The 57671-nt window shown below is 61.7% G+C and carries 48 protein-coding genes (2 of these 48 running past the window's edge); 35 read left to right on the top strand and 13 right to left on the bottom strand.

Translation table 11 applies throughout. The annotated features are described in order from the left end of the window. Positions 1–697, bottom strand: partial view of a site-specific integrase gene (locus ACUN0G_RS28885; protein ID WP_421524423.1) — the 5' portion only. Its footprint begins 218 nt before the window's first position; 697 of the gene's 915 nt are visible here — the first part of the coding sequence; it begins with the start codon at positions 695–697; its stop codon lies off the left edge, out of view. 103 nt (positions 698–800) lie between these two features. Next, the gene (locus tag ACUN0G_RS28880) at positions 801–1589 is read right to left on the bottom strand and encodes a M949_RS01915 family surface polysaccharide biosynthesis protein (protein ID WP_445575016.1); all 789 of its coding nucleotides are present in this window, start codon (positions 1587–1589) and stop codon (positions 801–803) included. A 470-nt stretch (positions 1590–2059) separates the two neighbouring features. Here ACUN0G_RS28880 and arnC point away from each other — a divergent pair, with 470 nt between their 5' ends. The 12 genes from arnC (at position 2060) to ACUN0G_RS28820 (ending at position 15348) form a co-directional block, all read left to right on the top strand. Further along, positions 2060–3094, top strand: a complete 1035-nt coding sequence (gene arnC, locus ACUN0G_RS28875; RefSeq protein WP_318302518.1) for an undecaprenyl-phosphate 4-deoxy-4-formamido-L-arabinose transferase — start codon at positions 2060–2062, stop codon at positions 3092–3094. After that, positions 3091–5082, top strand: a complete 1992-nt coding sequence (gene arnA / locus ACUN0G_RS28870) for a bifunctional UDP-4-amino-4-deoxy-L-arabinose formyltransferase/UDP-glucuronic acid oxidase ArnA (RefSeq protein ID WP_445575015.1) — start codon at positions 3091–3093, stop codon at positions 5080–5082. Before arnC ends, arnA begins: the two co-directional genes overlap by 4 nt. Next, a complete protein-coding gene (gene arnD / locus ACUN0G_RS28865; protein WP_421524426.1) occupies positions 5082–5966 on the top strand; it encodes a 4-deoxy-4-formamido-L-arabinose-phosphoundecaprenol deformylase in 885 nt (294 codons plus the stop codon). The genes arnA and arnD overlap by 1 nt, the downstream gene beginning before the upstream one ends. Continuing rightward, on the top strand, positions 5963–7618 hold the full coding sequence (arnT, locus tag ACUN0G_RS28860; RefSeq protein WP_445575014.1) for a lipid IV(A) 4-amino-4-deoxy-L-arabinosyltransferase: 1656 nt from the start codon (positions 5963–5965) through the stop codon (positions 7616–7618). The genes arnD and arnT overlap by 4 nt, the downstream gene beginning before the upstream one ends. Further along, positions 7615–7962 carry a 4-amino-4-deoxy-L-arabinose-phosphoundecaprenol flippase subunit ArnE gene (arnE, locus tag ACUN0G_RS28855; RefSeq protein WP_003217625.1) on the top strand — a complete coding sequence of 116 codons (348 nt, stop codon included), beginning with the start codon at positions 7615–7617 and terminating at the stop codon, positions 7960–7962. The genes arnT and arnE overlap by 4 nt, the downstream gene beginning before the upstream one ends. Then, positions 7959–8372, top strand: a complete 414-nt coding sequence (arnF, locus tag ACUN0G_RS28850) for a 4-amino-4-deoxy-L-arabinose-phosphoundecaprenol flippase subunit ArnF (RefSeq protein WP_177085814.1) — start codon at positions 7959–7961, stop codon at positions 8370–8372. Before arnE ends, arnF begins: the two co-directional genes overlap by 4 nt. Continuing rightward, positions 8369–9748, top strand: a complete 1380-nt coding sequence (locus ACUN0G_RS28845; protein WP_445575013.1) for a UDP-glucose dehydrogenase family protein — start codon at positions 8369–8371, stop codon at positions 9746–9748. Before arnF ends, ACUN0G_RS28845 begins: the two co-directional genes overlap by 4 nt. 3 nt (positions 9749–9751) lie before the next feature. Then, the gene (locus ACUN0G_RS28840; protein WP_445575012.1) at positions 9752–11374 is read left to right on the top strand and encodes an ArnT family glycosyltransferase; all 1623 of its coding nucleotides are present in this window, start codon (positions 9752–9754) and stop codon (positions 11372–11374) included. Positions 11375–11798: 424 nt separating this feature from the next. Further along, positions 11799–12074 (top strand): type VI secretion system contractile sheath small subunit, encoded by a 276-nt coding sequence (locus tag ACUN0G_RS28835; RefSeq protein ID WP_258346133.1) that lies wholly within the window; start codon positions 11799–11801, stop codon positions 12072–12074. 174 nt (positions 12075–12248) lie between these two features. Next, positions 12249–12947, top strand: a complete 699-nt coding sequence (locus tag ACUN0G_RS28830) for an HPP family protein (RefSeq protein WP_421524430.1) — start codon at positions 12249–12251, stop codon at positions 12945–12947. Between the two features lie 142 nt (positions 12948–13089). Beyond that, positions 13090–14193, top strand: a complete 1104-nt coding sequence (locus tag ACUN0G_RS28825; RefSeq protein ID WP_421552654.1) for an enoyl-CoA hydratase/isomerase family protein — start codon at positions 13090–13092, stop codon at positions 14191–14193. Positions 14194–14196: 3 nt separating this feature from the next. Then, entirely contained in the window at positions 14197–15348 is a 1152-nt protein-coding gene (locus ACUN0G_RS28820; protein ID WP_445575011.1) for an acyl-CoA dehydrogenase family protein, read from the top strand. Between the two features lie 138 nt (positions 15349–15486). On the opposite strand, the gene ACUN0G_RS28815 is transcribed toward ACUN0G_RS28820, so the two are convergent. The 5 genes from ACUN0G_RS28815 to ACUN0G_RS28795 are packed head-to-tail and all read right to left on the bottom strand — an operon-like array spanning position 15487 to position 21042. Beyond that, positions 15487–16260, bottom strand: coding sequence for an enoyl-CoA hydratase (locus ACUN0G_RS28815; RefSeq protein ID WP_010171088.1), 774 nt, complete (start codon positions 16258–16260; stop codon positions 15487–15489). A gap of 9 nt (positions 16261–16269) precedes the next feature. After that, entirely contained in the window at positions 16270–17397 is a 1128-nt protein-coding gene (locus ACUN0G_RS28810; protein ID WP_063030095.1) for an acyl-CoA dehydrogenase, read from the bottom strand. Between the two features lie 9 nt (positions 17398–17406). Further along, positions 17407–18591, bottom strand: coding sequence for an acetyl-CoA C-acyltransferase (locus ACUN0G_RS28805; protein WP_445575010.1), 1185 nt, complete (start codon positions 18589–18591; stop codon positions 17407–17409). An 11-nt stretch (positions 18592–18602) separates the two neighbouring features. Further along, positions 18603–19370: an SDR family NAD(P)-dependent oxidoreductase gene (locus ACUN0G_RS28800; RefSeq protein WP_445575009.1), complete on the bottom strand. Its 768-nt coding sequence runs from the start codon at positions 19368–19370 to the stop codon at positions 18603–18605. A 22-nt stretch (positions 19371–19392) separates the two neighbouring features. Continuing rightward, complete coding sequence (locus ACUN0G_RS28795; RefSeq protein WP_445575008.1) at positions 19393–21042, bottom strand: AMP-binding protein; 1650 nt, start codon at positions 21040–21042, stop codon at positions 19393–19395. Between the two features lie 1062 nt (positions 21043–22104). Between ACUN0G_RS28795 and ACUN0G_RS28790 the strand changes: the two genes are divergently transcribed. From ACUN0G_RS28790 to ACUN0G_RS28775, 4 genes are all read left to right on the top strand, one after another. Next, complete coding sequence (locus ACUN0G_RS28790; RefSeq protein WP_063030090.1) at positions 22105–22995, top strand: bestrophin family protein; 891 nt, start codon at positions 22105–22107, stop codon at positions 22993–22995. A 75-nt stretch (positions 22996–23070) separates the two neighbouring features. Continuing rightward, positions 23071–24129, top strand: coding sequence for a tetratricopeptide repeat protein (locus ACUN0G_RS28785; RefSeq protein ID WP_445575007.1), 1059 nt, complete (start codon positions 23071–23073; stop codon positions 24127–24129). Between the two features lie 111 nt (positions 24130–24240). After that, the gene (locus ACUN0G_RS28780; RefSeq protein WP_421525913.1) at positions 24241–25743 is read left to right on the top strand and encodes an ATPase domain-containing protein; all 1503 of its coding nucleotides are present in this window, start codon (positions 24241–24243) and stop codon (positions 25741–25743) included. Beyond that, positions 25740–27410 carry a response regulator gene (locus tag ACUN0G_RS28775; RefSeq protein WP_258346142.1) on the top strand — a complete coding sequence of 557 codons (1671 nt, stop codon included), beginning with the start codon at positions 25740–25742 and terminating at the stop codon, positions 27408–27410. Before ACUN0G_RS28780 ends, ACUN0G_RS28775 begins: the two co-directional genes overlap by 4 nt. A 30-nt stretch (positions 27411–27440) precedes the next feature. Here the strand turns inward: ACUN0G_RS28775 and ACUN0G_RS28770 are convergent, their stop codons facing one another. The 5 genes from ACUN0G_RS28770 to ACUN0G_RS28750 form a co-directional block, all read right to left on the bottom strand. After that, positions 27441–27818, bottom strand: a complete 378-nt coding sequence (locus ACUN0G_RS28770) for a response regulator (RefSeq protein WP_010171103.1) — start codon at positions 27816–27818, stop codon at positions 27441–27443. A gap of 66 nt (positions 27819–27884) precedes the next feature. After that, complete coding sequence (locus ACUN0G_RS28765; RefSeq protein WP_063030080.1) at positions 27885–29090, bottom strand: hybrid sensor histidine kinase/response regulator; 1206 nt, start codon at positions 29088–29090, stop codon at positions 27885–27887. Beyond that, a complete protein-coding gene (locus ACUN0G_RS28760) occupies positions 29084–29683 on the bottom strand; it encodes a chemotaxis protein CheB (RefSeq protein WP_421553521.1) in 600 nt (199 codons plus the stop codon). The genes ACUN0G_RS28765 and ACUN0G_RS28760 overlap by 7 nt, the downstream gene beginning before the upstream one ends. Then, the gene (locus ACUN0G_RS28755) at positions 29680–30495 is read right to left on the bottom strand and encodes a CheR family methyltransferase (protein WP_063030076.1); all 816 of its coding nucleotides are present in this window, start codon (positions 30493–30495) and stop codon (positions 29680–29682) included. Before ACUN0G_RS28755 ends, ACUN0G_RS28760 begins: the two co-directional genes overlap by 4 nt. After that, positions 30496–33993 carry a response regulator gene (locus ACUN0G_RS28750; RefSeq protein WP_445575006.1) on the bottom strand — a complete coding sequence of 1166 codons (3498 nt, stop codon included), beginning with the start codon at positions 33991–33993 and terminating at the stop codon, positions 30496–30498. A gap of 256 nt (positions 33994–34249) precedes the next feature. Between ACUN0G_RS28750 and ACUN0G_RS28745 the strand changes: the two genes are divergently transcribed. The 16 genes from ACUN0G_RS28745 to ACUN0G_RS28670 all read left to right on the top strand — a co-directional run bounded on the left by ACUN0G_RS28745 (position 34250) and on the right by ACUN0G_RS28670 (position 52068). Further along, positions 34250–34609, top strand: a complete 360-nt coding sequence (locus ACUN0G_RS28745; protein ID WP_421553523.1) for a response regulator — start codon at positions 34250–34252, stop codon at positions 34607–34609. Between the two features lie 233 nt (positions 34610–34842). Next, positions 34843–35634, top strand: a complete 792-nt coding sequence (locus ACUN0G_RS28740) for a hypothetical protein (RefSeq protein WP_421553524.1) — start codon at positions 34843–34845, stop codon at positions 35632–35634. 9 nt (positions 35635–35643) lie between these two features. Then, complete coding sequence (locus tag ACUN0G_RS28735) at positions 35644–37089, top strand: DUF1254 domain-containing protein (protein WP_445575005.1); 1446 nt, start codon at positions 35644–35646, stop codon at positions 37087–37089. A gap of 12 nt (positions 37090–37101) precedes the next feature. Continuing rightward, complete coding sequence (locus tag ACUN0G_RS28730) at positions 37102–38502, top strand: DUF1254 domain-containing protein (RefSeq protein ID WP_445575004.1); 1401 nt, start codon at positions 37102–37104, stop codon at positions 38500–38502. A gap of 58 nt (positions 38503–38560) precedes the next feature. Next, complete coding sequence (locus ACUN0G_RS28725; protein ID WP_445575003.1) at positions 38561–39466, top strand: transporter; 906 nt, start codon at positions 38561–38563, stop codon at positions 39464–39466. Positions 39467–39498: 32 nt separating this feature from the next. Continuing rightward, positions 39499–40248 (top strand): DUF2092 domain-containing protein, encoded by a 750-nt coding sequence (locus ACUN0G_RS28720; RefSeq protein ID WP_421553528.1) that lies wholly within the window; start codon positions 39499–39501, stop codon positions 40246–40248. Continuing rightward, positions 40245–40790 carry a hypothetical protein gene (locus ACUN0G_RS28715; RefSeq protein ID WP_445575002.1) on the top strand — a complete coding sequence of 182 codons (546 nt, stop codon included), beginning with the start codon at positions 40245–40247 and terminating at the stop codon, positions 40788–40790. Before ACUN0G_RS28720 ends, ACUN0G_RS28715 begins: the two co-directional genes overlap by 4 nt. Positions 40791–40814: 24 nt before the next feature. Beyond that, complete coding sequence (locus ACUN0G_RS28710) at positions 40815–41789, top strand: AAA family ATPase (RefSeq protein ID WP_445575001.1); 975 nt, start codon at positions 40815–40817, stop codon at positions 41787–41789. Then, a complete protein-coding gene (locus ACUN0G_RS28705) occupies positions 41786–42709 on the top strand; it encodes a DUF58 domain-containing protein (RefSeq protein ID WP_445575000.1) in 924 nt (307 codons plus the stop codon). The genes ACUN0G_RS28710 and ACUN0G_RS28705 overlap by 4 nt, the downstream gene beginning before the upstream one ends. Beyond that, entirely contained in the window at positions 42706–43173 is a 468-nt protein-coding gene (locus ACUN0G_RS28700; RefSeq protein WP_445574999.1) for a DUF4381 domain-containing protein, read from the top strand. Before ACUN0G_RS28705 ends, ACUN0G_RS28700 begins: the two co-directional genes overlap by 4 nt. Then, positions 43160–44167, top strand: coding sequence for a vWA domain-containing protein (locus ACUN0G_RS28695; RefSeq protein WP_445574998.1), 1008 nt, complete (start codon positions 43160–43162; stop codon positions 44165–44167). Before ACUN0G_RS28700 ends, ACUN0G_RS28695 begins: the two co-directional genes overlap by 14 nt. After that, positions 44148–45647, top strand: coding sequence for a VWA domain-containing protein (locus ACUN0G_RS28690; protein ID WP_445574997.1), 1500 nt, complete (start codon positions 44148–44150; stop codon positions 45645–45647). Before ACUN0G_RS28695 ends, ACUN0G_RS28690 begins: the two co-directional genes overlap by 20 nt. Then, positions 45644–46693 carry a hypothetical protein gene (locus ACUN0G_RS28685; protein ID WP_445574996.1) on the top strand — a complete coding sequence of 350 codons (1050 nt, stop codon included), beginning with the start codon at positions 45644–45646 and terminating at the stop codon, positions 46691–46693. The genes ACUN0G_RS28690 and ACUN0G_RS28685 overlap by 4 nt, the downstream gene beginning before the upstream one ends. Then, positions 46690–47691, top strand: coding sequence for an HAD family hydrolase (locus ACUN0G_RS28680; protein WP_445574995.1), 1002 nt, complete (start codon positions 46690–46692; stop codon positions 47689–47691). The genes ACUN0G_RS28685 and ACUN0G_RS28680 overlap by 4 nt, the downstream gene beginning before the upstream one ends. A gap of 76 nt (positions 47692–47767) precedes the next feature. Further along, positions 47768–49354, top strand: a complete 1587-nt coding sequence (locus tag ACUN0G_RS28675) for an arylsulfatase (RefSeq protein WP_445574994.1) — start codon at positions 47768–47770, stop codon at positions 49352–49354. Positions 49355–49575: 221 nt separating this feature from the next. Continuing rightward, a complete protein-coding gene (locus tag ACUN0G_RS28670) occupies positions 49576–52068 on the top strand; it encodes a fused MFS/spermidine synthase (RefSeq protein WP_445574993.1) in 2493 nt (830 codons plus the stop codon). Positions 52069–52113: 45 nt separating this feature from the next. Here ACUN0G_RS28670 and ACUN0G_RS28665 read toward each other — a convergent pair whose 3' ends face one another. Then, the gene (locus ACUN0G_RS28665) at positions 52114–52782 is read right to left on the bottom strand and encodes a DUF3313 domain-containing protein (RefSeq protein WP_445574992.1); all 669 of its coding nucleotides are present in this window, start codon (positions 52780–52782) and stop codon (positions 52114–52116) included. Positions 52783–52977: 195 nt separating this feature from the next. On the opposite strand from ACUN0G_RS28665, the gene ACUN0G_RS28660 reads away from it, so the two are divergent. From ACUN0G_RS28660 to ACUN0G_RS28650, 3 genes are all read left to right on the top strand, one after another. Next, on the top strand, positions 52978–55230 hold the full coding sequence (locus ACUN0G_RS28660; protein ID WP_445574991.1) for a tetratricopeptide repeat protein: 2253 nt from the start codon (positions 52978–52980) through the stop codon (positions 55228–55230). A 118-nt stretch (positions 55231–55348) separates the two neighbouring features. After that, positions 55349–57172: a serine hydrolase domain-containing protein gene (locus ACUN0G_RS28655; RefSeq protein ID WP_445574990.1), complete on the top strand. Its 1824-nt coding sequence runs from the start codon at positions 55349–55351 to the stop codon at positions 57170–57172. 6 nt (positions 57173–57178) lie between these two features. Continuing rightward, on the top strand, positions 57179–57671 hold the 5' portion of the coding sequence (locus tag ACUN0G_RS28650) for a MipA/OmpV family protein (RefSeq protein ID WP_445574989.1). 311 nt of this gene lie beyond the right edge of the window; only the first 493 of its 804 coding nucleotides appear in the window; it begins with the start codon at positions 57179–57181; its stop codon lies off the right edge, out of view.

Raw genomic sequence — 57671 nt, 5'->3', positions numbered from 1 at the left:
GCTTGGTGATGCGCTCGCGGGTGATATGGCTGCCCCGGCGAATGCGGTTGAACAGGAACCTGTCGTCCTGCTCACCGGGTTTCAACTGGCTACGACGGAACTCAAGCCACGCCTCCAGCTTGGCAAAGGCCCAGGCCGGCGCGTACTTGATCAGCTGTTTGTTGCCCTTGCCGATGACCTGCAGGCTGCGCTCGTCAAAGTTGACCTGGCCCAGTTCGATATTCACCGACTCCGACTTGCGCATGCCCGAGCCATACAGGATCCCGATCACCGCGGCGTCCCGCAGGCCCTGGGGGCGCGGGTCGGCGGCGCAGACCTCCATCAACTCACGAATCAAGGTGCGCCGCAGGTTGCGACCCTGGCTCAGCCGTGTGCCGGCCATGGCCTTGACCGAGCGCATCTTCAACAGGTGATCCTGACTGATCAGGCTCATGCGCCAGGCTTCGTTCATCACCCCGCGCACGGCGTTGACGTACAGCGAGGAGGTATTCGGCGCATAACCGTCTTCCCGCAGCGCCGCCACCAGGGCCATGACGTGTTCGGGTTGCAGCAGGTGCCAGTCGATGTCTTCGAGGTTGATGTCTTCAAAGCCCAGGCGGTCGGCGGCGTCTTGCAGCACGTAGCGCATGGTCAGCTGGCTGGAGGGTGCCAGGCGGGTGAGGTAGAGGGTCAGCGGGTTGCGGATAGACTCAGTCAAGGTAGATCAGCCTTTGGATTAAATATGTCGACTAACCATCTGTTTAATCGACATATTTAGTGAATTGGCGAGCGCCGAGTCTAGCGCAGGTCAACCCATGGGGCTATTCCTGATCGTCTTCCGCCGGGGCTGGTGTCTGCTGCTGGCTCCAGTTGGTGTCCTGCTTCTGCATCAAGGCAAACCAGTGCTGGCGCATGAACTCCAGGTACGGTTTGGGCGCCTTGGCAAAGTCCTCCTCGTCGCCATAACAGCCGGGCAGCGGCAGCTCGGTGCCCTGCTCCTTGTACTGGCTGACCAGCGCTTGCTGGGCGGCGATGCTGCAGTCCTTGGGCAGCGGCATGCCTTGCAGGGCGCCGGCGTCTTCATCCCACCAACTGGCACCGTAGCGGTCAATGCCGCGCAGGCGGTACTTCTGTGACTTGCCGATGTGCATGATCAGCTTGAAATCATTGGGGCTGACATCGCTGGTGCAGGTACGGCTGTAACCCACCGTCACCTGGCTGATGCCGTCACCCAGCAGGTCGGTGACCCGGGTGGCGTCGGTGTTGTAGTGCGCCCCGGCGTCGAACTCGCAATGCTGCACGTCGTCGTAGAGCATCCACAGCCGCTTGGGCCGGTCGCCATCAAGCAGGTACTGAGCCGCATAGACTAAGGCTGACTGCGCGCCGTCGTCGTCGCGTTCGCTGACTTGCTCAGCGAGCACCAACAGGTTCTTGCCCTGTTTATCGCTCCAGGTGAAGGCGCCGACCTGTTTACCCCGCACTTCTACGCCATCGGGCACCTGGTCGATGGCCGTCAGTGCCACGCCGTCATCGGCCCGCACACTCGTGGCCCAGGCCACCGTCATCAACAACACCATCAACATTGGCCGTAAACGCTGCACGCTATTCATCCGACTGCCCTGGCAAGAGATGGCTTACTTTACCGGCACTTGCACGGCATTGCAGAGAAGATTGTTCAGGAATGACCCCGTGCGCGGGAAAAGACCATTTGCCCCGCCACACCCCGCGAAGACAGGGTTGTGCGCATTGATGCTGTTTACCTGAACCCTAGCTGTCTACCTGCCAGAAAAACGACTTTTTCATCTGCGTTTCATATTCGTTGAACATTTTTGCGCTTAATCTTGGCGGCACGACTTGAGAACAAACCGTAACTTGCAGCTTAACTCGTTGATTACGCTTTACCTTTAGGCGTTTTGGTCTTTACTCACGTAAGCCACGGAAGACCCACCGTCACCTGTCAGGACTCACGAATGAATGCCATGAATCCACGTTATTTTTAATCTGGCGCCTGCTTCTCCAGGCTGTTGATGACTGCTGTCTTTACGCTTCAAGTTGCTCTAACCCCCGAGGTAATGAATCTTTGAAACCCTACCCAATTCATTGCGTGTCGATCGTTATCCCGGTCTACAACGAACAAGAAAGCCTGCCTGAACTGCTGCGCCGCACCATGGCCGCCTGCAAGCAACTGGCCTACGAATACGAAATCGTCCTGGTGGACGACGGCAGCCGCGACAACTCCGCGCAATTGCTGGAAGACGCCGCCGCCCTCGAAGGCAGCAACGTGGTGGCGGTGATCCTCAACCGCAACTACGGCCAGCACGCCGCGATCATGGCCGGCTTCGAGCATTGCCGGGGCGACGTCGTGATCACCCTGGACGCCGACCTGCAAAACCCGCCGGAAGAAATCCCGCGTCTGGTCGAGCAGGCCGCCCTGGGCTACGACGTGGTTGCCACCGTGCGCAACAACCGCCAGGACTCAGCCTTCCGCCGCTGGCCGTCGCGCTTGATCAACCTCGCCGTGCAACGCTCCACGGGCGTCGCCATGAGCGACTACGGCTGCATGCTGCGCGCTTACCGCCGCACCATCGTCGACGCGATGCTCGCCTGCCGCGAGCGCAGCACCTTCATCCCGATCCTGGCCAACAGCTTTGCGCGCCACACCACGGAAATCCTGGTGCACCACGCCGAGCGTGAACACGGCGAGTCCAAGTACAGCCCGATGCGCCTGATCAGCCTGATGTTCGACCTGCTGACCTGCATGACCACCACACCCTTGCGCCTGTTGAGCATCGTCGGTTTCAGCCTGGCGGCCCTCGGGATGCTGTTTGCGGTCGCATTGATCGTGCTGCGCCTGGCCTTCGGTGCCGGCTGGGCCGGTGACGGCATGTTCGTGCTGTTCGCCGTGCTGTTCGTGTTCACCGGTGGCCAGTTCATCGGCATGGGCCTTTTGGGTGAATATCTGGGCCGCATGTACAGCGACGTGCGGGCCCGCCCACGGTTCTTTATTGAAAAAGTGCTGCGCAACCAACCGGCAGCGCCGGCCGAGACCTTCACGGTCGATGGCCTGACCTCCTCCCACACTTCTACTTCTCCTTCCGATCAGGTTTCGTCATGAATTCAAAAGCTGTTGTCTTCGCTTACCACGATATTGGCTGTGCAGGCATCGAAGCCCTGCTCAGTGCGGGTTACGAAATTGCTGCCGTGTTCACCCATGCCGATGATCCCAAGGAAAACAATTTCTACGGTTCCGTCGCGCAACTGTGCGCCCGCAACGGCATCCCGGTGCACGCCCCGGAAGACGCCAACCACCCACTGTGGATCGAGCGCATCGCCAAGCTGAACCCGGACTACATCTTTTCGTTCTACTACCGCAACCTGCTGAGCGAAGCCCTGCTGGCCACCGCCAAAAAAGGCGCGTTCAACCTGCACGGCTCCCTGCTGCCGCAATACCGTGGCCGCGCACCGGCCAACTGGGTGCTGGTCAACGGCGAAACCGAAACCGGCGTGACCCTGCACCGTATGGTCAAGCGTGCCGATGCCGGCGCGATCCTGGCCCAGCAGAAAGTCGTGATCGACCGCACCGACACCGGCCTGACCCTGCACGCCAAACTGCGTGACGCCGCCACCAACCTGCTGCGCGACGCCCTGCCGCAACTGGCTCAAGGCAAGCTGACCGAAACCGCCCAGGACGAAAGCAAAGCCACCTACTTCGGTCGTCGCACCGCCGCTGACGGCAAGCTGGACTGGAAAAAACCGGCTGAAGAGCTGTTCAACCTGGTTCGCGCCGTTACCCAACCGTACCCGGGCGCCTTCTGCGCCGTGGGCGAGCACAAGCTGATCGTCTGGAGCGCTGAAGTCGTCAAAGGCAACGAAGGCCTGGCACCCGGCCGTGTGATCAGCGTCAACCCGCTGCGCATCGCCTGCGGCGAAGACTCCCTGGTGGTCAAGTTCGGCCAGCGCAACGAAAACGGCCTGTACCTGGCTGGCCCGTCCCTGGCGGATGAACTGGGCCTGGTGGACGGTTCCGTACTGCGCGGTGCCGAGTCCGGCCGTAATCCACGCCGCACCCGCGTGCTGATCCTGGGTGTGAACGGCTTCATCGGCAACCACCTGTCCGAGCGCCTGCTGCGTGACGACCGCTACGAAATCTACGGCCTGGACATCGGCTCCGACGCGATTGATCGCCTGCGTAGCCACCCGAACTTCCACTATGTAGAAGGCGACATCAGCATTCACTCCGAGTGGATCGAGTACCACATCAAGAAGTGCGACGTGGTCCTGCCGCTGGTGGCCATCGCCACTCCGATCGAATACACCCGCAACCCGCTGCGCGTCTTTGAACTGGACTTCGAAGAGAACCTGAAACTGGTTCGCTACTGCGTGAAGTACAACAAGCGCGTGATCTTCCCGTCGACGTCCGAAGTGTATGGCATGTGCCAGGACCAGTACTTCGACGAAGACACCTCCAACCTGGTGGTGGGCCCGGTCAACAAGCAGCGCTGGATCTACTCGGTCTCCAAGCAACTGCTGGACCGCGTGATCTGGGCCTACGGCGACAAAGGCCTGAAGTTCACCCTGTTCCGTCCATTCAACTGGATGGGCCCGCGCCTCGACCGCCTGGACTCGGCCCGTATCGGCAGCTCCCGCGCCATCACCCAGTTGATCCTGAACCTGGTGGAAGGCACGCCGATCCGTCTGTTCGACGGTGGCGAGCAGAAGCGTTGCTTCACTGACATCGCCGACGGCATTGAAGCCCTGGCCCGCATCATCGATAACGACAACGATAACTGCAACGGTCAGATCATCAACATCGGCAACCCGGAAAACGAAGCCAGCATCCGTCAGTTGGGCGAAGAACTGCTGCGTCAGTTCGAAGCTCACCCGCTGCGCAGCAACTTCCCTCCGTTTGCCGGTTTCCGCGACGTAGAGAGCAAGGCGTTCTACGGCACCGGTTACCAGGACGTGGCTCACCGCAAGCCAAGCATCGAAAACGCCAAGCGCCTGCTGAACTGGGAGCCTACCGTGGAGATGAGCGAAACCATCGGCAACACCCTGGATTTCTTCCTGCGTGAAGCCATGCTCGAAATCGCGGACAAGCGTTGATGCAAGCGGGTCTACGCATCGACGTCGACACCTACCGAGGCACCCGCGAAGGGGTGCCAAGGTTGTTGGAGTCGCTCGACGAAGCCGGGGTCAAGGCGACCTTCTTCTTCAGCGTCGGGCCGGACAACATGGGGCGCCACTTGTGGCGCCTGATCCGCCCGCAATTCCTGTGGAAGATGCTGCGTTCCAACGCGGCCGGTCTGTACGGCTGGGACATTTTGCTGGCCGGCACCGCCTGGCCGGGCAAACCCATCGGTCGCGACCTGGGGCACTTGATGCGCCAGGCCAAGGCTGCCGGGCATGAAGTCGGGCTGCACGCCTGGGACCACCATGGCTGGCAAGCCAACACCGGGCGTTGGAGCGATGCACAGCTGATCGAACAGATCCGCCGTGGCGTCGACACCTTGAACGACATCCTCGGTGCGCCCATCGACTGTTCAGCCGCTGCCGGCTGGCGTGCCGATGAGCGCGTGGTGCAAGCCAAGCAAGCGTTCAACTTCCGTTACAACAGCGATTGCCGTGGTACCAGCCTGTTCCGGCCGACTCTGGCGGATGGCAGTGCCGGCACGCCACAAATCCCGGTAGACATGCCGACCTTCGACGAAGTCGTGGGCCCGGTGGTGGCCGCCAAGGATTTCAATGCGTACATCCTCGACCGCTTCAAGCCGTCGAAGCTCAACGTCTATACGATCCACGCAGAAGTAGAAGGGATTCTGATGGCCAATGATTTTCGCCAGTTGCTCGCCCAGGCAGGGCAGCGCGGCATTCAATTCAAACCGTTGGGCGACCTGTTGCCCGCCGACCTGAGCACCCTGCCCCAGCAACAGCTGGTGCGCGGTGCGCTGAGCGGCCGTGAAGGCTGGCTCGGAGTGCAAAAGGCATGATCCGGCGCTGGGCCCTGCCCCTGCTCCTGCTGGCTTTCGGGGTGTTCTACCTGATCCCGTTGGCCACCCATGGTCTATGGATTCCCGACGAAACCCGCTATGCGCAAATCAGCCAGGAAATGCTGCTGACCGGCAAATGGGCCTCGCCGCACTTTATGGGGATCCGCTACTTCGAGAAGCCGGCGGCCGGCTACTGGATGATCGCGCTGGGCCAGGCGATCTTCGGCCAGAACCTGTTCGGCGTGCGTTTTGCCTCGGCCTTGAGCACCGGCTTGAGCATCCTGCTGGTGTACTGCGTGGCCCGGCGTTTGTGGAACGACCCGCGCAAGAGCCTGGTCAGCGCCGTGCTGTACATGAGTTTCGTCAGCGTCGCGTTCCTGGCGGGCTATGCCAACCTCGATCCGCAGTTCACCTTCTGGGTCAACCTGACCGGCGCCGCGCTGTGGTTCTGTTTCGACAGCACGACGAGCCGTGGCCGCTTGTGGTCGTGGGCCTTGCTCGGGTTCGCCTGCGGCATGGGCTTCATGACCAAGGGGTTCCTTGCCTGGTTGTTGCCGGTATTGATCGCCCTGCCCTACATGCTCTGGCAGAAACGCTTTCGTGAACTGCTCACCTATGGCCTGGTGGCCGTGGCCGTGGCGATTCTCGTGAGCCTGCCCTGGGCCCTGATGGTGCATGCCCAGGAACCTGATTACTGGAACTTCTTCTTCTGGCACGAGCACATCCAGCGCTTTGCCGGCGACGATGCGCAACATGCCGAGCCGTTCTGGTACTACCTGCCGCTGCTGGTCGCGTTCAGCCTGCCTTGGATGGCGTTGCTGCCGTCCACCGTGAAACAGGCGTGGCTGGAAAAGCGCAGCACCAAAATCGCCTTCCTGCTGCTGTGGTTGCTGATGCCTTTGGCGTTCTTCAGCCTGGCCAAGGGCAAACTGCCGTCCTACATCATGCCGTGCCTGTTGCCTCTCGCTTTGCTGATGGGGCACATCCTGGCGGACAAACTGGGCCAGGCCCGTGGCCGCGTATTGCGCATCAATGGCTGGCTGAACCTGGTCATCGGCGTGCTGGGCCTGCTGGCCCTGACCTGGTTCCAATTGAAGAAGCCGGTGTATGAGCACGGCCAGGAAACCCTGAGCCTGGTGCTGGTGTTCGTATTTCTGTTCGGCTGGATCATTGCCAACCTGTTGCAAGCCGCCCGCCCGTTGCAGATGTGGGCCGCGCCGGTGATTGGCAGTTGGTTGCTGGTGGCCCTGGTGCCGGCCGCGTTGCCGCACTCGGTGGTTTATAACAAGACCCCGGACCAGTTCATCATCGATCACCTCCAGGAGCTGCAGCCGACCACCGCGTTGCTGAGCAATGACCTGGGCGCCGCATCGGCCTTGTCGTGGCGCCTGCAGCGGCCTGAAGTGATGCTCTACAACACCGTTGGCGAAGTGAAATACGGCATCGCCTTCCCGGACACCGCTTACCGCAAGATCGATACCGCCAGCGTCCAGCAATGGATGAGCGATGCGCGCAAACAAGGTTCGGTGGGCGTGGTGATGCGGGTCAAGGGTGACGACGAGCGTCAGGAAGTGGACCTGCTGCCCAAAGACGGCAAGCGTTACGAGCAGGGCAATATCGTGATTCTGATCTTCCCGCAGAGCGCGCCATGACCACTCTGCTGCTGTTGTTAGGTGCCTGCCTGCTGACCTGCATGGGCCAGGTGTCCCAGAAGTTTGCCGTGGAAGGCTGGCGTGACCAGCCGGATGGCTGGGCGTTGAAGCTGCGTTCGCCGTGGCTGTGGTCGGCGCTGGTGTGCCTGGGTTTGGGTTTGCTGGTGTGGCTGCTGGTGCTGCAACGCCTGGAAGTCGGCATCGCGTACCCGATGCTCAGCCTCAACTTTGTACTGGTCACCCTGGTGGCGCGCTTTGTGTTCCATGAACACATCGATGGCCGCCACTGGTTCGGTGTGCTGCTGGTGATTGCCGGTGTAGTGCTGCTGGGGCGTCAGGTATGAGTCGCGCTCGCGGTTTTGCCCTGGCCCTGGGCAGCGTTGCGTTGGTCAGCGGTGCCCAGTTGGGCATGCGCTGGAGCATGACGCGCCTGCCGCTGCCCACTGAATGGCTGACAGCACTCAACACCGGCGCCATCGACTTCGGCGCACTGGGCGTGGTGATCCTCGCGATCATTGCCTATGCCCTGTCGATGCTTTGCTGGCTCGGCGCCCTGAAAGATTTACCGCTGGGGCGCGCCTACTCGCTGCTCAGCATCAGCTACGCGTTGGTCTACCTGCTGGCCGCCAGCCTGCCGGTGTTCAACGAACATTTTTCGCTTTCAAAAACTGCGGGGGTGGCCTTGGTCATTCTCGGAGTCCTGACTATCAACTCTCGTCGTGCTAGCACCACAAGTCCCAGGAATGCCCCATGAAAATCAGTGTATTTGGTAGTGGTTACGTCGGTCTGGTGCAGGCCACTGTATTGGCCGAAGTCGGTCACGATGTCATCTGCATGGACGTAGACGAGAACAAGGTCAAGTTGCTGCAACAGGGCCACGTGAGCATTTTCGAGCCAGGCCTGGCGGCGATGGTCAAGGAAAACCTCGAAGGCGGACGCCTGACGTTTACCTATGACGAAAAACTCGCGGTCGAACACGGCGAAGTGCTGTTCATCGCCGTGGGCACGCCTTCGGACGAAGACGGCTCGGCCGACCTGAAATACGTGCTGTCGGTAGGCGATGCGGTAGCCCGCCACCGGATCGACCCGGTGATCCTGGTGGAAAAATCCACCGTGCCCGTCGGCACCGGCGACACCTTGCGCGCCCACATGGAAAAGGCCCTGCACCTTGCCGGCCGCCATCTGGAGTTCGATATCGTCTCTAACCCGGAATTCCTCAAGGAGGGCTCGGCCGTTGCCGACTGCCGCCGCCCGGACCGTATCGTCATCGGTTGTGAACGCGAAGAAGTGCGCGAGGTAATGCGCGAGCTGTATGCACCGTTCAACCGCAACCACGACCGCATCATCTTCATGGACCTGCGCAGCGCCGAACTGACCAAGTACGCCGCCAACTGCATGCTGGCCACCAAGATCAGCTTTATCAACCAGATCGCCGAACTGGCCGAACACCTGGGCGCGGACATTGAAGCCGTGCGCCTGGGCATTGGTGCCGACTCGCGTATCGGCTACCACTTTATCTACCCGGGCTGCGGTTACGGCGGCTCGTGCTTTCCCAAAGACATGCGCGCCCTGATCCACAGCGCAAAGGCCGCCAACTGCTCCAGCGACCTGCTGGAAGCCGTGGAAGCCATCAACCAGCGCCAGAAGAGCAAGCTGTTCGAGCGTGCCAACGCGTTCTTCAAGGGCGACCTGCGGGGCAAAACCTTTGCCTTGTGGGGCCTGGCGTTCAAACCCAACACCGACGACATGCGCGACGCCCCCAGCCGGGTGCTGATGGAAGCCCTGTGGGCTGCCGGCGCCAATGTGCGCGCGTTCGACCCGGAAGCCATGCAGGAAACCCAACGCATCTACGGCGATGACCCGCGCCTGATGCTGATGGGCACCCCGGAATCCACCTTGAGCGGTTCCGACGCCCTGATCATTTGCACCGAATGGCAGCAGTTCAAGGCACCGGACTTCGACCTGATCCAGCAACGCCTGAAAACCCCGGTGATCTTCGACGGTCGCAACCTGTACGACGGCGAGCGCCTGGCGCGCAAGGGCATCCAGTACTTCCCGATGGGCCGCGGCGAATCCTGCCAGTTGCCGATCCCCCAGCAAAACTGGGCACTTCAGGCCGAGGAAGCCTAAGACGTGGACAAAGCTCATCCGCCCCTGCTCAACCCGACGATCCGCCGACACTCATGGGTACTGGGGCTCCTGGCACTGATCCTGTTTATCGCGGGCAACTGGAACCAGGCCATCATCGGCTTTGACTCGCGCTTCGTGCTGTTCGCCCAGGAGATGCTGCGCCATGGGCCGGGGTTCTTCCCGACGACGTATGGCCAGCCTTACGCCGATTACCTGGCCACCTCGACGCTGCTGACCTGGCTGCTGTCCTTGCCCCTGGGGCAGGTCACCAGCCTGACGGCCTGGTTGCCCACGGCCATCGCTTCAGCGCTGATCGTGGTGCTGGTCTACCGACTGACAGCGCCCTACTCCCGGCGCTGGGCGCTGCTGAGCGTCGCTGTGATGCTGCTCAGCAGTACCTTCATCAGCGAAACCCGGGCGGTGTCCCTCGACCAGATGCTGGCCGCCGTGGCCCTGGCGGTGTTTTACCTGGGTTATGCCCACGACCATTTCGGCGCCTGCCGGCGTCTGCATTGGCTGTTTCTGTTGCTGATCCTGGGGTTTGCGATCCGTGGGCCGATCGGCCTGGTGATTCCCACCGGCATGCTGTGCAGCTATTACCTGATCAATCGTCAATGGCGGCAGTTGTTCAGTTTTGGCCTGTTGGCGCTGGCGTTGTTGGCGGCGTGTGTCGGCCTGTTGTTGTTGCTGGCCAAGCTCAGTGGCGGTGAAACGTTCATGCAGGACGTGATCCGCATGCAGTTCCTCGGCCGCATGGACGGTACCGAAGGCTCCGGTAGCGTGCTGTATTACTTCACCAGCTCGATGGGCAATTACGCACCTGCCTATCCACTGGCCATACTGGCGCTGATTGCGATTGTTGCCGGTGGCCGCGAAGACAAGGGCCCGGCGCTGAAACTGGTGCTGTACTGCCTGGCCGCCGGCTTGATCGTGATGATCGGCCTTTCCGTGCCCCAGGCGAAAAAAGCCCGCTATGTGCTGCCGATGTTGCCCATGGCGGCGATCATTGCCGCGTATCCATTCCAGGTGTCCCGCGGAAAACTGTTCGTCGGGTTGCGCTGGCTGATGCTGGCGCTGTGGGCGGTCATTCCTGGTCTGCTGATCGCAGGGTTGTTCGTGGCGCGTCATCGCTTCCCTGAGCAGATTGGCAGTCTCAATCCGGTGTTCGGGCTGCTGATCGCGCTACAGACTCTGGCGCTGGGACTGCTGTTCAACCGGCGCCTCCGCTACCTGGGCCCGGCTTTCTCTGCCGTACTCGCGGTATGGCTCGCCTATATCGTGATGGTCGAGCCCCTGGAGCGCCGTCTGTATGACACGCGCACCTTTACCCTCCAGGCCCACACGCTCATCCAGCAAGAACGAGCGCCGCTGGTGCTGCACGCGCTGGGCAAGGACGCGAAAGCCATCAAATTCATGGTCAACCTCGATTGCGACCAGGTGCCGTTGTTTACCCAGTTGCCCGCCGAACTGGCGCCGATCCAGGCGCCTGCCTGGCTGATCATGAGCCAGGCGGACTACGAGACCTTGAGCGATCCACGTATTCGCTCGTTGCAACCGGTGCTGATCGGTCAGTTCGACAAGAACCCTTACGTGCTGCTGCATTTGACCAAACCCGCGCAACCTTGATACCTGCCAACGGGATAAGCGGCCCAGGCCGCTTATCCCGTGCCAGTACAATCCGTAGTTATAAATCCAGGTGCATGTAAGAAACTTCTTTACCCATACAACTTCGAAACTTTCCAGATTATAACTATCGAGAAAGATCCTACGCGTCTATCCGCATGCGCCGATGCACGCCCCCTTCCCGCTCCAAGTCACCAACTGTAGACTCGCCTGCAAAGTGAGTTATTTATTTAATACCTTCTAACTATTCCCAGAAGTGCCAAAGGTGCGGTGCAGGGCCGTCCTGTTACTGTCGTACGAAATGCGGCGACCGTAATAGCAAGCCATCTATCGTGAAGTACCCGATTAAAGAAACAGCCGCAATAACAATAAATACGTTTTAAACAGCACTTAGCGCTGCCGTTTATTTCATTTAGAGGAATGTTCTGTGTCCGACCATCGATTGCCCGCCCCCGCCGCCTCTGACACTGTCGTGCCGTTAACTCGCGACCAGGTGAATGTGGGTTATATCCCCCTGCCAAAACTGGATCGGCTCATGGAACTGCGCGATGCACTGGTAGTACTCAAGGGGCCTCTGGCCAACGATCCCTCACTGCGGGAAAACGTACAGAACCTGCTGATCAATGAGGAAACCAATGATCGGGTACTGGGCAAGATCGGCAGCCCCCTGCCGCCCCCGATCCGCCTGATACCGGCGGGTTGAGACGCTTTATGCAAAAATACTGCACTTGACCTGCATTAATATGCATTGGCAGCAACCTTGTATGGTTGGCACACTGCATAGGTTCCTCCCCCAAATGCAGGAACTGTTTTGAAGGGCTTTTCCGGGAAACCAGACAAGCCTTTTTTTTGCCCGTTTTTTATGGATCTCCCGTCAATGCTCGCTCGCTGGTTACCCGCTGCCATCAATACCCGCCCTGCCGAATGGAGTCGTGCCGCCATCGGCATGGCGTTGGGCACACTGTTCAGTGTCTGGGTGTGCGCCCAGGTGTTTGGTATGGAGGTGGCGCTGCACCTGATAGGCCCGCTGGGGGCCTCGGCGGTTCTGCTGTTTGCCGTGTCTTCCGGCGCATTGGCCCAACCCTGGTCGATCATTGGCAGCTACCTGTGTGCAGGGGTCGTTGCGCTGCTGGTGGCCCGGGTGCTGGGACGCACATTAGGCAGCGCATGCCTGGCTGCGGGGATGACCGTCATCCTCATCTGCTGGTTGCGTTGCTTGCACCCGCCTGCGGGCGGGCTGGCCATGAGCCTGGTGCTGGCTGATCCCGCATCGATTGCCATGGGCTGGCACGAACTGGGCGCCGTCATGCTGGGCGCCGCTGCCTTGCTGGCCTGCGCACTGGCCTATAACAACGCAACGCGCACGCGTTACCCCAAAGGGGCCAGCGAGCCGGCTGCGCCGAACTTCATGCCAACGGCCATCGAAAACCCCGGCATCAGCGCCGAAGACCTCAAACAGGCCCTGGCCGAGCGCGAGCAGTTCCTGGACGTGACGCCGCAGGAACTGGAAGAACTGATCCAGGCCAGCGAACGCTATGCCCGGCGGCGGACAATCGGCGCGGTTTTCCAACGCTAGGGCCAGCATCCTCCCTAGGGCAAAAATGCAAAAACGACCTGCATGATTCCGACTTGTACTGGGCAAATTTGCACTGGTACGATCGCGAGATGGTTCGCCTACGAACATCTTGATAAAGAACAATAAAAGCAGGGAGTTAGAGATGACTGCTCAGGTTTCATCCGAAGCAAGCAGCGCCGGGGTCGTGCACGACGAGGTCCTGGCCCACGTACGCAACCACATAGGCCACCTGACCCTCAATCGCCCCGCCGGCCTGAACGCCATTACCCTGGACATGGTCCGCAGCCTCAGCCGGCACTTGCAGGCCTGGGCCAACGACCCCGAGGTGCACGCCGTGGTGTTGCGCGGTGCCGGTGAAAAAGCCTTCTGCGCCGGGGGCGACATTCGCTCGCTGTACGACAGCTTCAAGAACGGCGACACCCTCCACGAAGACTTCTTCGTCGAGGAATACGCCCTCGACCTCGCTATTCACCACTATCGCAAGCCGGTACTGGCGCTGATGGACGGGTTCGTCCTCGGCGGCGGCATGGGCCTGGTACAAGGCGCCGACCTGCGGGTGGTCACTGAGCGCAGCCGCCTGGCAATGCCTGAAGTGGCCATCGGATATTTCCCTGACGTAGGCGGCAGCTACTTCCTGCCGCGTATTCCCGGTGAACTGGGGATCTACCTTGGCGTAACCGGCGTGCAGATTCGCGCGGCCGACGCCCTGTATTGCGGGCTTGCAGACTGGTACCTCGACAGCGCCAAGTTAACCGAGCTCGATCAGCGGCTCGACCGCCTGACATGGCACGATTCACCGCTCAAGGACCTGCAGGGCGTGCTGGCCAGCCTCGCGGTGCAGCAATTGCCCGACGCACCACTGGCCGCACTGCGCCCGGCCATCGACCACTTCTTTGCCTTGCCGGATGTGCCGAGCATCGTCGAGCAATTGCAGCAAGTCACCGTCGCCGACAGCCATGACTGGGCCCTGACCACCGCCAGCCTGATGCAAACCCGCTCCCCCCTGGCCATGGCCGTAACCCTGCAGATGCTGCGCCGCGGGCGCCACCTGCCACTGGAGCAGTGCTTTGCCCTGGAGTTGCACCTGGATCGCCAGTGGTTCAACCGTGGCGACCTGATCGAAGGCGTGCGCGCCCTGCTGATCGACAAGGACAAAACCCCTCGCTGGAACCCTCCAACCCTCCAGGCGTTGGAGGCTGATCATGTCGAAAGCTTCTTCCGCAACTTCGACAAGAACGGGAACTAAGCCATGCAAGATATTGAATTTACTGAAGAACAGGTAATGATCCGCGACATGGCCCGGGACTTTGCCCGTGGCGAAATCGCGCCCCACGCCCAGGCCTGGGAAAAGGCCGGCTGGATTGACGACGCCCTCGTCGCCAAGATGGGCGAGTTGGGCCTGCTGGGCATGGTCGTGCCCGAAGAATGGGGCGGCACTTACGTCGACTACGTGGCCTACGCCCTGGCGGTGGAAGAGATTTCCGCCGGCGACGGCGCCACCGGCGCGCTGATGAGTATCCATAATTCAGTGGGTTGCGGGCCAATCCTCAACTACGGCTCACAAGCACAAAAGGAAACCTGGCTGGCGGACCTGGCCAGCGGCCAGGCCATCGGGTGCTTCTGCCTGACCGAACCCCAGGCCGGTTCCGAAGCGCACAACCTGCGCACCCGCGCCGAACTGCGGGACGGCCAGTGGGTGATCAACGGCGCCAAGCAGTTTGTCAGCAACGGCAAGCGCGCCAAACTGGCGATCGTGTTTGCGGTGACCGACCCGGACCTGGGCAAGAAAGGCATCTCGGCGTTCCTGGTGCCCACCAACACCCCAGGCTTCGTGGTGGACCGCACCGAACACAAGATGGGCATTCGTGCCTCCGACACCTGCGCCGTTACCCTCAACCAATGCACGGTGCCGGAAGCCAACCTGCTGGGCGAACGCGGCAAAGGCCTGGCCATCGCCCTGTCCAACCTCGAAGGCGGGCGCATCGGGATTGCCGCCCAGGCGCTGGGTATCGCCCGTGCCGCCTTTGAAGCGGCGCTGGCCTACGCCCGCGACCGGGTGCAGTTCGACAAGGCGATCATTGAGCATCAGAGCGTGGCGAATATGCTGGCCGACATGCAAACCCGCCTGAATGCAGCGCGCCTGCTGATCCTGCATGCCGCGCGGTTGCGCAGTGCGGGCAAGCCGTGCCTGTCGGAAGCGTCCCAGGCCAAACTGTTCGCGTCGGAAATGGCCGAGAAGGTCTGCTCTTCAGCGATGCAGATTCATGGGGGTTACGGCTATCTGGAGGATTACCCGGTGGAGCGTTACTACAGGGATGCGCGGATTACCCAGATTTACGAGGGCACCAGCGAGATTCAGCGAATGGTGATTGCCAGAGAATTGAAAAACTACCAGCTGTAACCGGTATTCGCAGAACCCATGTGGGAGCGGGCTTGCTCGCGAAGGCGGTGGATCAGTCGATACATCGGGTGACTGTAATACCGCCTTCGCGAGCAAGCCCGCTCCCACATTTTGATCTTCAGCGTTTCACGGCAGTGTTTATTTGTCCTTGAACTCCGGCGCACGCTTGGCCACAAAGGCCGCCATGCCTTCCTTCTGATCCAGTGTGGCAAACGCCGCATGGAACACCCGGCGCTCAAAGCGCACGCCTTCGGACAGGCTCACTTCAAACGCACGGTTGACGCTTTCCTTAACCATCATGCTGATGGGCACCGACTTGCTGGCGATCAGGGTCGCGACTTTCAATGCTTCGTCCAACAGCTCATCCGCCGGCACGATCCGCGCGACAATCCCGCAGCGCTCCGCTTCCACCGCATCGATAAAGCGCCCGGTCAGGCACATTTCCATGGCCTTGGCCTTGCCTACGGCGCGGGTCAGGCGCTGGGTGCCGCCCATGCCCGGCAGCACGCCGAGGTTGATTTCCGGCTGGCCAAACTTGGCGTTGTCACCGGCCAGGATGAAGTCGCACATCAAGGCCAGTTCACAGCCGCCACCCAGGGCGAAGCCGTTGACCGCAGCGATGATCGGCTTGCGGCGGTTGGCCACGCGGTCGCTGTCGCTGAACAGGTCGTCGAGGTAGATCTGCGGGTAGGTCAGCTCCGCCATTTCCTTGATGTCGGCGCCGGCGGCAAAGGCCTTTTTCGAGCCGGTGAGCACGATGCAGCCGATTTCCGGGTTGGCTTCGAGGCTGTCCAGCGCCTGGTTCAGCTCACTGACCAGCTGTGCGTTCAAGGCGTTCAGCGCTTGCGGGCGATTGAGGGTGATCAGCCCGACACGGCCCTGCACGTCCAGCAAAATGGTTTCGTAACTCATAGATACTCCTCAGAGATTGCGTGAAATGACCATGCGTTGAATATCGCTGGTGCCTTCGTAAATCTGGCAGACCCGCACATCGCGGTAGATCCGCTCCAGGGGAAAGTCGCTCAGGTAACCGTAACCGCCGAGGGTTTGCAAGGCTGCCGAACAGACCTTTTCGGCCATTTCCGATGCAAACAGCTTGGCCATGGATGCCTCCACCAGCGCCGGCTTGCCGCTGTCACGCAGGGCGGCGGCGTAATGCACCATCTGCCGCGCCACGGCGATTTGCGTCGCCATGTCTGCCAGGCGGAAGGCCACGGCCTGGTGCTCGATGATCGGCTTGCCAAAGCTTTCCCGCTCGCGGGCGTAGTCCCGGGCCGCCTCAAACGCCGCCCGTGCCATGCCCACTGCTTGCGAGGCAATGCCGACGCGCCCACCTTCCAGGTTGGCCAGGGCGATCCGGTAGCCTTCACCCTCCTCGCCCAAACGGTTGGCCACCGGCACTTTCAAGTCTTCAAACAGGATCTGGCAGGTATCGGAGGCGTGCTGGCCGAGTTTGTCCTCGACCCGTGCCACGCTGTAGCCCGGCGAGTCGGTGGGCACGATAAAGGCGCTGATACCGCGCTTGCCGGCAGCCGGATCGGTGACCGCAAACACAATCACGATCCCGGCGTTTTGCCCGGAGGTGATGAACTGTTTGCAGCCGTTGAGCACGTAATGATCGCCCTCCAGACGGGCGCGGGTTTTCAGGCCGCTGGCGTCGGAACCGGCCTGGGGCTCGGTCAAGGCAAACGCCCCGAGCATCGCGCCGCTGGCCAGGGGCTTGAGGAACTGTTCTCGCTGTGGGTCGTTGCCGAACTTGAGGATCGGCACACAGCCCACCGAGTTGTGCACGCTCATGATGGTCGAGCAGGCACCGTCGCCAGCGGCGATCTCTTCCAGGGCCATGGCGTAGGCCAGGTAGCCGGTGTCGCAACCGCCCCACTGTTCCGGGACCAGCATGCCGAAAAAGCCCAGCTCGGCCATTTCGCCAATGGCTTCCTTGGGAAAGCGATGCTCGCGGTCCCACTCGGCGGCGAACGGCTTGAGCCGTTCCTGGGCAAATTGCCGGGCCGCTTCGCTGATTTGCAGTTGTTCGTCATTCGGGAGCATAGGTGTTCCTTAATACAGGCATTCAACGGCCATGGCCGTGGCTTCACCGCCGCCGATGCAGATCGCCGCAACGCCGCGCTTGAGGCCTTTCTGGCGCAGGGCCGAGAGCAGGGTCACCAGGATCCGCGCGCCGGACGCGCCAATCGGATGGCCCAGGGCACAGGCGCCGCCGTGGATATTGACCTTGCTGTGGGGAATCTCCAGCTTGCTCATGGTCACCAGGCTGACCACGGCAAAGGCTTCGTTGATTTCAAACAGGTCGACTTCGTCGAGGTTCCAGCCAGTCTTGCTCATCAGCTTGCGGATCGCCCCCACCGGCGCGACCGGGAACAGCCCAGGCTCATCGGCAAACGCCGCGTGGCCATGGATCACCGCCAGCGGCTTGAGCCCGCGCTTCTGCGCTTCAGACTCGCGCATCAGCAGCAACGCCGCCGCGCCATCGGAAATCGAACTGGAGTTGGCCGCCGTCACCGTACCGCCTTCGCGGAAGGCCGGCTTCAAGGTGGCGATCTTGTCCAGCTTGGCTTTTGGCGGCTGTTCGTCGTGGGTGATGGTTTTCTGTTCCTTGCCCACGGTGACCTGCACCGGGGCGATTTCGGCGATGAAGTTACCGTCGCTGATCGCCTGTTGCGCACGGGTCAGGGAAGCAATGGCAAACGCGTCCTGGGCCTCACGGGAAAAGCCGTTGTGCTCGGCGCAGTCTTCGGCAAAGGTGCCCATCAAGCGGCCCTTGTCGTAGGCGTCCTCAAGGCCGTCGAGGAACATGTGGTCGAGCACCCGGCCGTGGCCCATGCGGTAACCGCTGCGGGCGCGGTCCAGCAGGTACGGCGCGTTGGACATGCTCTCCATGCCACCGGCGATGACCACTTCCACGCTGCCCGCCAGCAACGAGTCATGGGCCAGGATCGTGGCTTCCATGCCCGAACCGCACATCTTGTTGAGGGTGGTGCAGCGGGTCGATTTATCCAGGCCTGCCCCCAGCGCCGCCTGACGCGCGGGTGCCTGGCCGAGGCCGGCGGGCAGCACGCAACCGAACAGCACTTCATCCACGGCATCGGACGCAATACCGGCGCGCTCGACCGCCGCACGAATCGCCGCAGCGCCCAGTTGCGGAGCGGTCAGGCCTTTGAGATCGCCCTGGAAGCCGCCCATTGGGGTGCGTACTGCGCTGACAATAACGATAGGATCAGTCATGAAAAATCTCCTTATTTGGCTGCCATGCGCAAGGCACCGTCGAGACGGATCACCTCGCCGTTGAGCATGCTGTTTTCAATGATATGCCGCACCAGCGCGGCGTACTCGCCTGGTTTGCCCAGGCGCGGCGGGAATGGCACGCCGGCGGCGAGGGACTCGCGCACTTCCGGGGTCATGCCGGCCATCATCGGGGTTTCAAAAATGCCGGGGGCAATGGTCATCACCCGAATCCCGTAGCGCGCCAGCTCACGGGCGGCAGGCAGGGTCAGGCTGGCGATCGCGCCCTTGGAGGCGGCATACGCCGCCTGGCCGATCTGGCCGTCAAACGCCGCCACCGAAGCGGTGTTGATGATCACACCGCGCTCGCCATCGGCATTTGCCTCGGTTTCAGCGATAGCCGCCGCCGCCAGGCGCAGCAGGTTGAAACTGCCGATCAGGTTGACGTTGATCACCTGGGCGAAGTTGGCCAGAACGTGGGGGCCATTCTTGCCAAGGATTGTCTCGCCGCGAACCACACCGGCGCAGTTGACCAATCCGTGCAAACCACCAAAGGCCGCAACCGTGGCCTGCACCGCCGCTTCGGCGGCGGCTTCCTGGCTGATATCCGCGACCACGCTGCGGGCTTGCTCGCCGAGCTTTTGCGCCTGGGCCGCGACGGCGTCAGCGTTCAAATCCACCAGCATCACCTTGGCACCGGCTGCTACGAGCATCTCGGCCGTTGCCGCGCCGAGGCCTGAAGCGCCGCCGCTGACCAGAAAAACCTTGTTCTCAATCTGCATCATTGTTTCCTTGAAGAATGGGTCACGCCGTGACCGCCTGGGCCTTGGCAATTTCCTGATTACGCAAAATGAAGCGTTGCAGCTTGCCGCTCGGGGTCTTGGGCAGCTCGCTGACAAATTCGATTTCCCGTGGGTACGAGTGCGCCGCCAGGCGCTTGCGTACGTGCAGGCGCAGCTCCTCGGCCAGGGCCGGCTCGGCGCGGTACTGCTCGCTGAGCACCACAAAGGCTTTGACGATCTCGGTGCGTTCCGGGCATGGCTTGCCCACAACCGCGGCTTCCACTACTGCCGGATGCTCGATCAATGCACTTTCCACATCGAAGGGGCCAACGCGGTAACCGGAAGTGGTGATCACATCGTCACTGCGCCCGACAAAGCTGATGCTGCCGTCGGGGTTCAGTTCCACCGTATCGCCGCTGAGGTAGTACTTGCCGACGAAGGCTTTGGTCTTGACCCCGTCGTAGCCGGCGAACCAGCACATCGGCGATTGTTCACGGTCGACGGCGAGGATGCCTGGTTGGCCGGCGGGCAGTTCCTGATGGTTGTCGTCCAGTACCACGATGCGGTGGCCTGGCGAGGCAAAGCCGGCAGAGCCCACGTGCACCGGGTGTTCCAGGCCGTGGTGGTTGCACAGCACCATGCCCAATTCGGTCTGGCCGTAGTGGTCGTGGATGGTCACGCCGAGGTTATCGGCGAACCAGCGGATCACTTCCGGGTTCAAGGGCTCGCCGGCGCTGCTGACAATGCGCAGCTTGCCCTTGATCGACTGGGCGAACTGCTCGCCGCCGGCAATCAGCAGGCGATAGGCCGTGGGCGATCCGGTGAGGTTGGTGATCCCGTATTTGTTGATGACGCGGCAGGTGCTTTCGAGGGTGAACGGGCCGTCGTAGAAGGTGATCGGATGGCCCATGGACAAGGGGCCGGTCACGCCGAAATAGATGCCGTAGGCCCAGCCCGGATCGGCGACGTTCCAGAATGCGTCTTCGGGGCGCAGGTCGACGGCGTCGCGGGTGTAGCTCTGGAACGCCACGATTGCCTTGAGCGGTACTGCCAGGGATTTCGACGGGCCGGTGGTGCCGGAGGTGAACATCAGCAGGAACGGGTCGTCGGCGCCCAGCAATACGGGTTCGCAGAGGTTGGAATAGTTTGGCAGTTCGGCCCAGAAGCTGAAATCGCCGCGCACGATGCCTTCGCCGTTGGGGCCGGCGACGGTGACGATGGTTGGGCAGTCGGCCACTTCATTGAGTTTGGGACGGTTGACCGCGTCGGTCACCACCAGCGCGGCGCCGGAGCTGTTCAGGCGGTGTTCGATGGCTTTGGGGCCGAAGGCGGTGAACAGCGGCTGATAGACCGCGCCGATGCGCCAGGTGGCGAGTACCACTATCAGTAACTCGGCGGTGCGTGGCAGGAGGCCTGCTACCTTGTCGCCGCGATTGACGCCCTGGGCCAGGAGGAAGTTGGCGAAGCGTGCGGCCTGGTCTTGTAATTGGGTGAAGGTGGACGTGGCGCTGCGGCCGTCCTTGCCTTCCCAGAACAGCGCGATGCGGCCGGGTAAGGCGTGGCGGTCGCAGCATTCGACGCAGGCGTTGAGGGCCTGCAGAGTGCCCGACAGGGCGGCGTCGACGGTGTGTTGGTAGTTGAACTGGGTGGTGGCAGCCGAGTAATCACGCATCGCTTCAAATCCCTGTGTGTTTTTTTGTTTTCAGGATGGGTACGTAGACCGGTGAAATAGTCGCTCTAGAGCGGTGGGTGGGCAATGGTCAAAGCTTTCAACTTGGTTGACTGGTTTGGCCAATGGGGGGGCTTTTTTTGGGTGGTGTGTATATCCGTTATTTAGGTAACGGCCACTATTGGTTCCGCTCTTACAGCGGCTCACTTTTGAACAGCGCAAAAGTAAGCAAAACGCTCTTGCCCCACCACTCGGCACCTCGCCTAGGCTCGGTGTGCCCTCACTCCGGCTTTGGACCGTGGGCCGCCGTCATGGGCCATCCTTGGCCCAGGACGGCTAACCTGGCGTCCTGCCAGGTTACCCACGCTCCAAAGCCTGCGTTCGGCCAGCGTGGTTTAACGGGGCGCCTAAGATCAAAAGCAAAAGCACAGCGGCCTCCCGGCCGGCTTGAGTGTTGAAGAGCAAAATCAAAAGCCAAAGCGGGCACGGTCAAAAATGTGGGAGCGGGCTTGCTCGCGAAGGTCGTTAACGATGACGTGGGTATTCTGGATGAACGCGGCGCTCTCAGGTTTTTCGCGAGCAAGCCCGCTCCCACAGAAAAGCAGCTCTGTTTTCGCTCTGGTCTTTGCTTTTGCTTTTAACACTCAAGCCGGCCGGGAGGCCGCTGTGCTCTGCTTTTGATTTTGATCTGCGGGCCCCGTTAACCACGATGGCCGCAAGTAGGCACGGTGGAGCGGGTAAATCGGCAGGGAAGCCGATTTAGCCGCGCCGGGCCATGGATGGCCCGTCGCGGCGGCCCGCGGAAGCGTGCCGGAGTGCGGGCATGCCGAGCCTAGGCGAGGCACCGAGTGGTGGGGCAAAGACCTTTTGGTTACTTTTGGGGCGTTTGCCAAAAGTGACCCGCTGTAAGAGCGGAACCATAAGCCGCCGTTACCTAAATAACGGATATGTACACCCAAAGCCCCCAACGATAGACCCCACCAATCACCCAGTCAGCCCAAGCAATTGGACGCAACGCAAACATGCTTCTACCCTGACAGCCTGCGCCACCCAAGAAGCCCGCCCATGATCGTCCGTCCCAAACCCAACCTGCTCGGCATCCTGTTCTCCCTCAAGGGCTCAATCGCCAAGCGCATCGCCCTGCGCAGCCTGCTGGTCACCCTGCTGGCCTCCGTCATCGTGCTGGTAGAAACCCTGCACCCGGCCTACTTCTCCAAGGTCAACGCCACACCCTTCACCCTCCTCGGCCTGTCCCTGTCGATCTTCATGAGCTTTCGCAACAACGCCTGCTACGACCGCTGGTGGGAAGGCCGCAAACAACTGGGCCAGATGATCATCGAAATACGCTCACTGATCCGCGAAACCCAAATCCTCACCCCCACCGACCGAGAAGCCGTACTACGCGCCCTGTGCGGCTTCGCCCACGGCCTGATCGCCCGCCTGCGCCTGGAAGACGAAGCCCAGGCGATCAAACCGTGGGCCAACCCCAAACCCAGCCACCCCAACCTCCCCGACAGCATCCTGCAAGACCTCGGCGCCCGCTGCTCGAACCTCGCCGAACAAGGCCACATCAGCGACTGGCGCTACACCCAACTCGAAACCCGGCTATACGGCCTGAGCCAGGTCCAGGCCTCGTGCGAGCGGATCAAACACACCCCACTGCCCTTCCCCTATACCTTGCTGTTGCACCGCACCATCTACCTGTTCTGCATTCTGCTGCCTTTCGCCATGGCCGAGCCGCTGGGCTGGCTGACGCCGGTGTTTACCGCGATCGTCAGCTACACCTTCTTCGGCCTGGATGAAATCGGCGACGACCTCGAAGACCCCTTCGGCTTCGACGAAAACGACCTGCCCTGCAACGCCATCCTCCGCACCCTGGAGCGCGAGATTCTCGCGGCCCTCGGCGAAACCGAGCTGCCACCCGCCCTGGAGCCGATTGAGTTCGTGCTGACGTGATGCGGGTTTGACACTCGCAGTGACCTGACCGAAGCTGATGGCTTTGCACTAGCTGCCAAGCTTTCGGACGCCTGCATGTCAAAGTCACGCCGTTACTCCATCATCGGCCTGTGCGCCCTGTTGTTTATTGTGCTGATCACCTGGTACTTCACCCGTTCGACGCCAGTGGTGGTGCCGCCGGCCATCGCCCACGGTTACGCCAAAGCGTTGAAACAGGCGCACAACGGCGAACCCGGCGCCGCCCGTGTGCTGTATCAACAGCTGGGCCGCCCGGACCTCTCCGATGTACGCCGCGCCGCCCTGCATGCCGAACTGCCCAACTACCCCAGCCCCCAGGCCCTGAAGCTGGCAGACAAGGACCTCACCCATGACGCGCCCATGGTGCGCGAGGCGGCGATTCACAGCATTGTCGGCCTGGTGCCCAGCGGCCAGCGCACCTTGTTGCTTGGCCCATTGCTGGATGACCCGGAGCAAAGCGTCCGGTTTGCGGCGGCCAATGCCTTGCTGGGGCTGTCTCCCGACACCCTGGGCCTGTACTTCGGCCCGTTGCAGCAGGTACTCGACGAATACGTGAAGTTGCTCAAGGGCCAACCCGAAAGCCCCGAAAGCTGGATTCAGCTGGCACGCCTGTACATTCACAGTGCGCTGCTGCCCGATGCTCAAAATGCCCTGGAACAGGCGATGCGCCTGCAACCGGATAACCTGCAAGCGGTGGTCGCGCAAATCGAACTGCTGGACAAACAGGGCAAGGTCGACGAGTCCCGTCAGCTCCTGGCCAAGCAGTTGCAGGCCCACCCCGATTCGGCCTATCTGCAACACGCCCTCGGCATGTGGCTGCTGCACCACGGCGAGCGGGCGTTTGCGTTGCTCAGCCTGTCCCGGGCGGTGGAGCTGGAACCGAACAATCAGGATTACCGCTACGACCTGGCAACCACCCTCCACGCCCAGCAGGAATTGGAAGCCGCCCAGCGCCAGCTGGAAGAGATCATTCAGCGCAACCCGGCCAACCGCAAGGCGCGGGTCTTGCTGGTGAACTACTGGAAGGAAACCGGCCAGTTGCAGAATGTGCAGGTGCTGCTGGCGCAGCTTGAACAGCAGAACCCGGACGACCCGGCACTGCAACAAGGCCTGTAAACGCTGCAATTGATACAAAACGTTGAACCGCCACACACCGCTACGGTCAAGTAAATATGGCGCGCCCCAGACGGCGCTGCCGACTACTTATTTGTGACCCGAGGGCACTTCTTGTCTACATCCAAAGAGCTGTTCACAGCAAAGGCGGCCACCGGTATTGAAGGTCTGGACGACATTCTTGCCGGGGGGCTTTCCCGTAGCCATTTGTTCCTGCTGGAAGGTGAACCCGGCACCGGTAAAACCACCGTGGCCCTGCATTTTCTCCAGGCTGGGGCAAAAAACGGTGAACGATCGCTGTACATCACCCTGTCGGAAACCGAGCGCGAGTTGCGTCAGGGTGCCAAGTCCCATGGCTGGGACCTGGACGAACACATTCATATCTTTGAATTGACCCCGCCGGAAAGCCTGCTCAACGCTGAGCACCAGCAAAGCCTGCTGTACTCCTCGGACCTTGAGCTGGGCGAAGCCACTCGCCAGATCTTCGAAGTGGTGGAACGGGTCAAACCGACCCGCGTCGTCATCGACAGCCTTTCTGAGATCCGCCTGCTGGCGCAAAGCTCACTGCGCTATCGCCGGCAGATCCTGGCAATCAAGCACTACTTCGTGCGTTACGACGCCACCGTGTTGTTGCTGGATGACCTGACCACCGAATCCCTCGACAAAACCGTACACAGCGTGGCCCACGGCGTGATTCGCCTGGAAGAACTGACGCCCAACTACGGCGCCGAACGCCGCCGCGTGCGGATTGTGAAGTACCGTGGCCAGAAGTACCGCGGTGGCTTCCACGACTTCACCATCATGGAAGGCGGCGTGCATGTGTTCCCGCGTCTGGTGGCGGCCGAGCACCGTGGTGGCTACAACCGCCAGACCTTGACCAGCGGCATCCGCGAGATGGATGCATTGCTGGGCGGCGGGATCGAGACCGGTTCCAGCACGTTGATCCTGGGCCCGGCCGGTACCGGCAAATCGCTGATCTCGATGATCTTCGCCGCGGCGGCCGTCGCCCGCGGCGAAAAAGCCGCGCTGTTCATTTTTGATGAAGAGCTGGGCCTGCTGTTCGAGCGCATGCGCAACATGGGCATCGACCTGGGCGCACTGCAAGCCACCGGCAATCTGCTGATCGAACAAGTGGACGCCGCCGAGCTTTCCCCTGGCGAGTTCTCCCACCGGGTTCGCCGCTGCGTGGACGAACGCGGGATCAAGACCGTGGTAATCGACAGCGTCAACGGCTACCAGGCCGCGATGCCGGAAGAGAACGCGCTGATCCTGCACATGCACGAGCTGCTGCTTTACCTCAACCGCCGTGGCGCCGCGACCTTCATGACCGTCGCCCAGCACGGCCTGGTAGGTGACATGCAGGCGCCGGTGGACATCACTTACCTGGCCGACACCGTCATCCTGCTGCGCTACTTCGAAGCCCTCGGCAAGGTCCGCCGGGCTATCTCGATCATCAAGAAACGCACCGGCAGCCATGAATCGACGATTCGCGAATACCGTATCGGCAGCAAGGGCATGACCATCGGTGAACCTCTGGATACGTTCCAGGGTGTGTTGCGCGGCGTGCCGACGTACATGGGCACCGGTAACCCGCTGCTCAAGGATGAAAGTTCATGAGTGGAGCGTCGGCCATTTCCGAACGGGCGATCATCCTGGCGCCCTTGGGCCGCGACAGCTCCCTGGCATTGATGATGCTCAATGAGGCCGGTTTCAGCGGCATCATCGCCAACCATTTGCAGATGCTCTGCGAAGAGCTGGAGCGCGGCGCCGGGCTGCTGATCGTTGCCGCTGAAGCCATGCGCGGTATTGACCTGGAGCCGCTGCTTACGCACCTGCATCAACAACCGGCGTGGTCAGACCTGCCGATTGTGCTAATGACGCACCATGGTGGCAGCGAACAGAACGGTTCCTCGCACTTGAGCAAGTTACTGGGCAACGTGACGTTCCTCGAGCGGCCCTTCCATCCGATCACCTTGATCAGTCTCGTGACCACGGCGCTGCGCGGGCGCCGCCGGCAGTACGAGGCCCGCGACCGCTTGATCGAACTGAGCCAGAGCGAGCAGCGCCTGCAACGCACCCTGGAAACCCTTGAGCAACAAGTGGAAGAACGCACGGCTCAACTGCGCAATAACGAAGAAGCGTTGCGCCAGTCACAGAAAATGGAAGCCGTCGGCCAATTGACCGGCGGCATCGCCCATGACTTCAACAACATGCTGACCGGTATTATCGGCAGTCTCGAACTGCTGCGAAGGCGCGTCGCCCGGGGCCGCACTGAAGACCTCGACAGCCTGATCGACCTGGGTGTCACTTCAGCCAACCGCGCGGCGGCCCTGACCCACCGCTTGCTGGCCTTTTCCCGTCGCCAGTCATTGGATTCAAAACCGGTACAGATCAATCAATTAGTGAGTTCGATGGGTGAGCTGCTGCAACGCAGCCTCAACGAAAGCATCACCCTGGACATTCGTCTGACCGAACAGTTATGGACCGCCGAGGTCGACCCCAATCAACTGGAAAGCGCCCTGCTCAACCTGGCCATCAATGCCCGGGATGCAATGCCCAACGGCGGCAAACTGGTGGTGGAAACCACCAACCGCCACCTGGACAGTGTGTTTACCGCAGCCTACGGCACCCTCACCCCTGGCGACTATGTGGAACTGAGCGTCAGCGACACCGGCTGCGGCATGCCCGAGAGCGTGATCAGCCGCGCATTTGACCCGTTCTTCACCACCAAACCTATCGGCCAGGGCACCGGGCTGGGGTTGTCGATGATCTACGGGTTTGCGCGCCAGTCCCATGGGCATGTGTCGATCCACAGCGTGGTGGGCCAAGGCACTACCGTCAGCCTGTTCCTGCCACGGTATGTCGGCGAGGTCATTGCAGATGAACCGCTCAATCCGGCACTGCTGCCGTTCGCCAACGCTGGCGAGACGGTGCTGATCGTCGAAGACGACCCGGCCGTGCGGGTGCTGGTCAGCGCCGTATTGAGCGAGCTGGGCTATGCCTTCGTCGAAGCGGGTGACGCCGACAGTGCCATGCCGATCATCGAGTCCAGCCAGCGGATTGACCTGCTGATCAGCGACGTGGGCCTGCCCGGTATGAACGGCCGGCAACTGGCGGAAATCGGGCGGCAGGTGCGACCGGACTTAAAGGTATTGTTTATCACGGGCTATGCAGAGCATGCGGCGGTGCGGGGCGGCTTTCTGGACCCGGGCATGCAGATGATCACCAAGCCATTCACCTTTGATTTGTTGACGGCAACGGTGAGGGAGATGATCAAGGCTTGAAGAGGGAGTGAGCTCCCTCTTCACAAGGCGTTAAGCCAGCAAGCGCTGGATATGTTCCTGCAACGTATCCAGGTCAAACGGCTTGGCCAGGATCGGCGCATTGCGCGTGATCGGGCTGTTGCAGTCGAGGATCTCCTGCGGGTAACCGCTGATAAAGATCACCTTCAATTCCGGTCGCAGCTTGATGGCAGGCTCGGCGATCTGCACGCCGGAAATACCGCCTGGCAGACGATAGTCGGTGACCATCAGGTCCAGGTGCGGCTTGGTGGCGAGGATTTCGAACGCCTGCTCACCGTCAATCGCCTTCAACACCCGGTACCCAAGCCCCGACAGGTACTCGCCCAACACAAACATAATCGATTCGTCGTCCTCGACGATCAGTACAACATCTTGTGCATCTTCACTCATGGGAAGCCTTTGTCCGGTCAATTGCTGCTGATACGACCATGGGGTCACGCAGAGGTTGCGTCGGATTCACGATTGATTTCCTGGCGCAGGCGCCAGCGGCAGGCAGACGCGGAACAAGGCGCCCTCGCCTATCCGGCTTTCGACTTCGATAGTACCGCCGTGGGCCGCGATAATCTGCTCGGAGATAAACAGCCCCAGGCCCAGGCCCGCCACGGCGTGGTTGGCTGACACCCGTTCAAACTGCTGGAAAATCCGCTTCTGGTTGTCTTCGCTGATGCCGATCCCGTGGTCGCGTACCTCCACCCGTGCTTCGCCATGCTCGGCGTACACCCGCACTTCCACCGGGCTCTTGGCGCCGTAGCGCAAAGCGTTGGTCAGCAGGTTGGACACCACCTGTTCGATACGGAACTCATCCCAGTTGCCCTCCACCGGCCCTTCCTGGACCCACTTCACCGAGGACTCGGCCGCTGCCACTTGCGGCGCGAAATTCTCCAGCAGGTTGTGCACCAGTTGCGTCAGGTCAAAGCGGCCGGGGCGAATCGACAGCTTGCCGGTGCGGATGCGTGATACGTCGAGCATGTCTTCGATCAAGCGAATCAGGCTCTGGATCTGCCGCTCGTCGCGGTCGACCATGGCGTGCATCTTGTCCATGGTAAAGGCCGCGGCGTTGTCCCGGGCCAGGTGCATCTTGCGCAGTTGGGTTTCCAGGATCAGCCCGTTGAGGGGCGTACGCACTTCATGGGCAACGATCGACATGAAGTCATCGCGCATGCGCACGGCCTGCTCCAGTTCGGCCTGGGTGGCCTGCAAGCGCGTGAGCAAGGCTTCCTGCTCACGGCGACTTTGCTCCAGGGCTTCAACCTGCTGCTTCATCGCCTTGCTCTGGCGGTACAGGTCGACGAACACATTGACCTTGCTCTTGACCGCGTGGATATCCAGCGGCTTGTGCAGGAAGTCCACGGCGCCGCTTTCGTAGCCCTTGAACGCGTAGTTGAGCTCACGACCGGCGGCGCTGACAAACACGATAGGGATGTTCTTGGTCTTTTCGGTGCCGCGCATCAGCTCGGCCAGCTCAAAGCCGTTCATGCCGGGCATCTGCACGTCGAGAATGGCCATGGCGAACTCGTGCTCCAACAGCAGCGACAAGGCCTCGTCGGCGCTCAATGCCTTGTAGACCTGGCGGTCCTCGCGCTTGATCAGCGCTTCAAGGGCCAGCAGGTTTTCCGGCAGATCGTCGACGATCAGCAGTTTGGCCTGGACAGTACTTAACATGGGGAGGATTCCAGGGAAGCCAGCAAGGTGCCGATGCGGCTCAAGGGAAGAATATGGTCAGGTGTATGCAGCGCCAGGGCGGCCCGGGGCATGATGGCGACCCGCGCCTCGTCGGGATCCTGGACCACCGTCACGCCACCGCACTGTTTGACATGGGCCAGGCCACGGGCGCCGTCCTGGTTGGCGCCCGTCAGCAGGATCGCCATCAGGCCAGCGCCGTACGCATCAGCGGCCGACTCGAACAGGTAGTCAATGGCTGGCCGGGAATGGTGCACGCGGTCCTCCTGGCTCAGTGACAGGCTGCGGTCGTGCTCAACCGACAGGTGATAACCGGGGCCGGCAAAATACAGGGTGCCAGGCTGGATCACTTCCTTGTCGCGCGCTTCAACTACCTTCATCGAAACGCGACGGTCGAACACTTCCGCCAACTGGCTGCGGCGTTCGTCCGGCAGGTGCAGCACCGTGATGATCGGCAGGCCGAAGTTCGCCGGCAATTCACCAAAAATGCTCAGCAACGCCTCGACACCGCCTGCGGAAGCGCCGATCACAATAGCTTCGATCCCGGATACCGGGCTGGCAGCAGCTTCATTCATAATTTTCGGTAGATCCGTTCTTGCTTGACCAAGGGTTCGAACTGTTTGCTGTAGCCGGAAAAATCCAGGGTTTCCTTGCTGCCCAGCACCAGGAAGCCGCGATGACACAGCGACTCATGAAACAACCCAAACGCCCTGTCCTGCAACTTTTTATTGAAGTAAATCAGTACATTACGACACGAAATTAATTGAGTTTCTGAGAATACGCTATCCGTCGCCAGGCTGTGATCGGCAAACGTCACGTTCTCCCGCAGGGTCTTGTCGAAAATCGCATGATCGTAAGCCGCGGTGTAGTAATCGGCAAACGAACGCTGGCCACCGGCCTGCTGGTAGTTGTGGGTATAGGCGCGGATGTTCTCAAGGGAAAAAATCCCCTGCTTGGCTTTTTCCAGGGACCGGGGATTGATGTCGGTGGCGTAAATGATGGTGCGCTCCAGCAAGCCTTCCTCACGCAACAGGATGGCCATGGAGTACACCTCCTCCCCGGTGCTGCAGCCGGCGATCCAGATCTTGATCGACGGGTAGGTCTTGAGCAGCGGCACCACTTCCTGGCGAATTGCCAGGAAGTGCGAAGGGTCGCGAAACATCTCACTGACCGGAATCGTCAGGAACTGCAGCAACTGCATGAACGCGGTCGGGTCATGCAGCACCCGCTCCTGCAAGGCCGAGATGGTGGCGCAGTCGAACTGACGCAGCGCATGGGCCACGCGGCGCTTGACCGAGGCCCCGGAGTAATCACGAAAGTCGTAGCTGTATTTGAGGTAGATCGCCTCAATCAGCAAGCGCAGTTCGATGTCAGTGCTTCTTTCCAATTAAATCCGTTCCATCTTGGGTAGCCACACGCGAATCAATGAAAACAACCGGTCCAGGTCGATAGGCTTGGCCAGGTAATCGTTGGAGCCTGCCGCCAGGCAACGCTCCTGATCGTCCTTCATGGCCTTGGCCGTCACTGCGATGATCGGCAGCTTGCGCCAGCGCGGGTCCTGGCGGATCAAGGCAGTGGCCTCGTACCCGTCCATCTCCGGCATCATCACATCCATCAGCACCAGGTCGATGTCATCGACTTCATTGAGTTTCTCGATCGCCTCGCGGCCATTACGGCCGATCACGACAATCGCGCCCTTGTGCTCCAGGGCACTGGTCAGGGCGAAGATATTGCGCACATCGTCATCCACCAGCAGGATCTTGCGCCCCTCGAACACTTTGTCGCGGCTGCGGGCGGTCCTGAGCATTGTCTGGCGTTCATGGGACAGCTGGGATTCGACTTTGTGCAGAAAGAGTGTGACCTCGTCCAGCAAACGCTCGGGAGAGCGTGCGCCCTTGATGATGATCGAGCGCGAATACTTGCGCAGTTCGGCCTCTTCGTCACGGGTCAGGTTGCGCCCGGTGTAGACGATCACCGGCGGGAACGAGCAGATATCCTCGGTGGACATGCGCTTGAGCAGCTCATTACCGAGCATGTCCGGCAGCTTGAGGTCGATGATCATGCAGTCATAGATGTGGCTGCGCAGCAGGTCCAATGCCTCCTGGGCGAAGCCTACGGCGGTGATCTCGATGTCATCGTCGCCGATCAGGCGGGCAATGCTGTCTCGCTGAAGGTCATCGTCTTCCACCAGCAGCACACGCTTGACCTTCTGCGTCAGCTTGGCTTCCAGGCGGGCGAACACGTCCTTGAGCTCTTCGCGGGTGGTGGGCTTGACTGCGTAGCCCACGGCGCCCATGTGCATGGCGGCTTCGACGCGGTCTTCCACGGAAATCACGTGCACCGGGATGTGGCGGGTACCGGCGTGTTCCTTGAGGCGTTGCAGCACGGTCAGGCCGGAATGGTCCGGCAGGCGCATGTCCAGCAGGATCGCGTCGGGAATGTACTGTTCCGCCAGGCCGTAGCCTTCATCCGCGCCATGGGCCACCAGGCAGTGGTAACCCAGTTCATGGGCGAGGTCGAAGAGGATGCGGGCGAAGTTCGGCTCATCTTCCACCACCAGGATGCAACGCGTGGCGAACGGGGCCTTGTCGCGGTCATCGATAAAGCGCGGAATCTGCGCTTCATGGGCGATCGGCATCGGCGAAACCTTGATCGGCGCCGGTGCAGGCACAGGGACTACCGCACGCGGCTGTTCCAGCGCCGGAGTGTCTTCGTCACGCTCTACATAGTGCTCGGGCACCACCAGGGTAAAGATACTGCCCTGGCCGGGTTCGCTGGTGACGCTGATATAGCCGCCCAGCAGGTTCGCCAGGTCCCGGGAAATCGACAGGCCCAGGCCCGTGCCGCCGTAACGACGGTTGGTGGTGCCATCAGCCTGGCGGAAGGCCTCGAAAATGCTTTCCTGCTGGTCCGGGGCGATGCCAATCCCCGAGTCGCGCACGGTGAAGGCGATGCCTTCGCCCGGTGCCCGGGATACCGACAGGCTGACCTCGCCTTTCTCGGTGAACTTGATCGCGTTGGACAGCAGGTTCTTCAGAATCTGCTCCAGGCGCTGGCGGTCGGTGAACAGCATGTGCGGCGAGCCTTCCTGCACCTCCACCTGGAACCCGAGTTTGCGGTCGGCTGCCAGCGGCTCGAACATGCCGCGCAGGCCATCCACCAGGCGCGCAACGCTGGTGTTCTCCGGACGCATTTCCAGCTTGCCGGCTTCGACTTTGGAGATGTCGAGGATGTCATTGATCAGGTTGAGCAGGTCGTTGCCGGCCGAGTAGATCGACTCGGCGAACTTGACCTGTTCGGCGCTGAGGTTTTCCTGGGGGTTTTCCGCCAGCAACTTGGCGAGGATCAACGAGCTGTTCAGCGGCGTGCGCAGCTCGTGGGACATGTTGGCGAGGAACTCGGACTTGTACTTGCTGGAGCGCTGCAACTCGTCGGCACGCTCTTCCAGCTCGACCTGTACGCGGTTGAGTTCCACGTTTTTCTGATCCATGGCATCGCGCTGCTCGGCCAGGGTCTGGGTCTGCTCGGCCAACTGTTCGTTGGTCTGTTCCAGCTCCGCCTGTTGGGTTTCCAGGTGGGCCTGGGACTCCTTGAGGATGCGCGACTGTTCTTCCAGCTCTTCGTTGGCGGTCTTGAGCTCTTCCTGTTGCACTTGCAGCTCTTCATTAAGCTGTTGGGTTTCGGCCAGCACTTCCTGCAGGCGCTGGCGATAACGGGCAGCTTCGATGGAGGTGCCGATATTGCCGGCAATCAACTCCAGCAGTTCGACATCACGGTCTTCCAATACACGCAGGAACCCCAGCTCGATCACCCCGTTGACCCGGCCATCGTCGCTGGTCGGTACCACCATCACACTGCGGGTCGAACCTTCGCCCAGGCCGGAACTGACTTTGAAGTAGTCCACCGGCACATCGTCCAGGCGAATCAGGCGATCCTGACGGGCAGACTGGCCGACGATGCCTTCATCGTTATAGATCGACTGTTCCTGCTGCTCCTGCTCCCGGGAGAAACCATAAGTGGCCACGCGTGTAAGGCCGCCGTGCTCTTCACGCACGTACAGCGCCGCCACCGCCGAGCCCATGTACTGGGCGAAGAACTGCAAAATGTTGCGACCCAGCAGGTTCAACGTGAGTTGGCCAAGAACCTGCTCGGCCAGTTCGGTCTGGCCGTTGCGCAGCCAGGCTTGCTGCTCCAGGCGCTTGGCGATCCTCTGCTGTGACATGAGGTTTTCGCTGTAACTATTTGAAAGTTCAAGCAAGTTCTTCCGACCGACATACGCGAGGAAGCCGCTCAGGCCGAGCACAAACACCAGGTACAAGGTGACGCTGATGATCGTGGTGCGGGTAACGTCTTCATTGCGGGTGATGCGGAACTGTTGCTCCATCGCCACCGCCCGGTCGTACTCCTTGCGAATTTCGTCCGTCAGGCTTTTGCCACGCCCGGCTTTGACCGCGGTGCGAAAATCACCGCTTTGGCGCTGCATATCAATCATCGATTGGGCGTAGGTGTTCCACGCCATTTGCAACGATTCCAGGCGCTTGAGGCGATCCACCTGTTCCGGATTGTCCGCCACCAGTGCCTGCAAGTTGCGCAAGTCGGAAATGATTCGCGGCTTGGCCACTTCGTACGGGTCGAGGAAGTGCTCGTCACCAGTGATCAGGAAGCCGCGCATGCCGGTTTCCAGGTCCACGGTCAGTTTCGAGGTTTCGTTGAGGTTGTTGATCACCCGGTCGGTGTGCTCAACCCACTGAATCACCGACAACAGGTAAGTGATCAGAACGACGAAAAACACCGCGCTGAGCACGCCAACACTCAGCGGCAGCGCTACGTTGCGACCCAGCAATTTACGGAAGCTTTTCTCATCGACAGAAGACGCGGGAGTCATGGGCATGCCTTGGCCAAATACGGAAAAACGGGGAGTTTGCCCCAAAGTTGCGCCTGAGCGCTATTTTTCTGCTGGCCATAGTGGCATTGATGACCTGACGCTCCTGCGCGTCGATTCCTCGAACGGGACATTTCCACTTAATCCCGGCACAATGCCGACCCTGTTTCGGGAACTTGCCGAGATTGACGCGACTCATTAGAGGATGGTCTTTCGACTGCTCAAGACCTGCCCCCTCAACTTCTCGGGAACCCTCACTATGTCCGCCTCAGCCTCCACCATCCTAGTAGTCGAAGACGATGCCATCGTGCGCATGTTGATCGTCGATGTCCTCGAAGAGCTGGAGTTCCAGGTGCTTGAAGCGGCAGACGCTGAAATCGCCCTGGATATCATCAAAGATACCGCCCACACCATCGACCTGATGATGACCGACCACGGCCTGCCGGGTATGAGCGGCGTAGAACTGGCCGCCAAGGCCCGTGAACTGAGACCCACCCTGCCGATTCTGTTTGCCAGTGGTTATGCCGAGAACATCGATGTGCCGGTTGGCACCCAGGTGATTGGCAAACCGTTCTCGATTGATCAGTTGCGTGACAAAGTCAAATCCATGCTCCTCTGATCCCCTCCCCTCGATGCCGTTGCACAGCAGCGGCATTTGAGGCAATTCGCCATTATTCATGGCGTTCGTGATGCCGCCCTCAACAAACAACTAATTCTTTCGATTGACTAGCGAGTCTTAAATTTACTGCTAGCTTCAAACGACATGTCCTACACGTAATAGTGAATAAGGACAGCCCCCTAGCCTTCGCAAACGCGCTATCGGGAACATCACCAGGGAATTGGGGAGTGGTCATGCTTAAGTCATCGTATATTCCGGCCGTTGTGCTGGTGGCTTCAGTGTTGCCTGCAATCTCGGCCCAGGCCGACAACGCCGACACCGCCAACAAGAGTAACAACCCGTTGAACCTCGCACCGGGTGCAAACCTGCAGGACTATTACACCCCGAAGTTATTCGACACTAACGCCCATACCAACGACATGCTGTTGCGCGGCACGCTGCCTGTTGCGCCCTCGGACTTCATTGGGGTGCCACAGCTGCTGCGCGCCACGTTGCCCATCAGCACACGTCCCGACCCCCACAGTGGCTACACCACCGGGATCGGCGACTTGAACCTGTTCGATATTTTCCTGCTCAAGACCGACGGCGTGCAGTTGGGCATCGGCCCGCAAATCACCGCGCCTACCGCCGAGCATGATGAACTGGGCACCGGCAAGTGGCAGGCCGGCCTGGCGGCGGTGGCCATCGATGCCTCGCCCCGTGGCCTGCTCGGTGCTTTGGTGCAATACCAAAGCTCCTTCGCCGGCGACAGCGACCGCGCCCATGTGGAAAGTGCCACTTTCCAACCGTTCATCATTCATAACCTGCCCAAGGGTTGGTACCTGCGCTCCACCGGCACCTGGACGTTTGACCTGAAAAACGACACCCATTACATCCCTATCGGTTTCGGTGCCGGCAAGGCCTGGAAATCCGGCAGCAATATCCTCAACGCCTACATCGAACCGCAGTGGACGGTCGCCCGCAAAGGCGATGGCCTGCCGCAGTTCACGTTGTTTGCCGGGATCAACGTCACCTTCGGGAAATAAGGATATTTTATGCACGCACTGCTTCGTAGCGCCGGTTTCAGCCTGCTGGCCCTCGCCGCCTGCGCACAGGCGCAAACCCTGGATACGCGCATCGGTCCGATCACCATGGAAGGCGAGCTGCCGGCCCACAGCGAAATCGCCAAGCTGTATGGCGAGCTGGATTTCCAGCAGGCCACCCAGAGTTTCCTGTGGGCCTTGCCACTGGTGTCTTACGCTCAATGGCAGGACGAATTCAGCACCAAGCTCGGCGCCCGCAGTGGCGACCTGATGGTGCTGACCACCTACGAAGACAAGCTCGGCGTGATCACCGCCAACGCCACCACGCCGTACATTCTCGGTTTCGTCGACCTCAACGAAACCGGGCCGCTGGTGATCGAACTGCCGCCCGGCCCCACCGCAGGCGGGATTGGTGACTTCTGGCAACGGGCAATCATCGACATGGGCCAGACCGGCCCCGATCAAGGCAAGGGCGGCAAGAACCTGGTGCTGCCACCCGGCCAGGAGCCACCCGCCGATGCCGGCCAGTACTACGTGGCCAAATCGGAAACCATGAACGTGCTGGTGGGTTTTCGCGTACTCGACCCCGACCCGGCCAAGGGCAAGGCGCTGGTCGAGCAATTCAAAATGTACCCCTACGCCCAACGTGCCAACCCCACGAAAACCCGCTTGCTGTCACCCGGCGGCAAGCCCTGGTCCGGCACCCAGCCACGGGGCATGGCTTACTGGCAGCGCCTGCACGGGATTATCCAGAAAGAACCGGTCAACGAACGTGACCGCTTCTACATGGCCATGCTGTCCAGCCTGGGCATCGAAAAGGACAAGCCGTTCAACCCCAACGAACGTCAGCGCCAGGCCCTTGAACAAGGCGCGCAAATGGGTGAATTGATCGCCAAGGCCAATGCCTTCGCCAAACGTTTCCCCCAGGCCCAGTACTGGAAAGACCGGCAATGGGACACCGTGCTCAACATCGCCGAGCCGTCCCAGCGCGTTACCTACTATGACCAGCTCTGGGAACGCAGCGCCTGGTTCTATGAAGCGGTCACCAACACCAAAGGCATGGTTTCCAAGACCCCCGGCCTGGGCCAGACCTACCTCGGTGCCTACACCGACAACAAGGGCCAATGGCTCGACGGCGGCAAGTCCTACACCTTGCATGTTGGCGCCAACCCGCCGGCCAAACAGTTCTGGTCGATGACCGTGTATGACATCGACAGCCGCTGCCTGATCGACAACCCACAGCGCAAGGCCGACCTGTCGTCACGCCAGGATTTGAAGAAAAATGCCGACGGTTCGATAGATCTTTACTTCGGACCGCACGCGCCAAAAGACTTCGAGAGCAACTGGGTGCAAACTCTGCCCGGCAAACACTGGTTCAGCTATTTCCGACTGTACGCGCCCACCGAGGCTTACTTCGACAAGAGCTGGAAACTCGACGACATCCGACTGATTCAGTAAGGACGCAACAACATGATTCGAACTCCGACGCGCCTGCTGTTGGCGAGCCTCTCGATTTTCATGAGTACCGGCGCCTGGGCCGATTTCACCGCCACGCCGAGTGAAGCCCGGGCCATCGCCAAGGAAGCCTACCTCTATGGCTTCCCGGTGGTGGAAATGTACAAGACCCTCTACACCCAAGCCGTCGACAAGACCGGGCCGAACTTCAAGGCGCCGTTCAACCATATCGGCAACACCGCGCAAGTGTTCACGCCCAAGGACACTGCGTTCGTTACACCGAATTCGGACACGCCCTACTCCTTCGTCTGGCTGGACCTGCGCGCCGAGCCGGTGGTGCTGACCCTGCCGAAGATCGAAGACAACCGCTATTACTCGGTGCAGTTGATCGACCTCTATACCCAGAACTTCGGCTACCTGGGCACCCGCAGCACCGGCAACAACGGCGGCCATTACATGATCGCCGGCCCTGACTGGAAAGGTCAGCAGCCGACCAATATCGACCGCGTGGTGTACAGCGAAAGCAACATCGCGTATGCGCTGTACCGTACGCAACTGTTCGATGAGAAGGACCTCGCCAAGGTCAAGCAGATCCAGAGCGGCTACAAGGTCCAGACCCTCAGCAATTACGTGAACCAGCCGAAACCGATCAAGCCGCCGAAAATCGCCTGGCCCAAGCCCACCCCCACCATGAGCGACAGCGTGCACCTGTTCCGCTACCTGAACTTCATGCTGGGCTATGCAGCGCCTCAGGACAGTGAGAAAGAGCTGCTCGCACGTTTTGCCAAGATCGGCGTCGAGGCCGGCAAACCGTTTGACCTCAAGGCCCTGACGGTTGAACAACGCAAGGCCCTGGAAGACGGGATCGCCGACGGCAAGGCTGAGTTTGCAGCGTTCAAGAAAGACAAGGTCGACACGCACCAGGTAACCAGCGGTGACCTGTTCGGCAGCCGCGATCACCTGCAGAACAATTACCTGTACCGCTACGCTGGCGCCAACATGGGCATCTTCGGCAACTCCACCGATGAAGCGGCCTATATGAGCTACTTCATCGACAGCGACGGCAAGCCCGCCAACGGCGCACGGCACAGCTACACCCTGCATTTCGCCAAAGACCAATTGCCACCGGCTGATGCGTTCTGGTCGCTGACCATGTACGACGCCAAGACCAAACTGCTGGTGCCGAACCTGAAGAAGCGCTACCTGCTCAACTCGCGGATGTTGCCCAACTTCAAACTCGACGCCGATGGCGGCCTGACGCTGTTGGTGGCGCACCACGAGCCACCGAAAGCCGAACAAAGCAACTGGCTGCCCGCACCGCCCGGCCCGTTCTACGCCGTATTGCGCATTTACCTGCCCAAGCCTGAAGTGGGTAACGGCCAATGGAAGCTGCCACCGCTCACACCGATCAAATAGCGCCTGATCAAGTAGCACCGCTGCACCCTGACATCAGGCATTTACAAGGAGTAGAGCCATGGTTTCACGTAGTCAACTGAGTGCGTTTACCGCTGCCACACTGGCACTGATGCCAGGGATAGGGTTTGCCGACAATGCCAGGGATTGGCAAAACACCCCGACGGATATGAATATGGTGTTCGGCTACTACAACCGGGTCGACACCAACACCCCGATCGACACGACATTGCCCATCAACGGCCTGTCGTTGGATGCCGATCTCTACCTGTTCCGCTACGCCCGTTCATTCGGCATCGACGGGCGCAACAGCGCCATCCAGTTTATCCAGCCTTACGCCGACGTTTCGGCGTCATTCGACAACGCCCAGTTTTTCAGCGGTACCAAGCGCAACGGTGGTATGGGCGACACGCAGATTGTGTTCGCCCATAACATCTTCGGTGGCCCGGCACTGACCGCCGAGGAGTTCGCCAGCTGGAAACCCGAGACGTTCCTCACCGGCGCCCTGTGGGTGACCATGCCCACCGGTGACTACGATAAAGACCGCATCATCAACATCGGCTCCAACCGCTGGGTGTTCAAGCCCGAACTGGGCTTCGGCACTCCGATTGGCCCGACCTGGCTGGAAATCAACACCTACGTGTCGCTGTTCGGCGACAACAAGGATTACCACGGCGACAGCAAGCTGGAACAAAAGCCGCTGTATGCCATTGAGGGTCACTACAGCTACACCATCAACCGCGCACTCTGGGTCTCGCTGGACGCCACCTACAACCGCGGCGGCGAAAGCAGGATCGATGGCGACTGGCAAGACAACAAACAGGAAAACGGCCTCCTGGGCGCCAGCCTGGGCTTTATGTTGTCACCCCAGTTTGGCGGCCTGATCGCCTATAACGACACGGTCTCCGAGCGCACCGGTTCACCCGATGTGAACACCTGGACGTTCCGCCTGCAGTACGTCTGGTGAGAGCCGCCTTCACGGAATGAACGGAGTGCGCCATGTCTCGTATTCTTCTCGCACGTGCAGTGCTGACCGGCGTGCTGCTCACCCCCCACACCGTTTTGGCCGACGAACTGGAACCCAAGGCCCTCACCGCCCTGGAACAGATGGGCGGCTACCTGCGCAGCCTGCAGCAGTTTCGCATCGATGCCCACAGCCATACCGACCAAGTGTTGGATAACGGCCAGACCATCGAATTCAGCCATCAGACGCGCCTTGCGGCCATGCAGCCAGACAAGCTGCAAGTCTCGGTGGAAAGCGACGGTTCGCGCCGCAGCCTGTTCTACAACGGTCAACGTTTTACCCTGTACGACAGCCGCAGCGGCTACTTCGCCAACCAGGCGGCACCAGCGAATATCGGTGGGTTGCTCGATCAGTTGAGCGAACGTTACGGCATCGAACTGCCCCTGGCCGACCTGTTCCGCTGGAACCCCGGCACCGCCAAGGAGGTGGGCATCAGCAACGCCGTGCTGATCGGCAGTGAAACCATCGACGGCCAGACCTGCACCCACTACGCCTACCGCCAGCCGGATATCGACTGGCAATTGTGGGTTCGCCAAGGCTCGCAGCCACTGCCCTGCCGGCTGGTGATCAGCCGCCGGGACACCGCCGAACACCCAAGGCACAGCGTCAATTACCTGTGGCAACTCAACAGCCCGCCCAAACCTGCCGACTTTGAGTTCACGCCTCCGGCCGGTGCCCGCGCAGTGCCCCTGCAACAGTTGGAGCCTCAGGGAGAACAGCCATGAAACGCACGGCGGCGGTGTTGACCGCGAGTTTGCTGCTGACGCTGTTCGATCCGCTGGCTGCCCAGGCCTGGCAGTTGCGGGGCGGTGGTGGCGCACGGACGTTTGTGGTGCCCCATGGCGGCGGTGGCGGTTACCGCCCTCCCATGCCCGCGCCGCACCCGATGCCGGCACCCCGGCCGATGCCTCCACACCCGGAGCCGCACCCGCAGCCTGGGCCACACCCCGGGCCTGGTCCGCATCCGTATCCTGGGCCGGGACCACAACCGGGACCGCATCCATACCCGATGCCGCCTCCTCCACCACCGCCACCCCCTCCGCCGCCCCACGGGGATGACTGGTACCACCCGTGGGCCACCGCCGCCGTGATCGGCGCGACCACGGCGACCGTCCTCGCCATCGGTACCCGCGTCACCACGGTGCCGGTGGACTGTGTCTCGGTGGTCGCCAATGGCGTGGCCTATCAGCATTGCGGCCCTACCTGGTACCAGCCGCAATACGTCGGCAGTTCCGTGCAGTACATCGTGGTCGCCGCGCCCTGGTGACCCGCTGTTTCAAGGAGGATTGTGATGACAGCGCTCAACGATTTAACCGCCCTGCAAGCCAGCATCGCCGAAAGCGTGCTGGGCCAGGATCAGGTCATCCGCCAGATCCTCATCGGCCTTTTGGCCAACGGTCACTTGCTGCTGGAAAGCCTGCCCGGGTTGGCCAAGACCCGCACGGTCAAAGCCCTGGCCCGACACCTGGACGCGAAGATGAGCCGTATTCAGTTCACCCCCGACCTGCTGCCCTCGGACATCACCGGCGCCGAGGTGCTGCACCAGGTGGACGGCCAGCATCAGATCCGCTTCCAGCCAGGCCCCTTGTTCGGCAACCTGATCCTCGCCGATGAAATCAACCGCGCCCCGGCCAAGGTCCAGGCGGCTTTGCTGGAAGCCATGGAAGAGCGCCAGATCACCGTGGCCGGCGCCAGTCATCCGCTGCCCGAGTTGTTTATCGTGGTCGCCACCCAGAACCCCATCGAACAGGAAGGCACTTACCCACTGCCGGAAGCACAGATGGACCGGTTCCTGATGAAAGTCCTGCTGGATTACCCCAGCGCCGAAAATGAAAGCCAGGTGCTGCGCCTGCTGCGCGAAGAAGAACAGCACGCCGCCGCCGCAACCACCCAAGGCTTCACCCTCGCCCCCGAAGTGATCTTCGCCGCCCGTAAAGAAGTCAGCGCGATCCAGGTGTCACCCGCCATCGACCGCTACCTGATCGACCTGATCAACGCCACCCGCCATCCCGCCGACTACGATGCCGACCTGGCGCGCTGGATCAGCCTTGGCGCCAGCCCCCGTGGCGGCATCGGCCTGGACCGCGCGGCCCGCGCCGATGCCTGGCTGCAAGGCCAGGCCTTTGTGACGCCGGACAACGTGCGCACGGTGGTGCATCCGGTGCTGCGTCACCGCCTGCAATTGAGCTACGACGCGGTGGCCGATGGCGTCAGCGCCGACCAAGTGCTGGACCGCCTGCTGGACAACGTGGCGATTCCGGCATGAACGCCGACGGCCTGGTCTACGTGTCACTGGGGCAGTTGATGGCCCTGGAGTTTCAGGCCCGCGGCCTGAGCTTTGTCGCGCGCCAGCCACAGGGCAGCATCCTCGCCGGCAACCATGCCTCGCGGTTGCGCGGGCGCGGCCTGAACTTCGATGAGCTGCGGCGCTACCAGCCCGGCGATGACCTACGCCACTTGGACTGGCGCGCCTCCCTGCGCACAGGCAAACCGGTGATCCGCACCTTTACCGAAGAGCGCGACCGCCCCGCGCTGATCGTGGTCGACCAACGCATGTCGATGTTCTTCGGCTCGGTGCGCAGCTTCAAATCCGCGTCTGCCGCCGAGTTGGGCGCGCTGGCCGCATGGATGGTGTTCAATGCCGGCGATCGGATCGGCGGGCTGGTGTTCAACGATGAGCGCATCGACAGCGTGGCGCCGTTGCGCAGTCGCAAGCGTGTCGAAACCCTGTGCAACCGGATTGTCGAACAGAACGCCGCGCTTAACGCGAGCAACCCGGACCACGAAGCCGACGGCCAACTCGACAAGGTACTGCAACAGTGCCTGGCGCTGGCCGGGCACGACCATTTGATCTGCATCGTCAGTGACTTCGCCGGGGCCGGCGACCGCACCCTGCAATTGATGCGGCAGCTGTCGGCCCACAACGATGTGATCGCCCTGCAAGTCTACGACCCGCTGGCACTGAACGTGCCCGACACCGGGCACCTGATGGTCACCCAGGGCCAATTGCAGGTCGAACTGGCCGTACAGAAACGCCAGGTGCGCCACCCCCTGGGCGACTTTCTTGGCGGACGGCTCAAGGACGTCGCCAGTCTGCTACGCCGCAGCCAGGTACCGCTGTTGATGATCAGCACGGCGCTGCCCGCGCTCGATCAATTGCGCGATGAACTGGGCCGGCGCCGTTGAACACCAACACACCCAGCATTGAACAGCTCAAGGAGTTGGGCTTGCCTGCGCCGGTCAGTTACTGGCCGCAGACCTGGGGCTGGTGGGTGCTGCTGGGATTGCTCGCGGTTGCCCTGGTTGTTCTGGGCATCCGCACCTGGCTGCGCTGGCGGCGCAATGCCTATCGTCGCGAAGCATTGGCGCGCCTCAATGTGATCGAAGACCTGCGGGAGTTGCCGGAACTGCTCAAGCGCGTGGCCCTGTCGATGCCCCTTGCGCCGGAAGAACACCAACGCGTGCCGACCCTGAGCGGCGCTGACTGGCAGGCGTTCCTGCTGCGCCATGGCGGCACGCCTGTGCCGGAGGATTTCAGCCGTCAACTGGCGAGCCTGGCGTATGGATCAACCGATATTTCCAGCGCGCAACGCGAACAGCTGTTGGCCCAGTGCAAAGCCTGGGTGGAGCATCACCATGTGGCAGCTTGATTATCCCTGGCTGCTGCTTCTCCTGCCGTTGCCGTGGCTCGCCTACCGTTACCTGCCGCAATACCGCGAAGCCCGCAGCGCCGTGCGGGTGCCGTTTTTCGCCAGCCTCAGCCGGGCGGTGGGCCAGACGCCGTCCGCCAGCGGCATTCGCAGCAACCGCCTGCAACTGCTGCTCAACCTGCTGGTGTGGGCGCTGCTGGTGCTGGCCATTGCCCGCCCGGTGTGGATCGAAAAACCCATCGAACGCCAACAGCCGGTGCGGGACCTGATGCTGGCCATCGACATCTCGCAGTCCATGGAAACCCAGGATTTTACCGACGCCAACGGCCAGAAGATCAACCGCCTGGCGGCCGTCAAACAGGTGGTGCATGGCTTTATCCAGCGCCGCAAGGACGATCGTATCGGCCTGATCCTGTTTGGCAGCGGCGCCTATCCCCAGGCGCCATTGACCCTGGACCATGCCAGCCTGTCGCTGCTGCTGGATGACAGCGGTATCGGCATGGCCGGGCCCAACACCGCGATTGGCGATGCCATTGGCCTGAGCCTGAAGCTGCTGGACCAGGCCCATGAACGAGAGAAAGTGCTGATCCTGCTCACCGACGGCAACGACACCAGCAGCGCGATTCCGCCCAACCATGCGGCGTCCATGGCAGCGGCCAAGGACGTGGTGATTCATACCATCGGCATTGGCGACCCGGGCGCTTCAGGTGAGTCGAAGGTCAACCTGAGCGCGCTGCAACAGATTGCCGAAGCCACCGGCGGGCGGTATTTCCGGGCGGAGAACCGCGACACCCTGGACCAGGTCTACGCCACCCTCGACCAGATCACCCCGCATCAGGTGAAAACCCTGAGCCACCAGCCCAAGCGTGATCTGTTCTGGATGCCACTGACGGCCGCCATCGGCCTGCTCGCGCTGTATCACCTGATCGCCGCGTTGTGGCCGCACCTGGGGCTGCGCCATCGGGAGGTCCGCGATGGAATTCAACCTCAGTGACTTCCATTTCCTGCGCCCGACCTGGCTGCTGCCGGGTTTGCTTGGCCTGTTGCTGCCGCTGCTGTGGCGCCGCAGCAAGGACCTGCAACGACGGCTGCGGGGCACTATTGCCCCGCAGCTGTTGCCGCATTTGCTGCTGACCCCGACGGATCCTCATCGCCTGCGGCCGGTGCATCTGGTCAGCGCCTTGCTGGTGCTCGGCGCACTGGCGAGCGCCGGACCCACCTGGGAACAGGACCGCCCCGACTTCCTGGAGAACCGCGCACCGCTGATCATCGCCCTCGACCTGTCACCGTCGATGGACACCGCTGACGTGCCGCCAACCCGCCTGCAAGCCGCCAAGCACAAGTTGCAGGACCTGGTGCAGCGTCGACAAGGCGCGCGCACTGCGTTGATGGTGTATGCCGGCAGCGCGCATCTGGTATTGCCGCCGACGGACGACCCGGCATTGCTCGACAGTTTTATCCAGGCCCTGGCCACCGACCTGATCAGCAAGCCCGGACGGGATGTTGTTGGGGTGATGGAGCAGTCCAAGCGTTTGCTCGCGGCAGAAAACGCCCCCGGTAGCCTGCTGCTGATCACTGACGGCGTCGATCTCGCGCAGTTGCCGCAACTCAAGCAACACTTGGCGGACAGCTCGCTACAGGTGCTGGTACTGGCGGTCGGCGTGAACTTCGATGCCGACGCCTTGAAACAACTCGCTTCGGCCACCGACGCGCCGTTGGGCAGCCTGACCCTCAACGATGACGACCTGGACTGGGTCGAACTCCATGCCCAACAGCACTTCCAGAACGCCGACGAACAACAGCGCAACCTGCAATGGAAAGATGCCGGTTACTGGCTGTGCTGGCCGCTGTTGCTGTTGGCGTTTTTCAGTGTGCGCCGGGGCTGGAGCCTGAACTGGATGGCAGTGCTGGTGCTGGGGGTATTCCTGCAACCCGCGCCCGCCGAAGCCAACCCGCTGACCGACGCGTTCTTCACCCGCGACCAACAAGGCCGCTGGGCCTTCGAACACCATCACTACCCCGCCGCTGCCGCGCTGTTTGCCGACCCCTATTGGAAAGGTATTGCCGCCTACAATGCCGCCGACTACGACCTGGCCCTGGCGACCTTTGCCCAACTCGACACCGCACAGGCCGCGTTCTACCGCGGCAATATCCACGTGCGTCGTTTCAAGTTCGACGATGCCATTGCCGCCTACCAGCGGGCGTTGCAACAACAGCCGCAGTTTCCCGAAGCCAGCGCCAACCTGGCCCTGGCTCTGGCGCTGAAGAAAGACACTGAGAACGCCTCGGACAACGCCCCCGAGGTGAAGCCCGATGCGATCAAGTTCGACAAGGCGGCCGGCCAGGGCAAGAGCAAGGCAATCCAGACAGAACAGGCAAGCAACGACGCCTTGTGGTTGCAGAACCTCACGACGTCCCCCGCGAACTTCTTGCGCCGCAAGTTCAGCCTTCAAGACCAGGGAGCCCAGCCATGAATCGGCTCTGCTGGCTGTTGCTGCTGGTCGCCGGCCCATTGTGGGCGGACGAACCGCAACTGCGGGTGCAGGCGCAACTGGTGCCCGGTAATAACGTGGTGGTGGGCGAGCAGGTGCAATTGCAGGTCGATGTGTTGACCGACACCTGGTTCACCGCCGCCGCCAGCCTGCCGCCACTGCAACTGCCCGGCGCGCGGGTGCAGGCGCCGGGCAGTGAGTCCGAGCATGTGAACCAGGTGATCGAGGGCAAGACCTTCTATGGCATGCGCTACCGCTATCGCATCACCCCTTCCTTGGCCCAGACGTTCAACATTCCGGCCCTGACCGTGCAGGCCCAGCCCGGCCAGGCGAGCGCGCCGTTGAGTGCGCAAACTGCACCGCTGTCCTTCCGGGCCGCCCAGCCGACGGGTTTCGAACCTGGGGAAACCGTGTTGGTGGCTGACGGGCTACGCCTGACCCAAACGGTCACCACCACACCGCTCAAGGTCGGCGACACCCTCACCCGCACGCTCACCCTGCAAGCCGACAACACCCCCGGCCTGTCCCTGCCGCCACCCGACCAGGCGCAGGTAAAAGGCCTGCGCCGCTACCCACAGTCACCGGTCATCAGCAACCTGGATGATGGGCGCGGCAACATCAGCGGCGGCCAACGCATCGACCGGCAGGTGTACCGCGTCGAGCAAGCCGGCCGCTACACGTTGCCCGCCATCAGCGTGAAATGGTGGGACAGCCGCAACCATCGGCTGCAGGTGACGCGCGTGCCGGAAGTCAGCGTCGAGGCGCAGGCAGCGAGCGCCTACAGCCCGGCATTTTCCATCGCCGAGGACCTCAAGCAGCTCGGCCAGCACAGCCGCTGGCAGCTATCACGGCATGGCATGGCCTGGGGCGCTGCCTTGGTGCTGCTGATACTGGCCGCGTACCTCGTGCATGGCCTATGGCCACGAGTTCCACCCTTCTGGCGACGCGGCTGCGGGGCGTTGCGCGGGTGGTTTCGTCGGCTACGCTTGCTACCACTGAACCCCCGTCGCGAAAAGGATTTCCCATGACGTCCCTCCGTTCTGTCTTGCCCCTTCTGCTGCTGATAAGCCTGCCTGTACTGGCGGCCGATCCACTGCCCTCGTGGAACGAGGGACCGAGCAAGAAACACATCATCGAGTTCGTCCAGGCCGTGACCGCCGAAGGCGCCAGGGACTATGTAAAACCCGCCGAACGCATCGCCGTATTCGATAACGACGGCACCCTCTGGACCGAACAGCCGGCTTACTTCGAGGTACTGTTTGCCTTCGACGAAATCAAGCGCCTGGCCCCCCAGCATCCCGAGTGGAAAACCACCCAGCCGTTCAAGGCGGTGCTCGAAAACGATCACCAGGCCCTGGCCCAAAGCGGCATGGAAGGCCTGCTGAAAATCATCGGCGCCACCCATACCGGGATCACCACCGACGCCTTTATCGACAACGCCAAAACCTGGCTCACCCAGGCCCGTCATCCGAAAACCGACAAGCCGTACACCGAAATGATCTACCAGCCGATGCTGGAGATGCTCGACTACCTGCGCAGCCAGCAATTCAAGACCTACATCGTTTCCGGCGGGGACACCGCCTTCATGCGCGCCTTTGCCGAGGTGGTCTACGGCGTGCCACCGGAACAGGTGATCGGCTCCAACTTCGTCACCACGTTCCAGATCAAGGATGGCGCCCCGCAGGTCCTGCGCACCGCCAAGCTCGCCCACAACGATGACGGCCCGGGCAAGCCGGAGAGCATCGACTCGATCATTGGCCGCCGGCCGATCCTGGCCTTCGGCAACTCCGACGGCGACCTGCAAATGCTCCAGTGGACAGCCGCCGGCCAGGGCAAACGCTTCATGGGCCTGGTGCACCACACCGACGCCCAGCGCGAGTGGGCCTATGACCGCAATTCTCAGATCGGACGCCTGGACAAGGCGCTGGATGAAGCCAGGACAAAAGGCTGGACCGTGGTGGACATGGCAACCGAATGGAAGCGCATCTACCCGTTCGAGCCGGCTGTGCAACAACAGGTGCAATAAGAAAAGACGTCGCGATGGACTGTAATAAACGTTGGTCGCAAGCAATGCGACTCAAGCCGAGAAAGGAGCAAGTCATATGACTCGCCTACGCAAGTGGCTGCCGAAACTCGCCCTGGTGGCGGTATCGGTGATGGGGGTCTCGGCATCAGCCTGGGCCGCCGACAAGCCGAATATCCTGGTGATATTCGGCGATGACATTGGGCAAACCAACATCAGCGCTTATTCCATGGGCGTGGTGGGTTACAAAACCCCGAATATCGACCGCATCGCCAAGGAAGGCATGCTGTTCACCGACTACTACGCGGAGAACAGCTGCACCGCCGGGCGCTCATCCTTTATCACGGGCCAGACGCCGTTGCGCACTGGCCTGTCCAAGGTGGGCATCCCGGGTGCACCGGTGGGCCTGCAAAAGCGCGATATCACCATCGCCCAGGCGCTTAAAGGGCTGGGCTATTCCACCGGGCAATTCGGCAAGAACCACCTGGGGGACAAAGATGAATACCTGCCCACCAACCACGGGTTCGATGAGTTCTTCGGCAACCTGTACCACCTCAATGCCGAAGAAGAGCCGGAGCGCCCGTACTGGCCCAAGGATGATGCCGAGTTCGTCAAGGCCAACACCCCGCGCGGTGTGATCCACAGCTTCGCCGATGGCAAGATCGAAGACACCGGCGCCCTGACCGCCAAGCGCATGGAAACCATCGACGACGAAACCACCGCCGCCGCCCAGGCGTTCATCAAGAAACAGGCCGAAGCCAACAAGCCGTTCTTCGTGTGGATGAACACCACGCGCATGCACGTATTCACCCACGTGCGTGACTCGATGAAGGGCCAGAGCGGCATGCCCGGCAACGAGTACGCCGACGGCATGCTGGAGCACGACGCCGATGTGGGCAAACTCCTGCAAACCCTCGACGACCTGAAAATCGCCGACAACACCATTGTGGTCTACACCACCGACAACGGGCCGAACCAGTTCTCGTGGCCGGATGCGGCAACCACGCCGTTTCGCAACGAGAAAAACTCCAACTGGGAAGGCGCGTACCGGGTGCCGGCGATCATCCGCTGGCCGGGCAAGATCAAGCCTGGGGAAGTTTCCACCGAAATGGTCTCGGGCATGGACTGGTTCCCTACCTTGCTGGCCGCCGCGGGTGATGCGGACGTGAAAGACAAGCTGCTCAAGGGCTGGGCCCCGACGACCGGCGGCAGCAGCTTCAAGGTGCACCTGGACGGTTACAACCAACTGCCCTACCTGACCGGCCAGCAACCCAAGGGCGCGCGTAACGAGTTCTTCTACTTCAACGACGACGGCGTGCTGGTAGCCGTGCGTTTCGACAACTGGAAAGTGGTGTTCGCCGAACAGCGCCAGCCGGGCGGTTTCCGGGTGTGGAGCGAGCCGTTCGTACAACTGCGGGTGCCGAAAATCTTCAACCTGAGGATGGACCCGTATGAACGGGCGGACGTGGTGTCTGACCAGTACTACGACTGGAGCACCAAAAACGTCTACCTGGGTGCAGTGGCGGTGACCAAATCGGCGAAGTTCCTCGAGACGTTCATCGAGTACCCGCCGAGCCAGAAACCGGCCAGCTTCAGCATTGACCAGATCCGCGAAGCCGTGGACAAGAAGATTGCGGAAAAAATGAAGGCTAACCCGGCGCAATAACAAGTGCAGAGCTTGCCCTCGAACTTGAGGGCTTTTCTGTGGCGAGGGGGCTTGTCCCCCGTTGGGCTGCGCAGCAGCCCCAATAAGGTAATCGCGGAGCTTCAGTCAGTTCCTCGTCGCATGCTTGGGGGCCGCTTCGCGGCCCAACGGGGGACAAGCCCCCTCGCCACAGCAAGCTCCCTCGCCACACTTTGATCGGTATTTCCATAAGGCTATCTGCAATGTCGTCACGCACCGCCAGCAAACCTGCCGCACTGGCTCACACCTCAACCACGCTGATCCCTGCCCTGCTGCTGTTCATCTCCGGCATGGCTGCCCTCGTGTATCAGGTGCTGTGGATCAAGCAACTGTCGCTGGTCGTGGGGGTGGAGGTGTACGCCATCACCACCGGCATCAGCGCGTTTTTTGCCGGGCTGGCGTTGGGTGGCTTGCTGTTCGGACGCTGGGCGGATCGCCTGTCACGACCGCTGCTGCTGTATGCAATCCTCGAAATTCTTGTCGCCGTGCTCGGCGTGGGTGCCACTGTCGCCCTGAGCATGGCCGCCAGCCCGTTTGCCTGGCTGGAACAACAGGTCGGCCTGCTGGCCTGGTTACTGCCGTTTGTGCTGGTGGGCATCCCGGCGCTGTTGATGGGCGGCACCTTGCCGGTGCTGGTGCGCTCGCTGGACATCGACCCCAAGGCCCTCGGTCAGGCCGGTGGCCGCTTGTATGCGGCCAACACCGCCGGTGCAATTGCCGGGACCTTGCTGACCGCCTTTGTGCTGATCGCTACGTTCGGCGTGCGTGGCAGTGCCCTGGTGGCCGCGATGCTCAACCTGCTGGGTGCCGTCGGCGCGCTGTTGTATGTGCGGCATCACACCCCCACGGTAATCACCCATGCCCACGGCGCGAAACCGGCGCGCCTGGCCCTGGTGCTGTACGCCATTGCCGGCGGCGTAGCCTTGGGTTACGAGGTGGTGTGGTCGCAATCCATTGTGCAATTCATGAGCACCCGCACCTATGCGTTTGCCGTGGTGCTCGCCACTTACCTGGCCGGATTGTTTATCGGCAGCCAGTTGATGGCCCGGCGGGTCGAGCGGATCCGTGATCCATGGGGCGTGTTCGGCCTGTTGATTGCCGGCGCCGGGCTGGTGGCGTTGCTGGAAATCGCCCTGCTGGGCCGCTGGCTGGTACTGCTGCAAACCCAGGCCGAAGCTCTGGTGCTGAGCCTGGGCGGCGCTGAACTGCCGGGCATGAGCGCACGCTTTGCGGTGGCCGCCCTGTGCATCGTGTTTGTGCCAACCCTGTTGCTCGGCGCGGCGTTTCCTCTGGCCCTGCGCTTGAGCGTGGGCAGCGAACACGTGGGCCGGGATGTCGGAGCCGTAGTGGCGTTCAATACCCTGGGCGGGATTGTCGGGGTGATGTTGTGTGGTTTTGTGCTGATTCCCTGGCTCGGGCTGGTACGTACCCTGGGCTTGCTCGCGGTGATCGCCGGTGTCGTGGGGTATATGGCCGTGCGCCGTGGCCACGGGGTCAAGAAAGGCCGGCGTCAAGCGGTGGTCGCCCTCGGTTTGCTGTCACTGGCGGTGGCACTGCTGACCCCGGTGGATCGCCTGGCCAAGTTGCTGCCCGGGGCACGTCATGCGAGCCTGGCGTTTTACCAGGAAGGTCGCGGCGCCACCGTCGCCGTGGTGACTCAAGGCCAGGGCGCCCGCAGCTTTCAGCGCCTGTATATCCAGGGCGTGTCCAACACCGGCGACGCCATGCCGTCCCTGCGTTATATGCGGATCCAAGCGCTGTTGCCGCTGCTGATCCATAACGGCGAGCCCCGCTCGGCGCTGGTGATCGGCTTTGGCACCGGAATTACCGCCGGGGCGTTGCTGCGCTATCCCGGGCTGGAACACCGGGTGGTCGCCGAGTTGCTGCCATCGGTGATCCAGGCGGCGCCATTGTTCAAGGGCAACTTCAACGCGGCCAGTGATCCAGGGGTGGACGTGCGCCTGCGGGACGGTCGCCAGGAACTGCTGCGCAACCCGCAGGCCTACGACCTGATCACCCTCGAACCGCCACCGCCCTCCGCTGCCGGCGTGGTCAACCTGTATTCCCGTGACTTCTACCAACTGGCCGCCCGGCGCCTGGAGAAAAACGGCTTGCTGGCCCAATGGCTGCCGCTGCCAACGCAAAACATCGAGGACTCGCAGTCACTGGTACGCAGCTTCCTCGACGTGTTCCCTTACGCGACGTTGTGGACCAGCGAGTTCCACGAAATGCTGCTGGTGGGTTCCATGGAGCCCATCGAGCTGGATGCCACGCGGATTCGTCAGCGCTTTGAGCAACCAAACGTGAGCAGCGCCCTGGGGGATGTGGGCATCGATTCGGCGGCAACCCTGCTCGCCACCTGGGTCACCGATCGTCAGGGCCTGGAGCACTTTGCTGGCAATGCGCTGCCAGTCACCGATGACCAGCCGCGTATCGAATATGCACCGTGGGTGCGCAGCAAGGAGATCACCCGGGTGCTCCCGGCGCTCCTGGATTTGCGGGTGCCGGCACCGTTGCTGAATGCAGACCCGACGTTCACGCGGACCCTGGACAGCGAACAACAACGTCTGATGCAGTTCTATCGCGCCAGCCTGCATGCCTATGACGGCGACCGCACCGCCTGGGGCCGGGATATCCAGGCGGTGTTGCAACAAGACAGCGCCAACCCTTATTACCGCTGGTTTATTGGCCAGTAGTTGAGCGCTCGGTTGGCCCGGGGCGCAAACCCCGGACACGGCACCTCAGCGTTTGAGCTTCAGGTACGACTGATGCAGGTCTGAAGCCCAGCCGTCGATCACGTTTTTCACGTCATCGGCCTTCATCACCTGGGAGTCGTTCGACAACGGCTTGCCGGTGCCTTTGCGCACGACCTGGGCGATCACCTTGCCGCTGCCACCATCGAGGAATTGGGCTTCGGTGCCCAGGGTGGTTTCCTGGTCTCGAATGCCGGTACCGGTGCTGACCGCTGCGGCCACCAAGGCGACGGGAATGTACTCATACGGCTTGAGGCTTTCGGTCTTGCTGCTGACTGCCGTAATGGCGGCCCGTACCACGATCACGCCCGGGCCTGGCCCGTTAGCCAGTGGCAGGGACTTTTCCAGCTCGCGTTTGAGCGCCTGGTTGTAGTAGGTGTTGATGCCCTGCAAGGTGCTGTCAGGAATCTTGCTGGTGGCTTGTGGCTTGGGGTAGAACTGGGTGGGCTCGATGTACACCGCGGTATAGCGGCTCAGGTTCAGGTCGGGGTCGACCCAGCGCATCACTTCCGCCCCTGACGGCGACTTGGCCTCCTTCAGGTGGCTGTAGTCGGAGAGGAAACCGGAGTATTCGTCCGGCTGCGTCACCTTGCTGGAACATCCCACCACCCCGATCGAGGCAATGCACACCGTGCCGATCATTAGTCCTAGCTTCATCGTCGAACTCCTTGGCTGTCATCGAAGGAACACTGAGCTGTAGGTATAGCCAACTCTGGAAAAATAACCCGGCAGGCGGTGCAGGTTGTGGGGTATTTCACAGCGACTATTTGACAGGCAAGCGCCCAGCGTCAAAGCTGCACGGAGCTTAAGCGCGCCACTAGAGCGTCAACGCATCGGACATCGGAAGTCGTAATGCCCAAGCCTGAAAACAAACCCGTACCTCGCCGTGATTCATCCAGTCGTTACCTGTACCCCGTAGTGATCGCCCTGTTGCTGTTGGCCATGGCCGGGATCTGGTTTTTCCTCCAGGCCAGCACCCCCAAGCTGCCGGTGGCGACGCCTGCACCCGTGGTCACGCCGGTGGCCGTGGTGCCGCCGGCAAGAATGGTCGACGAGCAGCAGTGCCAAGGCTGTCACCAGGCCCAGGTCAAGGACTGGCAAGGCTCGCACCACCAGTTGGCGATGCAGCTCGCCACTCCCGAGACGGTTCCGGCCGACTTCAACAATGCTTCCTTCAGCAGCGAGGGTGAGACCACTCGTTTCTCGCGCCGGGGCGATGAATTCTGGGTCAACACACCCGGTGCCGACGGCAAGGCCACGGACTTCAAGGTCGCCTATACCTTCGGCATCGCACCGTTGCAGCAATACCTGATCGAGGTCGGTGACGGGCGCCTGCAAGCCCTGGGCGTGGCCTGGGATACGCAAAAAAACCGCTGGTTTCACCTCTACCCAGGCCAGGGTGTGAACTTCAAGAACCCGCTGCACTGGAGCAAGCCCAGCCAGAACGCCAACTTCATGTGCGTGGAGTGCCACACCACCGGCTACAAGCGTAATTTCGACGCGGCCAAAAACAGCTTCGACAGCCAATGGAACAGTCTGGGCGTCGGCTGCCAGGCATGTCATGGCCCGGCGTCGAACCATGTTGCGTGGGCGGCGAAAAAAGGCGATCTGCTGCACGCGGGCTTTGCCGTGGACTTGAAAGACAAGGACGCCACCGTCGAGATCGAAACCTGCGCCCGCTGCCACGCCCGCCGCGCTCCGCTGGGGGACGGCTATACCGTCGGCAAACGCCTGATGGACGATTACCTGCCCAGCGTCCTGACCCGCGAGCTGTATGCGCTGGACGGCAAGATCAAGGATGAAGTGTTCGAACACGGCTCGTTCGCCCAGAGCAAAATGGCCGACAAGGGCGTGCGCTGCAGCGACTGCCATAACCCTCACAGCGCCGAGCTGAAAGCGCCGGGCAACGGTGTGTGTCTTCAGTGCCATAACACTGCGGGCAAAACGGCGGTGGCCACGGTGGATGGTCGCGGGTTGCAGGCCAAGGACTACGACTCCCCCGAACATACCCGCCACGCGGCCGGTGAGCCGGGTTCGTTCTGCGTCGATTGCCACATGCCCGGCAAGTTCTACATGGGCAATGACTTGCGGCATGACCACAGCTTCAGCATCCCCCGGCCCGGCGATAAGGTCAGCGAGCAGTTCAAGCTCTGGAGTGCCAGCGAGCCCGAACATGCACCGCGTTACGCCGAAAGCATAGTGCTGATCCGTGGCGGCCAACCGGGCGCCGCGCAGGCACTGTATGACCAGTTGGCACGCAACAACCTGCCGGCGATCCAGCGCGCGACGTTGCTGGCTGAACTGCCGAACTACCCGAGTGAACAGGCGTTGAAACTGGCGACCCAGGACCTCGCCAACCCGGCGCCGCAAGTGCGTGAGAGCGCGGTGCGGGCGATCAGTGCGTTCCTGCCGCCGCCTGAACGGGTCGCGTTGTATGGACCGTTGCTCCGGGACCCGGTGCTGGCGGTACGGATCATTGCCGCCCGAGACCTGTTGAGCGCCTCCGGACAAGGCCTTGGGCCGGCCTGGGACAAAGCGATCGCGGAATACGAAACTGTGCAGTTGAGCCTGCTGGAGCGGGCCGAAGCCAATCTCAACCTGGCGATGCTGTACCAGGCCAGCGGTCGGAGCGACAAGGTTGAAGCGCAGCTGCGCACCGCGTTGCTACGGGATCCGGATTTCTTCCCGGCGCTGGTGACTCTGGCGCAATGGCTGGAGGCTAACGGTCGTGCCCAGGAGGCACGGACGCTGGTGGCGGACAACCTCAAGCAACACCCGGATGCGGCGCTGCTGCAACACACCCAGGGGTTGATGTTGATTCGGGCCGGGGATACGGCGAAAGCCATGCCGCACCTGCGTGAAGCGGCGCGGCTGGAGCCGGCGAATCCGCAATACAACTATGTGCTGGCGGTGGCGCTGCATGACAGCGGGTATGTGGATCAGGCCTGTGAGCAGCTTGAAAAGCTGCTAGCCGTGCAACCGTATAACCGCAATGCGCGACTGTCGTTGATCCAGTACTACCTGGAGAACGGGAAAGAGCCCAAGGCCCAGGTGGTGATGCAGTCGTGGAAGAAGCTTAACCCTGGAGACCCTGCACTGAAGTAACCCCACTCGGAGCGGCCCCTTTAACAGTCTTTGACAGTTTCCCGACAAAGCTCACAAAGACTCATGGACGGCCCGCCCCTAGCATTCGAGCATCCAAACCACCCCTCGGGTGCTCCTCATGTTTCGCACATTGCGCAGTATTCCGCTGCTGGGTTTCCTGCTGGGCAGTCTCGGCTGCCACGGCCAACCGCCGGCCCCGCCGCCCATCCCCAAGGGCGACTACAGCGCAATCATCCGCTACCTGCAAAAACGCATTCCGGTTGAAATGGCCAGGCAAAACATACCCGGCCTGTCCATCGCCCTGGTCAATGGCCAGGAACTGATCTGGGCCCACGGCTTCGGCGTTGCCGACAAAACCCTGGGCAAACCGGTGACGCCCAACACCGCGTTCCGCGCCGGCGCCCTCTCCAAACTGCTCACCGCCACCGCGGCCCTGCAACTGGTGGAGCAACAGCGCCTGGCCCTCGACGCCCCGATCCAGGACACCCTGCGGGAGTTTTACGTACGCTCGCGCTTTCATTCCGACCAGGCCGCCGCCGACCGCGACATCACCCTGCGCCGCCTGCTCAGCCACCAGTCGGGCCTGCCCAGTGAACACCTGCGGGATGTGCGCAACACCTTCGCCATGGGCCAGATGCCGATGCGTATTTCGGGCGTTTGGCTGAGCACTCCGCCGGGCACCCAAGTGGCGTATTCCAACCTCGGCTACGCCCTGGTCGGGGCCGCCATTGAGCGCAGCAGCGGCCAAGACTTTGAAAACCGCCTGCAAGGCAGCCTGCTCAAGCCCTTGGAGATGAACCAGTCGAGCTTCGTCGGCACCGGCGCGCAACTGAGCTTCCGGGCCCTGGGTTATGAAAACGGTACCGTCAGCCCCGACGCCCAGGTGCGTGACCTCGCCGCCGCTGGCTTGTGGGCGAGCCCCAAAGACCTCAGCCACTATGTGCGAATGCTCTTTGCCCGAGGCCGCTACAAAGACAAACAGGTGGTGAGCAGCCAGTCGATTGACGAAATGTTCACCCAGCAAAATACCGGGAATGCCCTGGACTTCGATTGCCAGATGGGCCTGGGGTGGTTTCTCGCGCCCTGTGGTGATGAGCCGGTCGGCCCCGGGATACGCACCTTCCAGCACAGCGGTGGCGGGGATGATTTCGCCGCACAACTGACGATGCTGCCGGACCAGCAACTGGCCGTTATTGTGATGGCCAACGACAGCAGCGCCGAAGAGATGGTGGCGCCCCTGACCACCGACACCCTGCGCCTGATGCTTCAGGCCCAGACCGGCGACCCGGTGTGTTCCGACGACTGCCAACAGCCGGCCCACGGCCTGAAAATCCGCCAGGTGCCCGCCGCCATCGACCGCAAGCGCCTGGCGGGTTTCTACGCCACGGCCTGGGGCATTTTCCGTATCAAGGACGAAAACGGTCAGTTGTATGGCGAGTTGGCCGACACCCGTTTCGAACTGCTGCGTGACGGCCAGGGCTGGCTGCGGGCGCAGCAGAAACTCCTTGGCTTCTGGCTCAAGGACCTGGGTGAACTGGGCCGCGTGCAGTTGGATGTGGTGACGGTGCAAGGCCGCCAGATGCTCACCGCCCGCAGTCACGGCCAACGTGTGCCGGTGGGCGAACGCATCGAACAGACCCCACTGAGCACTGCGTGGGCCGACACCATCGGCACCTATCAAGTGCTCAACACCCACGAACCCGACGCGCCCTTGAGCGGCATCAGCGTGCGCCTGGAAAACGGCTTTCTGGTGATTCGCGGCCAACTGCACGACGAGCCGCTGACCGACTACATCCTGCTGCCCGTGGACAACGCTCACGCGGTACTGGCCGGCAACGGCTATGGCCTGGGGGACACCGTGAGCCGCCAGATCAATGGCCTGAGTGCCTCCGGCTACCAGTTCAAACGTACCGATTCTCCCCACAACCCCTTGAGTCTCTGACCTCACATGAAGACCATCATGCGCTCAAAACACCTTTGCCTGTCCCTGACTTCGCTGTGCCTGCTGGCCAGCGCCGACACCCTGCTGGCCGACGACTGGGAATACACCCTCAAGGCCGGCGTGGCCAACCTGCCCCGCTACAGCGGCAGCGACGAGCGGGTGACCACGCCGGTGCTGGGGGCGGCCATCGTCAGCCCGTGGGGCGTTTTCCTCGACACCGACAAGGGCCTGGGTTGGGGTTATGAAGGCGGCGGGGCGAGCTTCAGCGCCTACGTCGGCGCCAGTGGCAATCGCAAGGATGAAAGCAAGAGCGGCCGCCCGGGTTCGAAGAAACTCAAGGGCATGGGCGAAATCAAGACCCGCGCCCAGGTGGGCGTGAGTGGCAGCTATAACCTGGGCGGTGTGATTGTCGGCGCCACCCTGGAACATGCGCTCGAAGAAGATGACCACAAGGATTCCGGCAAGGCCTTCACCCATCTGGAGCTGAGCCTGGGCACCA

The sequence above is a fragment of the Pseudomonas sp. 32A genome (genome assembly GCF_052682255.1).
The sequence above is the reverse complement of the archived record's forward strand: the minus strand, read 5'-3'. Positions and strand labels throughout refer to the sequence as shown.

Excerpts from the sequence above, each read along its gene's own strand:
- ACUN0G_RS28880 (WP_445575016.1), bottom strand. The coding sequence starts at position 1,589 with ATGAATAGCGTGCAGCGTTTACGGCCAATGTTGATGGTGTTGTTGATG.
- arnA (WP_445575015.1), top strand. The coding sequence starts at position 3,091 with ATGAATTCAAAAGCTGTTGTCTTCGCTTACCACGATATTGGCTGTGCA.
- arnD (WP_421524426.1), top strand. The coding sequence starts at position 5,082 with ATGCAAGCGGGTCTACGCATCGACGTCGACACCTACCGAGGCACCCGC.
- arnT (WP_445575014.1), top strand. The coding sequence starts at position 5,963 with ATGATCCGGCGCTGGGCCCTGCCCCTGCTCCTGCTGGCTTTCGGGGTG.
- arnE (WP_003217625.1), top strand. The coding sequence starts at position 7,615 with ATGACCACTCTGCTGCTGTTGTTAGGTGCCTGCCTGCTGACCTGCATG.
- arnF (WP_177085814.1), top strand. The coding sequence starts at position 7,959 with ATGAGTCGCGCTCGCGGTTTTGCCCTGGCCCTGGGCAGCGTTGCGTTG.
- ACUN0G_RS28845 (WP_445575013.1), top strand. The coding sequence starts at position 8,369 with ATGAAAATCAGTGTATTTGGTAGTGGTTACGTCGGTCTGGTGCAGGCC.
- ACUN0G_RS28830 (WP_421524430.1), top strand. The coding sequence starts at position 12,249 with ATGCTCGCTCGCTGGTTACCCGCTGCCATCAATACCCGCCCTGCCGAA.
- ACUN0G_RS28825 (WP_421552654.1), top strand. The coding sequence starts at position 13,090 with ATGACTGCTCAGGTTTCATCCGAAGCAAGCAGCGCCGGGGTCGTGCAC.
- ACUN0G_RS28820 (WP_445575011.1), top strand. The coding sequence starts at position 14,197 with ATGCAAGATATTGAATTTACTGAAGAACAGGTAATGATCCGCGACATG.
- ACUN0G_RS28815 (WP_010171088.1), bottom strand. The coding sequence starts at position 16,260 with ATGAGTTACGAAACCATTTTGCTGGACGTGCAGGGCCGTGTCGGGCTG.
- ACUN0G_RS28810 (WP_063030095.1), bottom strand. The coding sequence starts at position 17,397 with ATGCTCCCGAATGACGAACAACTGCAAATCAGCGAAGCGGCCCGGCAA.
- ACUN0G_RS28805 (WP_445575010.1), bottom strand. The coding sequence starts at position 18,591 with ATGACTGATCCTATCGTTATTGTCAGCGCAGTACGCACCCCAATGGGC.
- ACUN0G_RS28800 (WP_445575009.1), bottom strand. The coding sequence starts at position 19,370 with ATGCAGATTGAGAACAAGGTTTTTCTGGTCAGCGGCGGCGCTTCAGGC.
- ACUN0G_RS28795 (WP_445575008.1), bottom strand. The coding sequence starts at position 21,042 with ATGCGTGATTACTCGGCTGCCACCACCCAGTTCAACTACCAACACACC.
- ACUN0G_RS28790 (WP_063030090.1), top strand. The coding sequence starts at position 22,105 with ATGATCGTCCGTCCCAAACCCAACCTGCTCGGCATCCTGTTCTCCCTC.
- ACUN0G_RS28785 (WP_445575007.1), top strand. The coding sequence starts at position 23,071 with ATGTCAAAGTCACGCCGTTACTCCATCATCGGCCTGTGCGCCCTGTTG.
- ACUN0G_RS28775 (WP_258346142.1), top strand. The coding sequence starts at position 25,740 with ATGAGTGGAGCGTCGGCCATTTCCGAACGGGCGATCATCCTGGCGCCC.
- ACUN0G_RS28770 (WP_010171103.1), bottom strand. The coding sequence starts at position 27,818 with ATGAGTGAAGATGCACAAGATGTTGTACTGATCGTCGAGGACGACGAA.
- ACUN0G_RS28765 (WP_063030080.1), bottom strand. The coding sequence starts at position 29,090 with ATGTTAAGTACTGTCCAGGCCAAACTGCTGATCGTCGACGATCTGCCG.
- ACUN0G_RS28760 (WP_421553521.1), bottom strand. The coding sequence starts at position 29,683 with ATGAATGAAGCTGCTGCCAGCCCGGTATCCGGGATCGAAGCTATTGTG.
- ACUN0G_RS28750 (WP_445575006.1), bottom strand. The coding sequence starts at position 33,993 with ATGACTCCCGCGTCTTCTGTCGATGAGAAAAGCTTCCGTAAATTGCTG.
- ACUN0G_RS28745 (WP_421553523.1), top strand. The coding sequence starts at position 34,250 with ATGTCCGCCTCAGCCTCCACCATCCTAGTAGTCGAAGACGATGCCATC.
- ACUN0G_RS28740 (WP_421553524.1), top strand. The coding sequence starts at position 34,843 with ATGCTTAAGTCATCGTATATTCCGGCCGTTGTGCTGGTGGCTTCAGTG.
- ACUN0G_RS28735 (WP_445575005.1), top strand. The coding sequence starts at position 35,644 with ATGCACGCACTGCTTCGTAGCGCCGGTTTCAGCCTGCTGGCCCTCGCC.
- ACUN0G_RS28730 (WP_445575004.1), top strand. The coding sequence starts at position 37,102 with ATGATTCGAACTCCGACGCGCCTGCTGTTGGCGAGCCTCTCGATTTTC.
- ACUN0G_RS28725 (WP_445575003.1), top strand. The coding sequence starts at position 38,561 with ATGGTTTCACGTAGTCAACTGAGTGCGTTTACCGCTGCCACACTGGCA.
- ACUN0G_RS28720 (WP_421553528.1), top strand. The coding sequence starts at position 39,499 with ATGTCTCGTATTCTTCTCGCACGTGCAGTGCTGACCGGCGTGCTGCTC.
- ACUN0G_RS28715 (WP_445575002.1), top strand. The coding sequence starts at position 40,245 with ATGAAACGCACGGCGGCGGTGTTGACCGCGAGTTTGCTGCTGACGCTG.
- ACUN0G_RS28710 (WP_445575001.1), top strand. The coding sequence starts at position 40,815 with ATGACAGCGCTCAACGATTTAACCGCCCTGCAAGCCAGCATCGCCGAA.
- ACUN0G_RS28705 (WP_445575000.1), top strand. The coding sequence starts at position 41,786 with ATGAACGCCGACGGCCTGGTCTACGTGTCACTGGGGCAGTTGATGGCC.
- ACUN0G_RS28695 (WP_445574998.1), top strand. The coding sequence starts at position 43,160 with ATGTGGCAGCTTGATTATCCCTGGCTGCTGCTTCTCCTGCCGTTGCCG.
- ACUN0G_RS28690 (WP_445574997.1), top strand. The coding sequence starts at position 44,148 with ATGGAATTCAACCTCAGTGACTTCCATTTCCTGCGCCCGACCTGGCTG.
- ACUN0G_RS28685 (WP_445574996.1), top strand. The coding sequence starts at position 45,644 with ATGAATCGGCTCTGCTGGCTGTTGCTGCTGGTCGCCGGCCCATTGTGG.
- ACUN0G_RS28680 (WP_445574995.1), top strand. The coding sequence starts at position 46,690 with ATGACGTCCCTCCGTTCTGTCTTGCCCCTTCTGCTGCTGATAAGCCTG.
- ACUN0G_RS28675 (WP_445574994.1), top strand. The coding sequence starts at position 47,768 with ATGACTCGCCTACGCAAGTGGCTGCCGAAACTCGCCCTGGTGGCGGTA.
- ACUN0G_RS28670 (WP_445574993.1), top strand. The coding sequence starts at position 49,576 with ATGTCGTCACGCACCGCCAGCAAACCTGCCGCACTGGCTCACACCTCA.
- ACUN0G_RS28665 (WP_445574992.1), bottom strand. The coding sequence starts at position 52,782 with ATGAAGCTAGGACTAATGATCGGCACGGTGTGCATTGCCTCGATCGGG.
- ACUN0G_RS28660 (WP_445574991.1), top strand. The coding sequence starts at position 52,978 with ATGCCCAAGCCTGAAAACAAACCCGTACCTCGCCGTGATTCATCCAGT.
- ACUN0G_RS28655 (WP_445574990.1), top strand. The coding sequence starts at position 55,349 with ATGTTTCGCACATTGCGCAGTATTCCGCTGCTGGGTTTCCTGCTGGGC.